The following is a 57671-nucleotide window of genomic DNA, read 5'->3' on the forward strand; positions in this document are numbered from 1 at the left end:
GGAGGCGTGCGCCACGGCCCGCACCCGCTACGAACGACGCGCCGATCTCCACCAGGGCCTGCTCGAACTGGCCTGCAGCCTCATATGCCTCCGCCGCCTCCGAACCTCATTCTGAAACGATCAGTTACAAGCGGGCCGCGCCACACCACCTGAAAGCCCCCCGGTAGCACCGGCGGGGCAGCTGGCCCTGCATCACGGTGGACGGCGCGCGTCTCCATCCGCCGGCTTCCGAAGGCGCACCGGCCTGCCACGGGCAAGGCCCCCAACAAGATGACACCGACCTAGCAGTGCGGGGTGGTCGAAGAGGATTCTCTTCGACCACCCCGCACTGTCGTCTGCGACCGCGTCAGTCCCCGGCGTCGGCGAACCGTCTGCTCCGCCGCGCCTTGCGCTGGGCGACCACGTAGCCGGGCTGCCCGTAGAACGACAACGTGACCCGTCCCGGCTCGATCCTCTTCACCCCCGGGGCCCGCGCCTTGAACACACGGATCGTGACCACGAGCGAGAGCACGAGTCGCTTCTGGGACAAGTCCAAGGCGTTCCACACATGCTCAGCTTCGGGGTTTCCGAGAAGCTTCTCGAGTACACGCGGGATCTTCGCTTCCGCCCGCTTGATCGTCGCCTTGAGCTCGTCCGCCTCCGGTCCCAGTTCCATCTCCAACTCAGAGAGAGACTCCGAGGACATCAAGGGCCGGTTGTTCGCCCCGAACGTCCTCGCGAGCTTCCGGGCGCTGCGCAGCTGCTCCTGAATGGCACTCAGCCGCGCCCGAGCATCGGAGGCGGCCTTCCCGCCGTCAGCCGGCTTCTTGAACGCCTCCGCAGCCTCCGGTGAGCTAAGCCACGCAACAACCCCTTCCTCGACGTACGCCTCGAAACGCTCGGCGTCTACCGACAAGTCGAGGCTGTTGCAGCGGTACACCGGACGCTTCCGGCCAGTCGTCGTCCTGCGGAACGTCGCCGTGTCCGGCTGCGCGGCACCCTCGTGAACGCCGCAGATCGGGAGGCCCGAGTATGTGTGCTTGACGGCAGTCGAGGAGGTGGGAAGCTTCCGATCGGCGTCCTCGAGGGCCTGGACGTCGTCGAAGAGCCTCCTGTCGATGAAGCCCTCCCAGGTTGCCGGATGCTCCACGCCTCGGTGGACGCGGATCCCGATGTACGCCTTGTTCCGAAGGACCATGGAAACAGCCCGAGGCGACCAGGGCTTGCCCAGACGGGTGGTTTCACCGAGCTCGTTCAGCTCGGCTGCCATGGCGCGCTTCGCCTTGCCGGCGACACGCCCCTCGAAGAGGGCGGTGACGTGCTTGCTTTCCTTCTCGTCGACCACCTGATTGACGAGTTCGCCCGTCTTCGGGTCGTAGACGCGTCTGAAGCCGTACGCTGCTGGCCCATGAGGGCCGCCGCGATCGGCCTGCTTCTGCGCGGTGTTCAGGTTCCGGTTCCGGATGCCTTCGAGTTCGCCCTCTGCCCTGACGGCGTCCAGTGCCGTCGCCTCTCGGTCGGCGCCCTTCGACAGGTCGTAAACCTGGCCGTTGTAGCAGAGAAGCACGCCTCCTTCCTCACAGGCTGAACGCAGCTGAACGTAGACTTCAAGGTCTCGGTAATAGCGACTCGCCTCGAAGGCCACGACGATGCGCGGTTCGCCAGCGCGAATCCGCTCAAGCATGTCGTCGAAGTCACCGCGCTTCTTCCGGGCGTAGCGGCTGGCGCTGAGGCCGACGTCCCTGAACTCCTCGATGATGGGCCAGCCATAGCGATCACACATGTCGCGCCCGCTGGTGAGCTGGTCTCTGACGGACCGGCCTCTCTTCTTGGGGTCGACCGAGTTTCGGCCGTAGAGGAAGGCCTCGAAGGAACCCATTTTGGGGTAGACGAGGTGCAGGTACTCGGGGTCTACGGGCATGAGATGACGGTAGCGCCCGATGTACGGCTGTGTGCACACTTCTCGGAGGACCATTTCTATCCCGAGGTCGTGGACCCGATCACCGGCGAGGTGCTCCCGGACGGCGAGGAGGGCGAACTGGTCTTCACCTCGCTCACCAAGGAGGCCATGCCGGTGATCCGTTACCGCACCCGGGACCTGACCCGGCTGCTCCCCGGCACCGCGCGGCCGGCGTTCCGGCGCATGGAGAAGGTGACCGGCCGCAGCGACGACATGATCATCCTGCGCGGGGTGAACCTCTTCCCCACCCAGATCGAGGAGATCGTGCTCCGCACCCCCGCCGTCGCCCCGCACTTCCAGCTCCGCCTGACCCGCGAGGGCCGCCTCGACGCCCTCACCGTACGCGCGGAGACCCGCCCCGACGCGACGCCCGAGGCCCGCGCGGAGGCGGCCCGGGCGATCGCGGCGGCGGTGAAGGACGGCATCGGCGTCTCGGTCGGGGTCGAGGTGGTCGACCCCGAGACGCTGGAGCGGTCGGTCGGCAAGCTGAAGCGGATCGTGGACCTCAGGGAGTCCTGAGGCCCGCGTTCAGGACAGCCTGATGCTGGCGATCCGCGAGCGGTAGAAGTGGCCTTCGTACCCGTAGTAGTCGAGCCCTCGGCGGTAGGTCGGAGTGCCCGCGGCGTCGAAGAACTGCACGTACTCGTTCCACCACCCCTCCTTGGGCGGATCCGTCACGTCGATCGCCTGGATCCAGAAGGACTCGCCGTCGGCGGCGCGGGAGAAGGACTTCACACCGTAGCTCCGCGACCGGATCTTCGTGAGCGCGAGGGTCGCCTTGTCGACGGTCCACACGGCCTGGGCGCCGTTCAGCACGAGCCTGCCCGAGTCGGTGAAGTCCATGTCCAGGCTGTGGCCACCGAACTCGGTGGCCCAGACGTGCTTCTGGACGAGTTCGAGCCGAGCGCCGCCGAGCGAGCCGGTGACGCGGTACTTGGCGAGCGTCCAGGTCCCCAGGGCGTAGAGATGGGCGCCGTCCCACCAGAGGCCGTGCGCGCCGCTGAACTCGATCCGCTGCACCGGCTCGGACCCGAGCGTGGCGGGGTCGTCCGCGCTGGTGGGGGCGTACAGGGAGAGGTAACCCCGGTACTTCAGCGTGGAGGACACCGCCGCCGACGAGGCCACGGCCACGACTCCGTGGCCGCGGAGGTACTCGACCGCGTGCGGGTTCCCGCCCGGAGTCGCCGACCACACCAGGGAGTCGTCGTCACCGAAGTCGACCATGCCGACCTTGCCGCCGCCCGCGGCGACCATGCACACCCAGCCGAAGCGGCCGGTCTCGCGGAAGCGCGCGTCGTTGAGCCTGGCCCAGGCCGTCTGGGCGGGCGCCGCCCACTCCCAGCCGAGGTTGTCGGGCGTCCACAGGTTGATGGCGCGGAACAGCATGACCTTGTTCTTGACCTGCTCGGTCACGAGCACGTCGTAGTTGCCCGCCGCGTGGGCGGGCGTCGCGGCGGCGAGGGAGGTGAGCGGCGCCCCCGCGCCGATCGCCAGGGCACTCTTCAGCAGAGCTCTACGGTTCACGGAAATCCCCCCCGGGAAGAATGAACGACTCGGCCGACAAGCTAACACCCTCGGATTCGCACAGGAATCCGAGGGTGAGAGGGGTCGAGCGGCCGCTCCGGACGGCGGCCGGGTACCCACTTTTTTGTGGGTACTTGTCGCCGTCCGGGCTCCGGGAGAGAGTGAGGACGTCCACAGGGACGGCGCCTCACGGATCCGGAGGGAGTGAGTCAGGAGGCGGCGCGTCGCGCCTCGGCCAGCCAGTCGAGGTGTCCGTGGCCCCAGTCGGACAGCGGGGCCAGCACCCTGGAGAGCGCGAGACCCTGCTCGGTCAACGAGTAGACGGTCTTGAGCGGCACGACATCGTGCGTCTCACGGTGCACGATCCCGTCCTCCTCCATCTCGCGCAGGGCCTGGGTCAGCACCTTCTCGCTGAGCCGCGGCACCTTCCGGCGCAGTTCGCCGGGCCGGTGCGGCCCCGATTCGAGCAGCCACAGCAGCGTGGTCTTCCATTTGCCGTCGATCACCGAGATCGCGGCGGCCACGCCGCAGATCCCCTCGTGGTCGTCGAGACCGATGCGCGCCATCTCGTCCCTCTCGCGTTCGTGTGCGGCCGGCCGGCCTGCCGCGCCGCGTCGCCCCACCACCCTATTCCGTTTTCACTGCACAGGAGTTCCCGCATGTCCGCCACCCAGCAGTCCGCCGTCACCGTCCTCGGCCTCGGCCCGATGGGCCGCGCCCTGGCCGGCGCCTTCCTCGCGGGCGGAGTCCGCACCACGGTGTGGAACCGCACGCCCGGCCGGGAAGGCGACCTGGTCGAGCGCGGCGCCACCGTCGCGGCCAGCGCCGCCGAGGCCGTGGCGGCGAGCCCGGTGACCGTCATCTGCATGGTCAACTACGACGCCACGGACGCCGTGCTGCGGCAGGACGCGGTCACGGACGCGCTCAAGGGCCGCGTCCTGGTCAACCTCTCCGCCGACACCCCCGGTCGCGCCCGGGACACCGGTGCGTGGGCCGTCGAGCACGGCATCGACTACCTCGACGGCGCCATCATGACGCCGGCCGTCACGATCGGCTCGCCGGCCGGCGTGTTCCTGTTCAGCGGCCCGTCCGACACGTACGGGGAGCACCGCGTGGTGCTCGACGCGCTCGGCGGCACCCACACCCACCTCGGCGACGAGGTCTCCCGCGCGGCGGCCTTCGACATCGCGCTCCTCGACATCTTCTGGACCTCGATGGCCGGGTACGTGCACGCCATGGCGCTGGCGGACGCGGAGGGCATCACCCCGCGCGAGCTGGCCCCGTTCGCGGTGGGCATCGCGCAGATCCTGCCGCCGCTCTTCGAGGAGCTCGCCGGGGACGTCCAGGACGGCACCTACTCCGGCGCGATCAACCCGGTGACGTCGGCGGTGTCGACGATGGCGCACATCGTGCACGCCGCCGAGGACCACGCCATCGACTCCGGCGTGATGCGCGCCGTCGAGGGCCTCGCCCGCCGCACCGTGGCCCTGGGCCACGGCACGGACGGCTTCTCCCGGGCCGCCGAGGTGCTGCGCCGGCGCTGAGCCGGCCGGTCAGGCCTCCGCGTAGCGGTCGCGCAGCTCCCGTTTGAGGATCTTGCCGCTGGCGTTGCGGGGCAGGGCGTCGGCGAAGACGATCCGCTTGGGGGCCTTGAAGGAGGAGAGGCGGTCGCGGGCGTGGGCGAGGAGTTCCGCCTCGGTGACCTCGCCGCGCGGGACGACCACGGCGGTGACCGCCTCGATCCAGCGGTCGTCGGGGAGGCCGATCACGGCCGTCTCGGCGACCGCCGGATGCGTGTACAGGGCGTCCTCGACCTGACGGGAGGCGACGAGCACCCCGCCGGAGTTGATGACGTCCTTCACCCGGTCGACGATGGTCAGATACCCCTCCGCGTCCCGGACGGCGAGGTCGCCGGAGCGGAACCAGCCGTCGCGGAAGGCCGCGGCGGTCTCCTCGGGCTTGGCCCAATATCCCTCGCAGAGCTGCGGGGAGCGGTAGACGATCTCTCCGGGCGTGCCGTCGGGGACGTCGGTCCCGTCCTCGTCGACGACCCTGGCCTCGACGTGCCGGACGGGCCGGCCGCAGGAGTCCATCCGGCCCTCGTGCTCGTCGGGGCCGAGGACGGTGGCGAGCGGCCCGATCTCCGACTGGCCGAAGCAGTTGAAGAAGGCGAGGCCGGGGAGGTGCCCGCGCAGCCGTTCCAGGACGGGCACGGGCATGATCGAGGCCCCGTAGTACGCCTTGCGCAGGGCGGACAACTCCCGCTTCTCGAATCCGGGATGGTTGGCGAGGGCGATCCACACGGTCGGCGGCGCGAAGAGGCTGTCCGCGCGGCCCGCCTCGACGAGCCCGAACAGGGTCTCCGGGTCGGGCCCTTCGAGGATCGTGTTCTCCGCCCCGACCGCCAGATAGGGCAGCAGGAAGACGTGCGTCTGCGCCGAGTGGTAGAGCGGCAGCGCGTGCACGGGCAGGTCGCCCTCGGCGAGGCCGAGCGCCTCGATCGCGCTCTCGTACTCGTGGACGAGCGCCCGGTGCGTCATCATCGCGCCCTTGGGGAGGGCGGTGGTGCCCGAGGTGTAGAGCAGCTGCACGAGGTCGCGGGGATCGCTGTCGGAGTCGTACGGCTCCGGTGCCGCGAGCGCGTCGAGGAGCGAGCCCGGCGCGTCCCGCAGCGCCCTGACGCGCACGCCGGCGGGGATCCGGCCGGCGAGCCCGGGGTCGGCGAGGACGAGGGAACTCCCGGACTGGTCCAGGAGGTAGCCGAGGTCGTCGCCGGTCAGATGGTGGTTCACGGGCACGTGGACGAGGCCGGCGCGGGCGCAGGCCAGGAAGGCGATCAGATACGCGTCGGAGTTGTGGCCGTACGTGGCGACCCGGGCGCCCGGCACCAGTCCCGGCTCGCGGCGCAGCACGGCCGCGGCGGTGGAGACGGCGGCGTCGAGCTCGGCGTAGGTCCAGGCGCGGTCCGCGTAGCGCAGCGCGGTCCGGTCGGGGACGCGTGCGGCACTGGCGCTCAGCACGCCGTCGACGGTGCGGGTGAGGAGTCCTCGTTCCATGGCTGGATCCTCGGCTCGGCACTGCGGCGGGTCAAGTACCGCGACCCGATGGCGAGCTGAGCGCGCACCTTCCGGCCTCGGATACCGAACGGGATGTTGACAGGGCGGGTCCTTGCTGACTGGATGTCCCAACCGGCTCCGGCCACCGGCCCGTTGGGAGGGACCTTGCGCAACCGCAGCTTCATCGCCCGCCGTTCCCGGAGACGTCTGGCGCTGGTGGGCGCCGCGCTCGCCGCCGTCACCGCGGGCCTCCTGCCCGGAGCGGCGGCGGCCGAGCCGGGCGGACGCGGCGGCGAGCACCGGCCGTCCGACCGGGGCCTGAGCGCCGTCATCCGGTACACCGAGTACGGCGTGCCGCACATCCTCGCCCACGACTACGCCGACCTCGGCTTCGGCACGGGCTGGGCGCAGGCCGCCGACCAGGTGTGCGTGCTCGCCGACGGCTTCGTGACCGTGAACGGCGAGCGCTCGCGCCACTTCGGGTCCTCCGGCGCCCCGGACGGCGCGCTCTCCTCCGCGACCTCCAACCTCTCCAGCGACCTGTACTTCCGGGGCGTCAAGCAGGCGGGCACGGTCGAGGAGCTGCTGCGCACCCCGGCCCCGGCGGGTCCGAGCCGGGAGCTGAAGGAGCTGATGCGCGGGTGGGCGGCCGGGTACAACGCCTGGCTGCGGAAGAACCGGATCACGGATCCGGCGTGCGCGGGCGCCGCCTGGGTCCGGCCGGTGACGGCCCTGGACGTGGCCCGGCGCGGCTTCGCCGTCTCGGTGCTCGGCGGTCAGGGCCGGGCGGTCGACGGCATCGCGGCGGCCGTCCCGCCGGCCGCGACAGCGGCGACAGCAGCGACCACCACGGCGCGGGTACGGAATCAGGACGTCGACCCGGAGCGTACGGCGGAGGCGGCGCGGGCGCTGTTCGCGCCGGAGAACGCCACGATGGGGTCGAACGCGGTCGCGTTCTCGGGCGCCACGACGGCGAACGGGCGGGGGCTGCTGCTCGGCAACCCGCACTACCCGTGGCAGGGCGGCCGCCGCTTCTGGCAGTCGCAGCAGACGATCCCCGGCGAGCTGAACGTCTCCGGCGCCTCGCTGCTCGGCACCACCGTCGTCAACATCGGCTTCAACGACAAGGTGGCGTGGAGCCACACCGTGGCCACCGGTGTGCCGCTGAACCTCCACCAGCTGACGCTGGTGCCGGGCGACCCGACCGCGTACCTGGTGGACGGGAAGCCGGAGCGGATGACCGCGCGGACGGTGACCGTGGCGGACCGGGACGGCACGCCGGTGACCCGTACCCAGTGGTGGACCCGGTACGGCCCGGTGACGAGCGGGCTCGGCGCGAGCCTGCCGCTGCCCTGGACGACGAGCACCGCGTACGCGCTCAACGACCCGAACGCGGCCAACCTGCGTGCATCCGACACCGCGCTCGGCTTCGCCAGGGCCCGCTCCACCCGAGACGTCGCCGAGACGCTGCGCCGCACCCAGGGCCTGCCCTGGGTGAACACGATCGCCGCGGACGCCGCCGGTCACACCTACTTCGGCCAGTCGCAGGTGCTGCCCCGGATCACCGACGAGCTGGCGGAGCGCTGCTCCACCCCGCTCGGCCGGGTCGTCTACCCGGCGTCGGGCGTCGCCGTCCTCGACGGCTCCCGGACGGAATGCGCGCTCGGCTCGGACCGGGACGCGGTGCAGCCCGGGATCTTCGGGCCGTCGCGGATGCCGGTGCTCAAGGACGCGCCGTACGCGGCGAACTCCAACGACAGCGCCTGGCTGGCCAACGCGGAGCGCCCGCTGACCGGGTACGAGCGGGTCTTCGGCACGGTCGCGACGCCGCGTTCGCTGCGGACCCGGGGCGGGATCGAGGACGTGGCGGGCATGGCGGCACGGGGCCGGCTGACCGTGGCGGACCTCCAGCGGCAGCAGTTCGCGAACCGGGTGCCGGCCGCGGACCTGGCGGCGGCGGACGTGGCGGCGGCCTGCCCGGCCGTGCTGCCCGCCGACCCGGAGGCGTGCCGGGTGCTCGCGGCCTGGGACCGGACGATGGACTCGGACAGCCGGGGCGCGCTGCTCTTCGACCGGTTCTGGCGCAGGTTCACGGCGGCGGTGCCGGCGGCCCGGCAGTGGAAGGTGCCGTTCTCGGCGGCGGACCCGGTGCGGACCCCGCGCGGACTCGACACGGACGCGGCCGGTTTCGCGACGGCGCTCGCGGCCGCGGCGGCGGAGCTGCGTACGGCGGGGATCGCGCTGGACGCGCCGCTGCGGGACCACCAGTTCGTCGTACGCGGCGGGGAGCGGATCCCGGTGAGCGGCGGTACGGAGTCGCTGGGCGTCTGGAACAAGACGGAGGCGGTGTGGAACGCGGCGGGCGGCGGCTACGTCGAGGTCGCGCACGGCACGAGCCATGTGCAGGCGGTCGGCTGGGACGGCGGGCGCTGCCCGGCGGCCCGCACCCTGCTCACGTACTCCCAGTCCTCGAACCCGGCCTCGCCGCACTACAGCGACCAGACGAAGCTGTACGCGGGCGAGCGCTGGGTGACCTCCCGGTTCTGCGAGAGGGACATCCTGCGCTCGCCCGCGCTGAAGGTGGTGCGGGTCGGGGAGAAGTGACGGCGCTCAGGGACTGAACGACAGGAAGACGAAGGCGGCGAAGATCGCGAGGTGGACGCCGCCCTGGAGGAGCGTGGCCCGTCCGGGCACCACGGTCAGGGCGCTCACCACCCCGGTGAGGGCGAGCAGGACCATGTGGAGGGGGCCCAGGCCCAGCACCAGGGGCCCGGACAGCCAGATGGAGGCGAGCGCGATCGCCGGGATGGTGAGTCCGATGCTGGCGATCGCGGAGCCGTAGGCGAGGTTGAGGCTGGTCTGCACGCGGTTGCGGCGGGCGGCGCGCACGGCGGCGAGCGTCTCGGGCAGCAGGACCATGAGGGCGATCACGACGCCGACGACGGCCTTGGGCAGCCCCGCGGACTGGACGCCGTCCTCGATGGTCGGGGAGATCACCTTGGCGTTGCCGACGACGGCGATCAGCGCGACGAGGAGCAGGCCGAGGCTGGCGAGGGTGGCCGCCTTCGTCGGCGGAGCGGCGTGCTCCTCCTCCGAGGACTCCTTGCCCTCGACGCTGACGGGGAGGAAGTAGTCGCGGTGCCGGACGGTCTGGACGGCGACGAAGACCCCGTACAGCGCGATCGAGGCGATGGCGGCGAAGGTGAGCTGGGCGCCGGAGAACTCGGGGCCGGGGTGGCTGGTGGTGAAGGTGGGGAGCACCAGGGTCATGGTGGCGAGGGTGCAGACGGTGGCGAGCGCGCCGCCGGAGCCCTCGGCGTTGAAGACCGCGACCCGGTTGCGGAGCGCGGCGACGAGGAGCGCGAGGCCCACGATGCCGTTGCAGGTGATCATGACGGCGGCGAAGACGGTGTCGCGGGCGTAGGTGGAGGTCTTCTCGCCGCCTCCGGCCATGAGGCTGACGATGAGTCCGACCTCGATGACGGTGACGGCGACGGCCAGGACGAGCGAGCCGAAGGGTTCGCCGACCCGGTGGGCGATCACCTCGGCGTGGTGGACGGCGGCGAGGACCGCGGCGAAGAGGCAGAGCGCGACGAGGACCACGGCGACGCCCGGTAGGTCGCGCCCCCAGGCGGAGACCAGCGCAAGCAGGGCCACCACCGGCCCCCACGTGGTCCACTCCCGGGTCGACGCCTTGGTGCTCGAACTCATCGTCTTCTTCCTGCCCTAGGGGGCCGCGGCTTCCGCCGTGGGAGGCCGCGGCCCGTTTCCGTCATTGTTCTGCGCCGGCCAGACCGTGGTCGTACGCGGCGAGGGTGTCGATGAACATCCGCCGTTCGGCCGGTCGCAGGGGTGCGAGGGCGGGTTCGTCGGCCTTCTGGGGTCCGTCGAGGAGGAGGTGGGCGAGCAGGGGGAGGTGACGGGGCGCCGGCGTCAGGGACGCCAGCTCATCCGGCACCTTGATGTGCTTGACCCGCCCGACCATCCGGGGCATGAGCAGCAGCAGCGTACGGACGGCGGCGTCGACGACGTCCGGACCGTCCGGCTCACCACCCGGACCCGGGACGCCCGCGGCAGCCGGGAGCGCCCCACCCGGTCGTGTACGTACGCGACGGGGCACGGCTGCTGGCCTTCGCATCGACCGGCGGCGCGCCCGGCGGGACGATCGGCCGCTTCGAGGCGGAGGCGGTGGTCACCGGGGACGCGGAACACGACCGCCGCGACATGGAACAGGCCGGCCGTGACACGGCTTCGACTCCCTACCGCCGGTCACACTGCCGGGCGGCGCGTGAACGGGCGCCCCCCGGGCGCTCCCTCCGGGGCGGCCTCCGGGGATCAGTCGTCGCCCAGGGGGCGGGTCGCCGGACCCTGGAGGACGGTGCCGTCGGCGGCGAAGCGGGAACCGTGGCAGGGGCACTCCCAGGTGTTCTCGGCATGGTTGAAGCCCAGGGCGCAGCCCATGTGGGTACAGCGTCTGGCCCGGGGGCCGAAACCGACCGCGTAGTGGCGTGCCACGGAGGCCTGGTGCCGCGCGACACCGGGATACTCGCGGAGCGGCAGCGGCCGCCGCGGGTCGACGAGGTCGGCCCAGGCCGGAAGGGGCCCGCCCGTAAGACGTGCGGTGAGGAGCCGGCCGGCGGCAACCCCGTTGCTGAGGCCCCAGCCGCCGAACCCGGTGGCGACGTGGAGGTGCCCGGCCCCGGAGCCGTCGGGTCCGACGGGTCCCACGCAGGGCAGCCCGTCGGCGGTGTGGACGTCCTGCGCGGCCCATCGGTGGACGGCCGGCGCGTCCGCGAAACCGGGCAGGTGACCGGAGGCCCAGGCCTCGAGCCGCCCGAACCGGTGTCGTACGCCGCCCGCGCCCGGCTCGAACGTCTCGCCCGCCACGATGAGCACCCTCCTGCCCTCGTCGGCCGGAGCCGTACGCACCGACCGCGTGCCGCCCTCCGGCGTCAGGTACATGCCGTACGGGGCGTGCAGCTCCTCGACGACGGCGGCGACGACGAGTTCCCGGCGCACCGAGAGCCGCAGCAGCAAGGGGGTGGGGCAGCTCAGCGGGAAGTGCGTGGCGAGGACGACGTCCCGGGCGCGGACGCTGAACCCGCCGCCGACCGTGACCCCACGGTCGGCGCCCTCGCGGACCTCCGTGACCCTGCTGCCCTCGTGGACGCGTCCACCGTGTGCGACCAGGTCGTCGGCGACCGCGAGGAGGAAGCGGCGCGGATGGAACTGCAGCTGGTCGTCCACCCGCACGGCCGCCGCCACCGGATAGGGCAGCCCCGGGTCGGTCACCGTCGTCGCCGGCAGGCCGGCCGCCCTGGCGGCCGCCGCCTCCGCGCGGATCCGCCCCGCGTTCCGCCGGTCCAGGGTGTACGTGTACGCCGGACGACGCTCGATCTCGGCATCGGCCCCGAGCTCCGCGCAGAGCCCCACCACCTCGCCGAGCGCATCCTGCTGTGCCTCCGCGTAACGGGCCGCCGCCTCCGCACCACGCTCCCGACACAGCCGCTCGTAGCAGAGCCCATGCAGAGCGGTCAGCTTGCCGGTGGTGTGACCGGTGACCCCCGCCCCGACCCGGCCCGCCTCCAACACCACCACCTCCCGCCCGGCCCGGGCCAGCTCACGCGCGGCACACAGACCCGCGATGCCCGCGCCGACCACGACCACATCGGCGTCCATGTCCCGAGCGAGGGGCGGGTGGGGAGCGCCCGGCGGCGCCGACTCCATCCAGTACGAACCGTCATATCCGCGCATGACGGCTCCCTTCCAGTGGTGGGGCCCGTGAACGGGCCGAGGGCGTCAGGTAGGGGCGGGACCTGGAGTGGGGACGGGGGTCGAGATCAAGGCGGGGTCTTGGATCCAAGATCTTGGGTCCTGGATCCAAAATCCGGGATCCAAAGTCCTGGATCCAGAATCCAGAGTCCCGGATCCAGGATCCGAGGTTTTGGATCCAGGATCCGGCGTCACGCACCACGCCTCACACATCACGCTCCTCGCCCTCGTCGACGCCGTTCACCGCCGTCTCCACGTGCATCGCCGCCTCCTCGGCCGGCGCCGTGCCGTCGTCGGGGCCGATGTCACGGGCGACCGCCCGGTCGATGTGGCCGGGTCGTGCGGCGTACGGGGCGAGGCGTCCGGCGCGGACGGCGCCGGCCTCCTCGTCCACGGGCTCGCCGTCGCCTCCTGGGAGGTCCCCGATGCCGTCGTCCCCGGGTGCCTGCGGCTCCGGCTCCTCCTGGCGGAGGCGGTCGTCGAGCGGTTCGCCTTCCTGCTGCTCCCGCTGCGTGGTGCCGTGCCGGGTGACACCGGTGGGGCGGTCCGGCGGGGAGTATCCAGGGACGCTCATGTCGTCGGCGGGGTCGGTCGCGAGGGCGTTGTCGGGGTCGAGGGGCCCGGACGGGCGGTTGTCGCCGTCGGAGTGGGCGGGCTGGTAGACGTCGTCGGCGCGGCTCTCGTCCTGGGTGGGGGTGCCGGACCGGTCGGTGCCGGGCATGGCGGGCTCCCTTCGTCAGCCGGTCGCGAGGAGGATCGCGTACACGAGGAAGAACAGGGCGCACAGGACGACGATCACCCATATCGCCACGAGGGGGCCCTTGGTCCAGCCGCGGCTGAGCGGCCGGTACGGGCCGGTCGCCGTGCCGGTGCCGGATTCCGCCGGGGGCGTCTCGCCCGGGCTGATGCCTCTGGCGACGCTGTCACCGGGGGGATTCGCCGGGATGTCCCGAGGGGTGTCCCTGGGGACGGGGTCGGGGTTGCTGGGGGTGGTGGTCATGGCGTCCAGCTCCCTGTGACACGGGTGTGACGCGGAGGTACGGGCCCACGGTCGGCCTCATGACCAGCGACTTGCCACCCCTGGCCGCCTGAAACGGGCCTCGGCCGACACACTGGATCCAATCCGGTCGCGCTCGGTACCGGCCGGACGACAGATCGCTCACAGCGGGCGCTCGTGACCCTCCCAGTAGGGGTCTCGGAGCCGGCGCTTGTAGAGCTTGCCGTTGGGGTCGCGGGGCATCACGGCGACGAAGTCGAGGGACTTCGGCCGCTTGAAGCCGGCCAGGTGGTCGGCGCAGTGGGCGAGGATCTCCTCGGCGAGCACCGGCCCCTCCTCGTACCCGTCGGCGGTCTCGACGACCGCTTTCACCTCCTCGCCCCAGTCGGCGTGCGGGACGCCGAAGGCGGCGGCGTCGGCGACGGCCGGGTGGGCCAGGAGCGCGGCCTCGATCTCGGCGGGGTAGATGTTGACGCCGCCCGAGATGATCATGTCGATCTTGCGGTCGCGGAGGTAGAGGTAGCCGTCCTCGTCGAGATGGCCGAGGTCTCCGACGGTGAAGAAGTCGCCGACGCGGCTCTTCGCGGTCTTGGCCGCGTCCTTGTGGTACTGGAAGCCGCCGGTGTTCATCTTCAGGTAGACGGTGCCGAGTTCGCCGGGCGGGAGCGCGTTGCCGTCGTCGTCGAGGATCGCGAGTTCGCTGATCGGCCAGGCGCGGCCGACCGTGCCCGGCCGCTTCAGCCACTCCTCGGCGGTGGCGAAGGCGCCGCCGCCCTCGCTGGCCGCGTAGTACTCCTCCACACACCCGCCCCACCAGGCGATCATCGCCCGCTTGACGTGTTCCGGGCACGGCGCTGCGCCGTGGATGGCGTGCCGCATCGAGCTCACGTCGTAGCGCGCGCGGGTCTCCTCGGGAAGGGCGAGGAGGCGGTGGAACTGGGTGGGGACCATGTGGGTGTGGGTGCAGGCGTACCTGTCGATCAGCCGCAGCATCTCCTCGGGGGCCCACTTGTCCATGAGGACCAGCGGGTGTCCGATGTGCAGCGCCGCGGCGGCGAACTGGAGGACCGCCGTGTGGTATAGCGGCGAGCACACGAGGTGCACGTTCGCGTCGAAGGGCCGGATGCCGAAGATGCCGAGGAAACCCCCGAGATGGGACTCCTCGGGGAGCCGGCCCGACAATGGGCGGCGGATGCCCCGGGGGCGTCCGGTCGTGCCCGAGGTGTAGTTCATGACCCAGCCGAGCGTCCGGTCGGCCGGCTCCGACTCCGGCTGCCCGTCGAGGAGTTCGGCGTACGGGCGGAAGCCGGGGATCGTCCCGACGGCGTACCGGTGACTCGGGGCGAGTCCGGCCTCGTCGGCGGCGGCGCCGGCCGCCTCGCCGAACCGCTCGTGGGCGACGAGGACCTTCGCTCCTGAGTCGGCGACGATCCAGGCGATCTCCGCGGCCACGAAGTGGTGGTTGACCGGGACCAGGTAGAACCCGGCCTGGGTGGCGGCGAGATGGGCGGTGAAGAACTCGACGCCGTTGGGCAGGACGACGGCGAAGGCGTCGCCGCGTCCGAGCCCGGCCGCGCGCAGTCCGTGCACCATGCGGTGGGCGGCGGCGAGCAGCCGGCCCGCCGACCACTCCTCGCCGTCCGGCGCCACCAGCACCGTGCGTTCCGGGTCGGCGGCGGCCTGGGCCCAGAAGCCGTTGGGGGCGGCGGTCTCGCTCACGGCGCGCTCCTTCCGGCGATCCTGTTGATCCGGTCCACGGCCTTCTCGAAGCCGCGGGTCAGCTCGTCGACGACCTGCTGGACGCTGCGCTCGGAGTTCATCCGGCCGACGATCTGCCCGACGGGGGTGCCGAGGAGCGGATCGACCTCGTACTTCTGGATCCTGGATACAGCCTCCGCGACCAGCAGCCCCTGGAGCGGCATCGGCAACGTGCCCGGCCCCGCCGGATCCTCCCAGGCGTCGGTCCACTCGGTGCGGAGCTGCCGGGCCGGCTTCCCGGTCAGCGCCCGGGAACGGACCGTGTCACCGGAACCCGCGGCGAGCAGCTTCGCCGTGAGCGCGCGCGAGTGGAGCTCGGCCTCGGTGGTGGTGAGCCAGATCGAGCCGAGCCACACGCCCTGCGCGCCGAGCGCGAGCCCCGCGGCGATCTGCTCGCCGCTGCCGATGCCGCCGGCGGCGAGCACGGGCAGCGGCGAGACGGCGTCCACGACCTCCGGGGTGAGCACCATGGAGGCGATCTCTCCGGTGTGGCCGCCGGCCTCGTACCCCTGGGCGACGACGATGTCGATGCCCGCCTCGGCGTGCCGGCGGGCGTGTCGGGCGCTGCCGGCGAGCGCGGCGACGAGCACGTTGTGCTCGTGCGCGCGGGCGACGACGTCGGGGGGCGGGGATCCGAGGGCGTTGGCGAGCAGCTTGATCGGGTAATCGAAGGCGACGTCGAGCTGGCTGCGCGCCACCTCCTCCATCCATCCGGTGATCCGCCAACCCGAGGCCTCACCCTCGGCGAGCTCGGGCACGCCATGCTTGGCGAGCACCGAACGCACGTACTCCCGGTGCCCGGCCGGGATCATCGCCTCGACATCCGCCTCGCTGACGCCCTCGACCTTCTTCGCGGGCATCACCACGTCGAGCCCGTACGGCCGCCCGCCGGTGTGCTCCTGCATCCAGTCGAGGTCACGGGCGAGGTCGTCCGGGGCGGTATAGCGAACCGCGCCCAGCACCCCGAAACAACCGGCCCGACTGAGGGCGGCGGCGACCGCGGGGAAGGGCGTGAAGCCGAAGATGGCGTGCTCGATCCCCAGTGTGCGACTCAGCTCCGTCTCCATGGGCGGCAGGATGCCGCAGCACGGCGGTGGAGGGAAGAGGTTTTCTGATGGAGCGTCAGATTGTTTGGGTCGGGGGTGGCGGCACGGGCGGAGGGGCCGGGTCGGGGAAGGTAGGCGCACGACTGGATCCAGAATTCAGAATCCAAGATCCGGGATCCGGGAGGCAGGATCCGGGATCCGGGAGGCAGGATCCTGAATTTTGGATATTGGATCCGAGTGTCGGGAGACGGGCCGATGGGCGTGGCAGGGAGTGAGCCGACCGGCGGAGTCCCCGGTCTGCGGTGGGGTACGGCGGAAGAGGCAGGACTGCTGGGGCGGGAGCTGGAGGGGATGGTCGAGGACGTGCGCGGGTTCCTCGGCCCTTCTCCCGTGCATCCGTGGTGCGCGGGGGCCGTGCTGCTCGCGGGGCGGGGTCGGGCGGTGGCGCTGCACCGAGCGGTGGGGTGGGCTGCGCGCTGGGAGGCGTACGACGAGGAGAGCGACGCGGGGGTTGGGCTCGCGCCGGAGCTGCGGGTTCCGATGACGCCGGACACGGTCTTCGACGTGGCCTCGTTGACCAAGCTCTTCACCGCGATCCTGGCGGTGCGTCAGGTGGAGCGGGGTGCGCTGGAGCTCGGGGAGCGGGTCGCCGCGTACCTGCCGGAGTTCGGCCGGGCGGAGAAGGCGGGGATCACGGTCCGGCAGCTGCTCGGCCACACCTCGGGGCTGCGGGCGGAGCTGCCGCTGTACGAGGCGCCGGACCGTGAGGCCCGGCTGCGCATGCTGTGGGAGGAGGCGCCGCTCGCGCCGCCGGGGACCGCGTACCGCTACTCGGACCTGAACATGATCGCGCTGCACCTGCTCCTGGAACGGATCACCGGTCGCGGTCTGGAGACGCTGCTCCACGACGAGATCACCGCTCCGCTCGGGATGCACCGCACGCGTTTCGTTCCCCCGCTCTCGTGGCGGGCGGAGACCGCCGCCACCGAGGACGCCCGTCGGCCGTGGGCCCGGCTCGACCGGGGCATGGTGCGGGGCGAGGTCCATGACGAGAACGCCTACGCGATGGGCGGCGTCGCCGGTCACGCCGGCGTCTTCTCCCGCGCCCGCGACCTCGCCGTCCTCGCCCGCACCCTCCTCGACGGCGGCGCGTACGGCTCCACCCGCGTCCTCTCCCCCGCCTCCGTGGACCTCCTCCTCACCGACGTCAACGAAGCCTTCCCCGGCCACGCGCACGGCCTCGGTTTCGAGCTGGACCAGCGCTGGTACATGGGCGCCCTCTCCGGGCCCCGGACCGCCGGGCACACCGGCTTCACCGGCACCAGCCTGGTGCTCGCCCCGGACGCCGACGCGTTCCTGATCCTGCTCGCCAACTCGGTGCACCCGGTCCGCACCTGGCGCACCGGTTCGGCGCCCCGGCTGGCCGCCGCCGACCGCCTGGCCCGGGCCATCCCGGTCCGATCCCCGGCCGGCGCGCCCGGCCCCACGGCCTGGTTCTCCGGCATGGCGGCCCCCGGCGGCGCCACCCTCACCCTCCCCGCGACGGGCCCTGACACCGACCGTCTCACCTGCCTCCTCTGGTGGGACACCGTGCCGGCCACCGACCCCCTCGCCCTGGAGGCGGCGCCCGACGGCGGTACGGACTGGCGGCCCGTCCCCTTCCGCACCGCCCCGCTCGAACGGCCCGAGGAGGCACACGACCACCCGGACGGCACGGCGTCCGGGTGGTCCGGCCGCCGCTGGCACCGCCTCACCGCCACCCTCCCACCGACCCCCGTGCCCGCACCCTCCGACGGCCTCCGCCTACGCTTCCGCTACTCCACCGCCGGCCGCGCCGTCGGACGGGGGGTGTACGTGACCGGTCTCCGGGTCCTGGACGGCACGGGCCGCGCCCTGTTCGACGAATCCCGCCCGTCGGACGCCTCCCGCGTCGCGGCCGTCGGCTGGCACCGCTCGCCGGACTGAGCACGGGACCGACGCCTGCTGCGCTCCGTCCCCTCCGTCCCCGGCTTGAGGGGAACCCAGAGGGTCCCGGAGGTAGAGTCGGCGGCTCGGTCGGTGCGGCCGGAGGTGCGGAGAGGGCGGTGGGGGGGGGTCGTGGCGGCGCGGCAGGTACTGGGGCGACGGTTCGGGCGCCTGTGGGCCGCGTACGCGGTGAGCACGTACGGGACCTGGCTCGGTTTCGGCGCCTTTCCGCTGCTCGCGGTGGTCGTGCTCGACTCGGGCCCGGCCCAGGTGGCCGCGCTGGCGGCGACGGGGCGGGCGGTCGGCGCGGTGCTCGCGGTGCCGCTCGGGCCGTGGGTGGAGTTCCGGCGGAAGCGGCCCGTCATGGTGGCGATGGACCTGGTCCGGTTCGCGGCCCTGGCCAGTGTCCCCGTGGCGTACCTCCTCGGGTGGCTGGGCTTCGCCCAGCTGCTGGTGGTCTCGGTGGTCGTCGCGGCGGCGGACATCGCGTTCCGGGCGGCGAGCGGCGCGTTCCTGAAGGGGCTCCTGCCTCCGGAGGACCTCCTCGTCGCCAACAGCCGTTTCGAGGCGACGAACTGGACGGCGTCGATGGCCGGCCCACCGCTCGGCGGGGCCGCGATCGGGCTCTTCGGACCCGTGACGACGATCCTCGCCGACGCCTGCAGCCACCTCCTCTCCGCCCTCGGCATCCGCTCCATCGGCGGCTCGGAACCGGAGCCCGCGCGGCGCCCGGAGGGGCGGCTGCGCGCGGGCGAGTTGCTGGAGGGATGGCGCCACATCCTGCGCCATCCGGTCCTGCGCCCGCTCTTCCTCAACGCGATCGCGGTCAACGGCCTGATCATGGCCTCGGAGCCGCTCCTCGCCGTGCTCCTCCTGCGCGACCTCGGTCTCTCCCCCTGGCAGTACGGGCTCGTCTTCGCCGCCCCGTGCGTCGGCGGGCTCGTGGGCTCACGCCTGGCGCCCCGGCTGGTGGCCCGGTACGGCGACGCCCGGGTGCTCCGTACCGCCGGGGTGCTGCGCTCCTGCTGGTCGTCGGGGCTCGCGTTCGTACCGTCCGGCGCCGCCGGCATGGTGGTGGTGATGGGCGTGCAGCTCGGCCTGGTGGCGTCCTGCGGCGTCTTCAACCCCCTGCTCGCCACCCACCGCCTCCGCCACACGGACCCCACCCGCCTCGCCCGTACGCTCTCCGCCTGGTCGGTCAGCGCGAGCCTCTCCATCGCCGCCCTCACCGCCCTCTGGGGCCTGCTCGCCGCCGTCACCGGCCCCCGCGTCGCCCTCGCCACCGCGGGCGCCCTCCTGCTCGCCACCCCTCTCCTCCTCCGGGGCACCACCGGCGGTCGTGTGACGGCGGCCGTCTAGGAGCTGTCCTGGCGATCACCCTCAGGGCGCCGCGGTGGTACTTCGCCCGGAAGGCGTGGCACGGGGCAGGCAGGTGGAGAGGGAGTTGCGGCGTGCCGCTGTCGTGGCGCTCGGCGAACTCGGGCGAAGTCGCGACTACCGTGACCGCGCAGATGCCGGCCACGGCCTGGCAGGGTCTGCCGAGATGCAGGAGGCCCGTGGGTCGCTGCTGGAGATCGTGCTCGACCGCGGTGACAACCTTTGTCACCAGGATGACCACGGAAGCGCTGCTTCGGCGAAAGGACAGGGCGGGACTGAGGACAGTCGCGTCCGCGCTGGCATTCGCTGATCCGGCTGTCGGTCTTCTCCGGAATGGTGTGGCGAATGCCCGTCCGCCCCAGGTACTCGCGGCAGGGCCTGTTGCTGTAGCCCTTGTCCGCCGCGACACTGTCCGGCTCCTTGCGCGGCCTGCCCGACCCGAACCGGGGAACGCGGATCTTCCCCAGCACGGGCACGACCTGCGTCCAGTCCGCCCGCCGGCCGCGGGTAACGACCAAGGGCAGAGGGCGGCAGCGGTTGTCGGCGCTCAGATGGATCTCGGTGGTGAATCCGCCGCGCGAGCGTCCCAGACTCTCGCCTCGCGCACCACCTCCACCAGGCGGCCGGACAGACTCTGCCACTGTGTCTTGTCCTGGTGTTCTGGCGCCTTGTCCCCATTGATGCGCCCGGTGCCGGCGGCGGGTCCACCCGGGCGCCGGCCGCGTGCTGGTGCGCGCGCACGACGGTGGAGTCCGCCGGGACGCCCCAACGGACCGAACCGCTCCGGGAGGTCATGCCAGTGCACCCCGGTCCGCAACCGGTGCAGGATCCCGTCGATCACCTGCCGGTGATCGCGCGAGCGTCCGCACCGACCGTTGCTCATCGGCAGGAACTGCCGCAACCACTCCTTCTCCGCGTCCGATGGATCGCCGCGTTCTCCCCGCCCCATGCCCGACGCAACGAGCAGGTCAAACGACAGTCACATGACCGGCCGGACAGCTCCTAGGCGGGTGCGGGCCGCTCGGTCGTCACGGTCTGTTCCTGCCGTTGTTCCTGCTGTTGTTCCTGCTGTTGTTCCTGCCGTGCTGGTTGACGCCGTTCCGGTGGGAGTTGTCCGTCCGATGGACGTACGCCGCGAAGTCGGCGTCCGGATGGTCGATCGCGTGGACGATCTGCCCGGCGATCGCCTGCAGCTCGTCCATGTTCGGCAGCGTCACGGCCTTCAAGGAGCCACTGGCCGTCTCCACGACCAGGACGGGCCTCTCCGGTCTGAACAGTTCGCCGAGGAGGAGGACGACGAGGCCGATCGCGGCGGCGAGGAGGATCGCGCCGCCGTCCGCCCCTCTCGTCGCCGCGCCGCCGTCCACCACGGCGAGCAGCAGATAGGCGAGGACGGAGTACGCCAGCCACTTCAGGAAGCCCGCGAGGCTCGTGTCCCGGTGGGGTTTGGCCTTCAACGCCTCGACCCGAGTGATGTTCTGCAACGGGAACGCCGCCGAACCCACCCAGAGCATCCGCCGCCTGACCGCGATCTCCAGCCGCTCCTTCGGGCCCGGCGGGGCGGGGAACCGCGGCGGCATCACGACGGCCGGAGGCTCCGGCAGCGGTACCGCCGACCCGGTCGGCGGGGTGGGTGAAGGTCCGAACGGCGGCGTGGCCGGCGGTACGGGCGGCTGCCCGGCCGGCGGTACGGGCGGTTGGGCCGGCGGGACCGCGGGCGGTGTGCCCGGCGGCGGTCCGGGACTCCCGTTGGTGGCCATGTGCTCCCCCATGCACTCGTCGCTCACCCCGCGCCTCGCGGGAGCCCCATTAAGCCCCTGCGCCACCGCACACGGCAGACGAGAACTGGCCAATCGCCGGCGACGTGGTCCTAGGGCGCGCCGAGACCGAGGGCCGCGGCCGTGCGGAGGGCGGTGAGGACGGGGGCGATGAGGGGATGGTCCTCGGAGCCCCGGCGTACGGCCGCGAAGACGCGGCGGGTGGGGGCGACGCCGTCGACGGGGCGGACAGCGACGTCCCTCAGGTCCATGCCGCGCAGGGCCGAGCGGGGCACGAGGGCCGCGCCGGCGCCCGCGGCGGCGAGGGCGACGACGGCCCGGAAGTCGTCCGAGACATGCTCGAAGCGGGGCGCGAAGCCCGCGTACTCGCAGGCCAGGACGGTCACGTCGTGGCAGGGGTTGCCCGTGGACTGGCCGATCCAGGCGTCCTTCGCGAGGTCCGCGAGCGCGACACGTTCGGTGCCGCCGAGGGCGTGGGCGGGCGGGAGCACCACGTCGAAGGGCTCCGCGTAGAGCGGGACCCGGGTGAGCCGGTCGTCGTCCTCGCCCGGCGCTCCCCGGTACTCGACGGCCACGGCCACGTCCACCTGCCGGTCGAGCACCATCAGCAGACTCGCGTCGCCCTCGGCGTCCCGCACCCTGACCCTGATGCCGGGTGCCGTCGTGGCGAGGTCCGCGATGGCGGGGGCGACGACGAGGCCGATGCCGGTGGCGAACGCCGCGACCGTGACGGTCCCCGCCTCCCCCGAGCCGTACGCGGCGAGCTCCGCCTCCGCCCGCTCCAACTGCGCCAGCACCGCGTTGGCGTGGCTCAGGAGGATCTCGCCGGCCGAGGTGAGCCTCACCCCTCGGGCACTGCGGTCCACGAGCCGGTGGCCGGTCTCCTGCTCCAGGGCGGCGAGCTGCTGGGAGACGGCGGAGGGGGTGAGGTAGAGCGCGGCGGCCGCCGCGGTGACCGTGCGGTGGTCGGCCACCGCACGGAGGATGTGCAACCGCCGTGCTTCGATCATGCGCCTAGTCTCCCAGGCCGGGGGCGGGGTCTGCCTCCGTGGCCTGGGATCTCGGATCGTGGATCCGAGACGTTGGATCCGAAAGGTTGGATCCAGGGTCCCGGAGGTCGGATCCAGGAGGTTGGAGGTTGGATCCAGGATCCAGAACGTTGGAGCCGGAATTCCGGATCCAGGCGGTTGGATCCGGAATCCTGGATCCGGGCTCAGGCGTCGAGTTCCGCGCGGGCCGCGACGAAGGCGTCCACCGCGCGGTTCACGTCCTCCGTGGAGTGTGCGGCCGAGAGCTGGACGCGGATGCGGGCCTGGCCCTGGGGGACGACCGGGTAGGAGAAGCCGATCACGTAGACGCCGCGTTCCAGGAGCAGCTCGGCCATCTTTCCGGCCACGGCGGCGTCGCCGATCATGACGGGGGCGATGGCGTGGTCGCCGGGGAGGATGTCGAAGCCCTCCTCGGTCATGCGGCTGCGGAAGAGCGCGGTGTTGGCGTTGAGCTTGTCGCGCAGGTCGCCGGCGGACTCCAGGAGGTCGAGGACCTTGAGGGAGGCGGCGGCGATGACCGGGGCGAGGGTGTTGGAGAAGAGGTACGGGCGGGAGCGCTGGCGCAGCAGGGCGACGATCTCGGCGCGGGCGGCGACGTAGCCGCCGGAGGCGCCGCCGAGGGCCTTGCCGAGGGTGCCGGTGATGATGTCGACGCGGTCCATGACGCCGTGGAGTTCGGGGGTGCCGCGGCCGCCGGGGCCGACGAAGCCGACGGCGTGCGAGTCGTCGACCATGACCATGGCGTCGTAGCGCTCGGCCAGGTCGCAGATGTCGGCGAGCGGGGCGACGTAGCCGTCCATGGAGAAGACGCCGTCGGTGACGATCAGCTTGCGCCGGGCGCCGCCCTCGGTGGCCTCCTTGAGCTGCTGCTCCAGGTCGGCCATGTCGCGGTTGGCGTAGCGGAAGCGGCGGGCCTTGGAGAGGCGGATGCCGTCGATGATGGAGGCGTGGTTGAGGGCGTCGGAGATGACCGCGTCCTCGGCGCCGAGGAGGGTCTCGAAGACGCCGCCGTTGGCGTCGAAGCAGGAGGAGTAGAGGATCGTGTCCTCCTGGCCGAGGAAGGCCGAGAGGCGGGCCTCCAGCTCCTTGTGGACCTCCTGCGTGCCGCAGATGAAGCGGACGGAGGCCATGCCGTAGCCCCAGCGGTCGAGTGCCTCGTGGGCGGCGGCGACGACGTCGGGGTGGTCGGCGAGGCCGAGGTAGTTGTTGGCGCAGAAGTTGAGGACCTCGCCGGGGCGGCCGCCGGCCGTGACCTCGACGGTCGCGGACTGGGGGGTGCCGATGACCCGCTCGGGCTTGTGGAGGCCGGCCGCCCGGATCTCGTCGAGGGTGGCGCGGATGTCGTCGCGTACGGAATCGAACATGGGTCAGGCTCCCGCAGTCCAGTCGAGGATGATCTTGCCGCTCTTGCCGGAGGCCGCGTCGTCGAAGGCGGCCTCGTAGTCGGTGTAGTCGTACCGGCCCGTGATGACCGGGGACAGGTCGAGCCCGCCCTCCAGGAGGACCGACATGGCGTACCAGGTCTCGAACATCTCGCGGCCGTAGATGCCCTTGATGGTGATCATCGAGGTGACGATCTTCGCCCAGTCGACGGCGAAGTCCTCGCTCGGCAGGCCGAGCATGGCGATCTTTCCGCCGTGGGTCATGTTGGCGATCATGTCGCGCATGGCGTGCGGGTTGCCGGACATCTCCAGGCCGACGTCGAAGCCCTCCTTCAGCCCGAGGGTGCGCTGGCCGTCGGCGATGGTCTTCTCGGCCACGTTGAGGGCGAGCGAGACGCCGGTCTTGCGGGCCAGGTCGAGGCGCTCCTCGCTGACGTCGGTGATGACGACGTTGCGGGCGCCGGCGTGCTTGGCGACGGCGGCGGCCATGATGCCGATCGGGCCGGCGCCGGTGACGAGGACGTCCTCGCCGACGAGCGGGAAGGAGAGCGCGGTGTGGACGGCGTTGCCGAACGGGTCGAAGATCGCGGCGATGTCGAGGTCGACCGGGACGCGGTGCACCCACACGTTGGAGGCGGGCAGCGCCACGTACTCGGCGAAGGCGCCGTCGCGGCCGACGCCGAGGCCGACGGTGGCGCGGCAGAGGTGGCGGCGGCCGGCGAGACAGTTGCGGCACTTGCCGCAGACGAGGTGGCCCTCACCGCTGACCAGGTCGCCGACGGCGACGTCGGAGACGTCACGGCCGACGGAGACGACCTCGCCGACGAACTCGTGGCCGATGGTCATCGGGGTCGCGATGGTCTTCTGCGCCCAGCCGTCCCAGGAACGGATGTGCAGGTCGGTACCGCAGATCCCGGTCCGCTTGACCTTGATCAGTACGTCCCCGGGGCCGGTCTCCGGCTCGGGCACGTCCGTGAGCCAGAGTCCCGGCTCCGCCTTCAGCTTGACCAACGCCTTCAATGCCACGGCTCCCGACGTGCGTGTCCTGTGATGTACGGGTCAAGGCACGCGCGCGTGCCCAAGATCCTCGGAGAGGAATCTTCCGTACCGGGGGCCCGCGGTCCATCGAGGTTTTCTTAAGCGCGCTCGCAGTTCAGCTTCACGCCGGGGCGTCGTCGCTGCTCAGGGCCGTCCGTCCGGGGCTTCGACGGTGGTGGAGGCGGTCACGAAGGAGGAGGGAAGCCAACTCGAACGGACCATTCCCAGGGTTCCCCCGACCGCGACGGCCGCCGCGTGTCCGCGGGCGGTGGGCACGTCCTCGACGGCCCACCCCCCGGGGCGGGCGGAGGGGTCGTCCTCGCCGAGGTAGTCCTGGTCGAGGGGGCGGGCCACGCCGATCCCGATGCCCTTGAGGTAGGCCTCCTTGCGGCACCAGACGCGGGCGAACGCCTCGGGCGCGTGCCCGGCGCGGGCGATCTCGGCCCGTTCCCCGGGGTGGAGGACCGCGGCGACCTCGTGGACCGTGGCGGTCTCGGGAATCGTCTCGACGTCGACGCCGACGGGGCGTGCGGCGATGCCGATGAGGACGACGTCGCCGCTGTGCGAGAGGGAGAAGTGCGGGGCGCCGGGCGGGGCTTCGACGGCCGGGCGGCCGTGGAGGGCGCCGCAGCCGGGGCAGGGCTCGCGGCGGTACGCGACCTCGGCGGGGGCGACGCCCAGGCGGGGGGCCAGGAGGCGGCGCAGGGCGATGTGGCCGATGCCGTACCGGAGCCGGTCCGCCGCCCGGAGGGGGGCCGCGAGCCGGGCGCGTTCCTCGGCGTCGAGTTCGGCGGGGTCGAGGTCTTCCTCGGCGAGGTGGTCCACCCGGAGCTGCCACAGGTCGACGTCGACCGGGGCGGGGCCGTTGTCCGGGGCGGGTGCGTGCGGGCGGGGCTCGGGGGCGGGCTCGTCGCGGCGGTCGGTGATCACCTGGCCATTCAAGCAGGACGAGTCAAGCAGGCGGGACGGGGGCCGACTCAGGTCGCTCCGGCGGAAGTTGGTCCTCCGGAGCCGTGTACGTCCGCCCCGGATCCGTGTACGTCCGCCCCGGAGCCGCGCCCGCCCGCCCCGGGCCCACCGACTCCGTGCCCGTCGGGGGTCGGTGTGCCTCCCCGGCGGACGGCGTCCGCCTCGGTGTGGCGGCCCAGGCGGTCGAGGCAGTGGGTGAGGTCGGCGAGGGCCGAGAGGGTGTCCGGGTGCAGGGGGCCGAGGACGCGGGCGCGGGCCTCGGCGAGGGAGCGCAGGGGGTCGAGGGCTTCGTCCCAGCGGCCGAGGCGGCCGAGGACGACGGCGGCCTCGCGGCGGCTGCGCAGGGTGTCGGGGTGGTCGGGGCCGAGGACCCGCCGGCGGGCCGCGTGTACGGCCTGGGCGGTGTCGAGCGATTCCTGCCAGCGGCCGAGGCGGGCGAGGTGGAGGGCGAGGGCGTGCCGGACGCGCAGGGTCTCGGGGGCGTCGGCGCCCTGGGTGCGGGTGCGGACGGCGACCAGGTCGCGGCAGACGGCGAGCGCGTCGGCGGCCCGGCCGAGGCGGCCGAGGCAGGCGCTGGTCTCGTAGCGGGCGGCGAGGGTGTCCGGGTGGTCGGGGCCGAGCGAGGAGGCCCGCCCCTCAGCGACCGCGCGGTACTGGTCGAGGGCCTCCTCGGCGCGGCCGAGGCGGCCCAGGGTGTGGGCGAGTTCGTGGCGGGTGACGAGGGTGTCGGGGTGGTCCGCGCCGAGCAGTCGGGTGCGGGTGTCGGCGACCGCCAGGGCCGTACGGTACGACTCCTCCAGGCGGCCGAGCCGGGCGAGGGTGTACGCGAGGTTGTGGCGGCAGCGCAGGGTGTCGGGGTGGTCGGGGCCCGCGGTGCGCTCGCGGACGGCCAGGACGTCGGCGTACAGCGCGTGCGCCTCCGCGTGGCGGCCGAGCCGGCCGAGGGTGAAGGCGCGCTCCTGGCGGGCGGCGAGGGTGTCGGGGTGATCAGGGCCGAGGATCCGGGTGCGGGCGTCGGCGACCCTTTCGAAGGCTTCCAGGGCCTCGGTGGTGCGGCCGAGCCGGCCGAGCGCGAAGGCCACCTCGTAGGCGCTGGCGAGGGTGTCGGGGTGGTCGGGGCCGAGGACCCGGGTGCGGTCGCCGGCGACGGAGCGGTGGAGGTCCTCGGCCTCCGCCCAGCGGCCGAGCCGGCCGAGGCCGAGGCCGGCCCGGTGGCGGGCGGCGAGCACGGCGAGGAGTTCGGGCGTGGCGTCCGTCGCGGGGCGGGCGGGGCCGTCGGCGCCGGCTGCGGCGGTCGTCCACTCGGTGGTGAGGACGGCCGCGGCCGGGTCGTGGCCCGCGACGCGGGGCGCCCCGGGGGCGGCGGGGCGCGGACCGCCGGTGAAGGCCCGGGCCCACGCGGGCGTGGTGCCGGATTCCGGTACGGGCGCGGTGACGGCTCCGTCGGTGGGGTGCGGCGGCTCGTACGGGAGGGGCGGCATGAGGCGGGTGTCGCCGCCGAGGGTGCGGCCGGTGAAGATCCTGCGGCGCAGGTCGGAGGCGTCGCGCGGGCGCTGGTCGGGCACCTTGGCGAGGAGGTCGACGACGAGCCGGTCGAAGTAGTCGGGCAGCTCGGAGCGCAGGGCGCGCGGCGGGCTGGGCACGGTGTCCCGGTGGCCGACGAGCACGGCCCAGGAGTCGTCGAGGTCGAACGGCGGCGCGCCGGTGGCGAGTTCGTACAGGACGCAGCCCAGTGAGTACAGGTCGCTGCGGTGGTCGATGTCACCGCCGCCGATCTGTTCCGGGGACATGTAGTGGGGGGTGCCCATCGCGATGCCGGTGCCGGTGAGGCGGGAGGTGAAGCCCATGTCCGCGCCGAGGCGCGCTATGCCGAAGTCGCAGATCTTCACCGTGCCGTCGCGCAGCCGCATGATGTTGGCGGGCTTGAGGTCACGGTGCACGATGCCCATGCGGTGGGTGTATTCGAGGGCGTCGGCCACCTGGTCGGCGATGTCGACGACCTCGTGGACGGGCAGCGGGTTCCGCGCGTTGGCGGCGAGGAGCTGGCTGAGGTTCTGGCCTTCGAGGAGCTCCATGACGAGGAAGAGGACGCCTTCGTACTCGCCGAAGTCGTGGACGACGGTGATGCCGCGGTGCTGGAGCGCGGCCGCGACCCGGGCCTCGCGGCGGAACCGCTCGCGGACCACGGTCTGCACGCCCGCGTCCTGGTGCGGGCCGAGCGGTTTGAGGCACTTGACCGCGACCCCGCGGCCCAGCGCCTCGTCCGTGGAACGCCACACCTCGCCCATGCCGCCGCGGCCGATGACCTCGTGCAGGCGGTAGCGCCCCTGGATCAGTCTGATGTCCCCCATCGTGTGCCGTCGCCCCCGTCGTCTTCGTGCACGCTCTCCGGCCCGTCCAGTATGGCCGCAGGCACGGACAGTGTGTACGGGTCGGGTCGGGTGTCGGGTCCGAGGCGGTCCATGGCGCGTGGGATGTGGCCGGGCGGGAGCCGCCAGCGGAGGGCGGCGGGGACGCGGCGCAGCAGGCGGGCGGTGGTCTCGAGGCGCCGGGTGACGGCGGCCTCGGGCGGTACCGGCCGGCCGTAGAGGGCATGGGCCCAGTCCGGCAGGGTGTCGTACGCCAGTGAGCTGATCCGCCGCCACACCAGCGCCCGCCCGGCGAGCAGCGCGGGCGGTACGGGCGGCTTGCGCAGGAAGTCGAGGACGGCGAGCGCGTCCTCTCCGGCGGTGAGTTCGCCGCGTACGGAGTCGAAGTAGGCGGCGAGCGCGGCCCGGGTGGCGGGGACGGTGTCCGGGTCGAGGCCGACGAGCCGCGCGGAGGTGCGCTGTTCGTCCACGTACCGGTCGGCGGGTTCGCCGGTGAGCGGCAGTCCGGAGCGGCGGGCGACGGAGACGTACGAGTCGATCTCGGCGCAGTGCACCCAGAGCAGCAGCGCGGGGTCGTCCACCCCGAGGAGCCGGTGGATCCGGCGGACGCGCGCGCCGGCGGCCTCCGCGGCGTCCCGTGTGCCGTAGCTGAGCGTGCCGACGAAACTCGCCGTCCGCATCAGCCGCCCCCAGGGGTCCTCCCGGAAGCTGCTGTTGATCATGACTCCGCGTACGGCGACGGGGTGGAGGGCCTGGAGGTAGAGGGCGCGCACACCGGCGATCCACATGACCGGGTCGGCGTGCAGCTGCCAGGTGACGGAGCGGGGTCCGAAGAGACCGGGGTCGGCGTCCTGCCTCATGGGGTCAGGCTACGCGCGCGTGGGCGGAAGGGACCCCGGCCGTCGGGAGCGGAGTCGTCCGCCTCCCGGCAGACCGGGGTCATCTGTCTCCCGTCGGACCGGGTCAGCCGATACGGGGCGTTCCCCCTCCGGAAGAGCGGTGCCCGCCCTGGACGTAGATCCTCGTGCGGTGGTGCGAGCACAGGGCGAGCGCGGTCCCGGAGAGGATCAGCGCGTCGGCGAAGCCGGCGGTCTGCGCCTGGGCCGCGTCCGTGCCGGGGTCGCCCTGCGCGATGATGGCGAGCTGCACCGTCAGCCGCTCGGCGCCGTCCTCGTCGGCCGCGAGGAGCCGGTACGCGTTGCGCGCGGTGGAGACGCCGAAGAGAGCAGGAGCACCAGGCCGAGCAGCGTCGAGAAGCCCCCGGCGACCGTCGCGACGGGGGGCGGGGGTGCGGGACGGGTCGGCCACGGTGGGGCTCGTCCTCGTCGGCTCCGATGGCGGCACGGGAAGGTCGTTCCGGCCCAACACGTATGCCAGGAAGCCTGGGTGGGCGGGGCGGTCAGCCGATCTCCACGACCCGCGCCCAGCTCGGCGGCCGGAGCAGCAGCTCGTCCACCTCCTCGTCCTCCGGCTCCGAGGCCGGCGGGCGGGGGAAGAGGCCGACGATCGTGCGGCAGGGAGGGGCGGATTCCGGCCATGGGGTCTGGCCGTCGGTGAAGACGACGAGGACGTCGGGGCGGGGGCTGAGGCGCAGGGCGCGGGCGAAGCCGGCGCGGAGGTCGGTGCCGCCGCCGCCCACGAGGGGGATGTCGGCGCCCGCGCACAGGCGCTGCGCGGTGTGGGCGGCGGCGTCGCAGGCGACGACGGTGACGAGGTCGCGGCGGCCGTCGACGGCGCGCGTGAGGGCGGCGACCTCCAGGAGGGCGCTGCCGAGTTCGAAGTCGGAGACGGAGCCCGAGGTGTCGATGACCACGCCGATGTGCGGAGGGACGCGGCGGAGGCTGGGCAGGACGACGCCGGGGAGCGCGGCGGAGCGGCGGGAGGGGCGGCGGTAGGTGTAGTCCTCGCCGGCGCCGGCCGCGGAGACGGCGGCGGCGAGGGCCGCGCCGAGGAGTTCCCGCCAGGGCTGGGGCGGGTGGCAGACCTGTTCGGCCCAGCGCTGCCAGGCTTCGGGGGCGGTGCCGGGGCGGCCCTTGATGCCCTGGGCGACGCGGTACACGACGGCGGCGCGCTCCTGCGGGGTGAGGCCGTCGGCGCCGTCGGCGCCGAGTTCCCAGGTGCGGGCGTGGCCGTCGGCGCCGCTGCCGCAGTCGAGCCAGGCCAGTCCGGAGGTGCGCGGGGTGAGGCGTACGGCGCGGACGTACTCCTCCATCAGCAGGCCGGGCGCGAGGTCGAGCATCTCTGGCTGGATCGCGTCGTCGGGGCGCGGGAGGCCGTCGCCGTAGATGTCGTCGTTGATCTCGAAGTCGCCGGCGATGTTGAGGCGGAGACGTTCGGCCGGGCCGTCGAGGCCGAGGTCGCGGGCGAGGCGGTCACCCCGGCCGTGGTGGTCGCGGAGCAGGTGGGCGACCTCGTGGACCCAGACGCCCCCGAGGTCCGTCATCGGCGTCCTGTCGACGAAGGCCGGCGAGACGTACATCCGCCAGTGGCGGTCGACGGCCATGGTGGGGACGGCCCGGGTGGGCACGACGTGGAGGGCGAAGAGGGCGGTGGCGAGGTACGGGCGGACCCGGACGGCGTAGAGCCGGGCGGCGTACAGCTTGTCCCGGTCAAGCGCCTCCTCGGCCGGAACGACGACGCCGACGGAGGAGGAGACGCCGGAGGAGGAGACGCCGCAGGAGGAGGCGGAGGCACCGCCGGAGGAGGCTGCGGACGAGGCCGAGGCGGCTGCCGAGGCGGCCGAGGCGTCAGGGGCGGTCATCGGCGTCCCCGCACGGTCGCGGCGGGGCGGACGGCGCGCCGGGAGAGGCCGACGGTACCCGCGAGGCGTTCGATGGCGGCGGGGACGTCCCAGTCGTCGCGGCGGAGGGTGGCGAGCGTGGTGGCGGGCACCACGACGAGGTCCGGCGGGCCGGTCTCCGCGGCTCGGGCGAGCAGGGCCCAGGCGGCGTCCCAGCGATCCCGGTCGGGGCGTTCGCGGACGGCGGTCACGACGGCTTCGAGGGCGGCCTGGCGGCGGTCGCCGCGTTCGGGGAGCGCGGCGCCGGCCGGGTCGGCGAGGAGTTCCTCGGGGTCGGGGAGGTCCATCCGGTCGAGCCAGGCGAGGAGTTCGAAGCCCGGGCCGTCGCCGACGGTGCCGCGGACGAGGAGGGAGAGCACGTCGCGGGAGGAGCCGGCGACGGTCGCGAAGGCGAGCAGACGCAGCGTCATGTCCCAGCTGCGGGGCGAGGGCCAGGGCCCGCCCCGGCGGGTCTCCTCCGCCGGCAGCCGGTGGACGAGCGTCGGCCGGCTGCCGAGGAGCCCGCAGACGGCCCGGCGGGCGCGGTCGACGGCTTCGGGGAGCCGTGCGGGGTCGAGGCGGGGAAGGGTGGCGCGGGGCCAGGTGCCGCCGAGGCCTCGGACGACGACCTCGTGTTCGTGTGTCCACCGGAGGTGGACGAAGCGGTTGGCGAGCGGGGCGCTCAGCTCCCAGCCGTCGGCGGCCGACGCGCGCGGGTTGGCGGCGGCCACGATCCGTACCCCGGGCGGGAGGGTGAGGGCGCCGACCCTGCGTTCCAGGACGAGCCTGAGGAGGGCGGCCTGGACGGCGGGCGGGGCGGTGGAGAGCTCGTCGAGGAAGAGCAGGCCCCGGCCCTCGCGGACGAGTCGGACGGCCCAGTCGGGCGGTGCCATCGCCACGCCGCGCACGGCCGGGTCGTCGCCGAGGACGGGCAGGCCGGAGAAGTCGGTGGGTTCGTGGACGCTGGCGATGACGGTGGTCAGCGGCAGGTCGAGCTCCTCGGCGAGCTGGGTGAGCGCCGCGGTCTTGCCGATGCCGGGCTCGCCCCACAGGAGGACGGGCAGGTCGGCGGCGACCGCCAGCGTCAGCGCCTCCAGCTGGTCGTCGGCGCGGGGTTCGGTGCGGGTGGAGCCGAGGAGGGCGAGGAGCTCGGTGGCGACGTCGAGTTGCCGGGCGGAGTGGGGGACGGGCGTGGCGGTCGTAGTGGTCGTGGGCGTGTGGGTGCGCATGGGTGTCATCACCTGGGGTGGGTGCGGGCGTGCCGGGGCACGGCGGCGGGAAGGGCAGGTCTGGGCAGAGCGGGGCTGGGCAGAGCAGGTCTGGGCACGGCAGGTCTGGACAGGGGAGGCAGGGCAGGCAGGGCAGGGCTGCGGCCCGTCGCTCGACGACGGGGGCCGTGACGGGCGGCCGTGACGGGGGCGGGTGAGGGCGGCTCGGGTCAGCGGGCCAGTGCGTGGCGGGGGTGGTCGCGGTGGCCGAGGGCCCGGCGGGCCTCGCGGGCGCCGAACCAGGTGCCGCGGGGGCGGTGGACCGGGCCGTGGCCCTGGCCGGGGTCGGGTGTGGGCGGGGGTTCGGGGACGTCCTCGGGGCCGGTGGCGCGCAGCCCCGAGCGGTAGAGCCCGTGCAGGACCTTCCGTTCGGCGGCGCGTTCGAGGGCGTCGCGGAGGGGGCCGTCGCGCAGGACGGCGCCGGATCCGAGGAGGCCTTCGACGACGGCGAACGCGCCGGCCGTGTCGCCGTGGGCGAGGCGCTCGCGGACGTCCGTCAGGCTGTCGGGTGTGCGGTGGGCCGCGTCGATCGCCCGCAGGCAGGGCAGGGGCGTGCCGGAGAGGGCGACGAGGAGTTCCTCGCGGCGGAGCTCGGCCGGGTCGTGGTCGAGCGGGACGAGGACGCCGTCGACGAGTCCGATGCGGTGCCGGCTCCCCCGGCAGTCCACGAACGTCGGCCCGTCCCCCGGGCCTCCGGGACGGGTTCCCGTGCCGTTCCGGCCGCCGGGGGTCAGGGCCTCGGCGACGAGCGGGTGCAGTTCGCCGGGGGTGACGAGGCCGGCGCGGAGCAGGGCGAGGTCGGGCGGGGTCCAGGTCGCCGCGTCGGGGAGCACGGCCGGCCATGGACGGCCGGCCGGGTCGTCCGGGGGCCCGTGCCGTCCGCGCCCCGCCGGTACGGGTTCGGTGCGGGCCCGCCCGTCCGGCTCCGGGGTGAGGAGGAGCCGCTGCCCGGATCCGAGGCGTACGAGGACGGGGCCGGCGGTCCGGCCTTCGGCGGCGAGCAGGAGGCGGGCCTCGGCGGCCCAGCGGTCCACGGCCCAGCCGGGGCCCGGCGGGTCGTCGGGCGCGGCCGGGACGGCGGGCAGCAGGTCGGCGCCCGACCGGGTGCGGAGCTCCCCGGCGCGGGTGGCGTCCCACAGATGGCGGTGGAGGTCGAGCCGGAAGCGCCTGCTGGGGTGCGGGTGGGGGTGCGCGGCGGCGGGGTCGTACGCGCTCCACCGGCGCGGTGGCGGGTCGGCGGGCGGCCCGTCCCAGAGGGCGAGGGAGATCCGCTGTCCGGCGTCGGCCCAGGCGGGCGCGGTGCGGGCCACGAGGTGGACGGGGCGGGCGGGGCGTTGTGCCCGCGTGCCGGGTGCCTCGTGGTCCGGGTAGACGGCCAGGGTGACGGTCGTCCCGGGGCGGAGCAGGCCGTCGGGGGCGGTCCTGGGGAGATGCCAGCGGAGCAGGTCGGGGGCGAGGCGGCGGAGGTCGGCACGCACGCGTGCGGCGAGTTCCGTGCCGTGGGTCCGGGCCAGGGTCCGGGGGGTCAGGTCGAGGTCGACGCGCGCGGCGGCGCAGGCACCGGCCCAGTCGCCGGCGAGGCGGCGGGCGGTGGCGGTCTCGATCATGGTGGGCGGCACGGCGTAGGCACGCACGCGCCGCCAGAGGGAAAGGCGGGTGTCCTCCCGCACGGGGGTGCCCATCAGGACGCTCCGTGCGCGGTGAGGACCCCCCATCGGTGCGAGGAGTGAGTGATCATCGCGAGCACGCTAACGCGCCCGGCCCCGGGGACGCCAGGGAATTTCCGGGCTCCGTTCCCGGGGCCCGGAGGGCTGCGCGGCCTGCCCGGCCATCACACGGACGTTTCGTGCGATTTGACGGGCTTTTGCAGTGGTGTCGGAATGGGAGGCGTCGTCCTTCGTCCCCGCCACCGCACGACGGGAGCAGTCATGACCGCTGGACCGGAGCCCATCAGCGAGGCCGCCCGCGCGGCTCTGAGCCGCGAACTGTCCGAGCTGCGCGCCGAGCGGGCGAAGGTCGCCGCCACGCTCGACGACGCCGACGAGCCCGGCGACCGGGCCGATCAGGCCGACGAGTTGCAGCGGGCCACGGACGCGGACCGGCTGGAGACGCGGATCGCGGAGATCGAGGGGCGGCTGCGGGAGGCCTCGGCCGCCGGTGCGCCGTCGGCCGACACGATCGGCGTGGGCAGCACGGTGGGCGTGCGGTTCGGCGACGGCTCGGAGTCGACGCTGCACATCGGCGAGCTGGCCGACGCGGACGATCCGGCCCTGGTGACCGCCGACAGTCCGCTGGGCCGGGCGCTGCTCGGCCACACGGCCGGCGACAGCATCGCGTACGCCACTCCCCTGGGCCGTACCACCGCCGTCGTCCTCTCGGTCGGCACGCCGGGCGGCGGCTCCTGACCGGCGCGGCCGACAGCCGCGTCGACCCGGACCTCGCGGAGGAGCGCCGGGCCGACCGCAAGGGCGGCCCGGGGCACACGGTGCTCCTCGCCCTGGCGCTCGCCGTGCCCGCGGCCAAGGTCGCGTACACGGTGGGCGGCGGGGACGCGGTGCGGGACGTGTTCGTCGGCATGGAGCCGGCGAACTGGCCGGACGTGCTGCTCGGCATGGTGATCACGGATCCGCTGCTCGGCTCGGTCCTCGCGGTCGTGGTGTCCCGGGTCGTCTTCGCCGTCTTCGCGGCGCGCGGCGGCCTGCCGTTCGGCGGCGGCCGGCTCGCCCATCTGCGCCGGGTCGGGCTCGCCATCCTGAACCCGCTGGCGTTCGGCGTGATCGTCACCTGTCTCTTCGGCCCGTGGTGGGGCCTGGGCACGACCCTCGCCGCGTACGCGCTCCGCAAGGGCGTGGTGGTGGAGTACCGCACGGGACGGCGCCGCCCCCACCACGGACACGGCACCGCGCACGGGCCCTCGCGCGCACCGGACTACCGGCCGCCCGCGTGGCTGAGCCGGGCCGCGGCCGCGGAGCAGGGCGTGGCCCTGATCCTCACCGCCGTCGTCCTGCCCCTCCTGTTCCTGGCCTCCGCGCTCGACGGCCAGGCCTGGACCTCGATCGTCGCCTGCCGGGTCACCGACGGGACCCGCACCACCGACGCCCGTCTGATCGAGCTGAGCCGCAAGGGCACCGGCGTGGTCGGCTGGAACCTGGAGTCCGAGGAGATCTCCAACGGCGTCGGCTGTACCAGTACGGAGAGCCGTTACGTACGGGAGCCCTGGTGGCGGCGTCCGTGACGGCCACGCGCGCGTGCGCCGCCCGGCTCAGCGGGCCGGCGGGACGAACTCGGGCTGGTCGAGGATCCGCAGCCAGCTGCCGTCGGGCTGACGCCGGACGACCTGGGCCCGCGCGCCGGCGCCGTCCTTCGGCGGGGTCGAGGTGAGGGCGATGTCGCCGTTCACCAGTGTGGGCAGCGGCTCCTCCCGCTCGAAGCGGGGCCGGTGGGCGAGGACCTTCTCCCACAGCGCCCGGATGGCTTCCCGCCCCACCGTCAGCTCGCCGGGCGGGTACGCGAGCACGGCGTCCTCGGCGTAGAGCGCGGCGACTCCGGCGGCGTCGCCGGCGTTGGACCGCTCGACGAAGAGGCGGGTGATGTCCTCCGGGCGCATGGCCTTCGCGCACTCCTGCATCGGGTTCCTCCTGAGCTGTTTGCGTCGTCCTTGGTGCCTCCAGCCTCACAAGCCGTCAGCCAGAAGTCCAACAGATGGTGGTGCTACGTACTAGAATTTCCAGTCATGGATTTGAGGCAGCTGGAGTACTTCGTGGCGGTCGCCGAGGAGCGGAACTTCACCCGGGCCGCCGAGCGGGTGCACATCAGTCAGTCGGGCGTCAGCGCGCAGATCCGGCGGCTCGAACACGAGCTGGGCGCCGAGCTGTTCGACCGCTCGGCTCGGGCCGTCGCCCTCACCGCCGCCGGGGAGGCGGCGCTCGCGCACGCCCGTGCGGCGCTCGCCTCGGCGGAGGCGGTCGGCCGGGCGGTCGACGAGGTCACGGGCCTGGTGCGGGGCCGACTGACGGTCGGCATGGTCGTCGGCTGCACCCTGACCCCGCTGTTCGACGCCCTGGCCGCCTTCCACGCGGCCCATCCCGGGGTGGAGGTCCTGCTCCAGGAGGACAACTCCGACCGGCTCGCCGAAGGCGTCCGGAGCGGCGCCGTCGACCTGGCGCTCATCGGCGCCGCCGCCGCGACCCCCGACGGCCTGGACGCGCTGACGATCATCGACGAACGGATCGTCGCGGCCGTCCCTCACGACCACCCCCTCGCGGGCCTCCCCCACCTCGCCCTCCGCGAGCTGACGGCCCACCCGCTCGTCTGCATGCCCCCGGGCACCGGCCTGCGCGCGGTCCTCGACCGGGCGTGCGCGGAGCAGGACCTCCGCCCGTCGATCGCCCTGGAGGCGGGCGCCGCGGACGCGATCGCCGACCTCGCCGCCCGGGGCCTCGGCGTCGCCGTCCTCAGCGCGTCGATGGCTTCGGTCTACGCCGACCGCCTCACCGCGCTCCCCCTCGCCGACGTCGACATCCCGGCCCTCCTCGCCCTGGTCTGGAAACCCGCCCACAACCCGGCCGTACGCACCCTCCTCACCCACGCCCGCCACGCCTTCGGCCTGACCGACACGCCCTGACGGAACCCGTCGGATCCGCGGCCCGCGCGCCGCGCCGGAAGGGGCCGCGAGGGGCCGTCACGGGGGCGTGCGGGGGTCGCGGCCGGGTGCGCTGACGGTCGGCGTCACCGCCAGGGCGGCCTGATGCCCAGGTGGCGGAGGGCCGTCGCGGCGGCGCCGGCGCCGGACATGCCGTGGGCGCCGGGGCCGGGCGGGGTGGCGGCGGAGCAGAGGTAGACGCCGGGGAGGCCGGTGGCGTAGGGGTCGAGGGCGGGGCGGGCGCCCAGGACCAGTTGGGGGACGGTCTTGGCGCCGGTGAGGATGTCGCCGCCGGCGAAGTTGGGGTTGGCGGCGGCGAAGTCGGCGGGGCGGGTGACGCGCAGGCCGACGACGCGGTCGCGGACGCCGGGGGCGAACTGTTCCAGGCGGGCCAGGATCGCGTCGGTCGCGTCGCCGTCGTAGCCGTGCGGCACGTGCGCGTACGTCCACACCGGGTGGACGTCGCCGACGGAGCGGGAGGGGTCGGCGAGGTACTGCTGGCCGACGAGGACGAAGGGGCGCTCCGGCATCCGGCCGTCCGTGACGTCCCGTTCGGCGCGGACGATCTCGGCGAGCGGGCCGCCGAGGTGGACCGTGCCGGCCCGGCGGGCGGCCTCCGCGCGCCACGGCACCCCGCCCTCCACCGCCAGGTCGACCTTGAAGGCGCCGGGGCCGCGCCGGAAGCGGCGGTACGCGGCGGCCGTACGGGACGGCAGGAGGTCGCCGTACACGGCCGCGACCTGGGCCGGGTCGAGGTCGAGGAGCGTGAGGTCGGCGGGCGGCAGCTGGGAGCGGTGGGTGATCCTGACGCCCGTCTCGATCCGGCCGCCGTGGGCGCGGAGGGCGGCCGCGAGGGCGTCGGTGATGGAGCGGGAGCCGCCTTCGGCGACGGCCCAGCCCGCCGCGTGCCCGGCGGTCAGGATGCCGAGTCCGATGGCGGAGCTGAGCGGGTCGGTGAGCGGGCGGTAGGCGTGGGCGGCGACGCCCGCCCACAGCGCGCGGGCGCCCGGGGTGCGGAAGAGGCGGGCGAGCACGGCGGCGGGCAGGACGGTCGGCAGGCCGAAGCGGGCCAGCAGGAGGGGATGGTCGGGGACGCGCAGGAGCGGGCCCATGACGTCCGCGGAGAGCGCCTCCCAGCGGCGTACCGAGGGGGCCAGCAGGGCCCGGTAGCGGGCCGCGTCGGCGCCGAGCCCGGCGGCGGTCTCGGTGACCGAGCGGTACAGGGCGGCGGCGGTGCCGTCGTCGAGGGGGTGGGCGCAGTCGACCTCGGGGAGCCGCCAGTTCAGCCCGTACCGGTCGAGGCGCAGGTGGCGGAGGGCGGGCGAGGCGACGGCGAGGGGATGCACGGCCGAGCAGTGGTCGTGGAGCAGTCCGGGCAGGATCGCCTCGTCGGTGCGGGTGCCTCCGCCGATCGTCGGCGCGGCCTCCAGGACGGTGACCTCGAGGCCGGCCTCGGCGAGCAGGGCGCCGGCCGCGAGCCCGTTGGGACCGGCGCCGACGACGACGGCGGTCGGGGTGGAACCTGCGGGGCGGGCGGGGCGCGGGCGCGTGCTGCTCATGGGGCGAGTCTGCCGGGACGCGCACACCCGGCGCACACCGGGTCAGCCTGTCACGATGCCGGCCACCAGGTTGATCGCGGTGGCGAGGATGCTGGCGCCGAAGACGTACGAGAGGAGGCAGTGGCGGAGGACGATCGCCCGGATCCCGGAGTCCGAGACGTTGGTGTCCGAGACCTGGTACGTCATGCCGAGGTTGTAGGAGAAGTACAGGAAGTCGGTGTAGCGGGGGTGGTCGTCGGAGTTGAAGTCGACGCCGCCTTCGGGCGGCGCGTAGTACAGGTAGGCGTACCGGGTCGCGTACATGAGGTGGAGCGCGGCCCAGGCCATGAAGACGCCCCAGAGGGCGGTCGCGGCGGCGGTCCGGTCGTAGCCGGAGTCGACGAGGAGCAGGGCGACGATGGCGACGAGTCCGCAGAGGGCCGCCGTGACCACCGCCAGTTCCTCGACGACCGGGCGGAACTCCTCGCGCCGCAGGTTGCGGCGGGTGGCGGCGGCGTCCATCGGCCAGAGCACGATCCAGCCGGTGACGACGAAGACGGTCTCGGCGGCGGCGATCCCGGCGAGGATGCCGAGCGCCGTGTCGGCGAGCGCGCCCGTGACGGCCCCGGCGGCGGCGCCGACGGCGCCCGCGCCGGCCAGCCGGGGGACCGCGTACCGCCACGACCAGGCGCGCCCGACCGTCACGCGCCGCCGAGGACGACGACGGCCTCGTCCGTGTACGTGAAGTAGGTGAGCGTCTCGTGGAGGTACAGCTCCACGGTGTCGGCGTCGTGCCGGGTGTAGCCGATGGAGACATCCTGGCCGAGGCGGAGTTCGAAGTCGCCGCCGCGCGTGGAGAGCACGTAGCCGCCGGTGAGGGCGGGGGCCCAGATCGGCGGTCCGTCGAGCATCCGGCCGAGGTGGGCGGCGATCGGATAGCCGTGGTCGGAGGTCTCGCTGACGGCCCGGTACTCGTCGGCGCCGAGGAGCAGCGCGTACGGGCCGTCCACGCCGGCGAGCCGCAGGGCGGTGAGGGCGCGGCTGACGGCGTCGGGGTAGTCGCGGGGTTCGGTGGGAAGCGCGACGACCAGGTTGGAGGAGGCGGCGCGCAGGCCGCGCACGCCGGCGGCCTCGTAGCCGTCGAAGACGACGCTGTCCTCGGCGAGGGCGAGGGTGCGGGCGGCGTCCTTGACGGGCTGCCAGTCGGAGTCCTTGGCGCCGCGTTCGACGTCGTCGACGGCGGAGCGGTCGACGGTGAAGGGGACGCGGAGCTCGACGAGCGGCCGGGCCTCGCGCAGCCGGGCGCGGACGCCCGCGGCGGGCGCGGCGAGGTCGGTGAGGTGGCCGGTGCCGACGGCGGCGAGGCCGGCGCCGCCGGGGTCGGGGACGTCCACGACGCGGCGGCCGGCGACGGTGCGGCGGAAGGTGCGGCGGGCCTCCTCCTCGATCTCGTCCCAGGCGGCGGGGGTGATGGGGGCGAGTTCGCGGTGCAGATTGCTGGTCATGACGCCGGTACTCCTTTCAGGCTCCCGATGCCCAGGCCGACGGCGGCGGCAGCGGGGTCTACGGGTACGGCTGCGGGTGCGACTGCGGGGACGGCTTGGGCTTCGGCCGCGGGCTCGGGGGCGGTCTCCCGCGCCGCTTCCGGAGCCGGGAGGTCGTCGAGCAGGTCGGCGCTCGGGACGAAGAAGAGGCCACCGGTGACGGCGGTGGAGAAGTCGAGGATGCGGTCGGTGTTGCCCGGCGGGTCGCCGAGGAACATGTTGCGGAGCATCTGTTCGGTGACGGCGGGGGTGCGGGCGTACCCGATGAAGTACGTGCCGAACTCGCCCGCGCCGAGCCGTCCGAACGGCATGTTCTGGCGGACGATCTGCCGCTCCTCGCCGTCCTCGTCCTCGACGGTGTTGAGGGCGACGTGCGAGTCGGACGGCTTGACGTCGTCGGGGAGTTCGACGTTGTCGGCCTTGGAGCGGCCGATGACCCGCTCCTGTTCCTCGGTGGAGAGCGCGTTCCAGGCGGTGAGGTCGTGGAGGTACTTCTGCACGACGACGTAGCTGCCGCCGCGGAAGCCGGGGTCCTCGTCCGCGACGAGGACGGCGCCGGCGGCGGACGGGCCCGTGGGGTTCTCGCTCCCGTCGACGAAGCCGAGGAGGTCGCGGTCGTCGAAGTAGGTGAAGCCGTGGACCTCGTCGACGACGGTGACGGCGTCCCCGAAGCCGTCGAGGACGACCCGGGCCAGTTCGAAGCAGAGGTCGGCGCGGCGGGCGCGCAGGTGGAGCAGCAGGTCGCCGGGGGTGGCGGGGGCGCGGTGCCGGGGGCCCTGGAGGGGGGTGAAGGGGTGGAGTTCGCGGGGGCGCGGCCCGCCGACGAGCCGGTCCCAGGCGTCGGAGGCGAGACCGGCGACGCAGGCGAGGGCGTCGTCACGGGCGCGGAAGGCGACGGAGCGGGCGAGCCCGGACAGGCCGCCGAGCCCTTCGCGTACGTCGGTCTCCCGGCCGGGCGCGACGGTGAGGGTGAGGAAGAGGGCGGCCTTGGCGGGCGGGCCGAGGATAAGCTGGGGGACGGGCTGGGGGGTGGGGTGCGGGGAGGCACCGGGGGTGGGGTGCGGGGTGGGATCGGGGGCGGGCTGGGGGGTGGTCTGGGGGGCGGCCATGCGACTCCCGTCAAATGGGGCAAATCGGCGTCAGCGTATCGACCGCCGCGCGGGCCCGCAGCCCGTCACCGGGCCCCCGCGCGGCCGAATGGCGACGGGGTGCGGCCCCGCATAGCCTGCCGAGAGGGGGTCCTACGCGTTCCCTCGCGCCCGTGTGCGCCGGAAAGGTGGCAGGCCCATGAGCCTCGACCGAAAGCAGCAGGACGGCCTGGAACCCCGGGTGGGCCCCGTTCCCGACGGGGAGCCGGAGGTCCGGCCGTACCACCATCCCGCCGCTGGCTGGGGCGCCGCCAAGAGCGTGACCCGGTTCATGGCCCGGGAGGGCGCCCTCCCCGTGGACGGGCCCCGGGCGATCATGAAGATGAACCACGAGCGCACCGGGTTCGACTGTCCGGGCTGTGCCTGGCCCGACGACACCAAGGGCCTCCACCTGGACATCTGCGAGAACGGCATCAAGCACGTCACCTGGGAGATGACCCGGAAGCGGGTCGGGCGGGACTTCTTCGCCGCCCACTCGGTGACGGAGCTGGCCGGATGGACCGACTACGCGCTGGAGAACGAGGGCCGGCTCACCGAGCCGATGGTGTACGACCCCGGCACCGACCACTACGTGCCGATCGGCTGGAAGGACGCCTTCGAACTGGTCGGCAGCGCCCTGCGCGGCCTCGACGACCCGAACCAGGCGTCGTTCTACACCTCGGGCCGGCTCGGCAACGAGGCGACCTTCCTCTACCAGCTGCTCGCCCGCGAGCTCGGCACCAACAACCTCCCCGACTGCTCCAACATGTGCCACGAGGCGAGCGGGCGGGCCCTGACGGCGTCGCTCGGCACCGGCAAGGGCACGGTCGACCTCGCCGACTGGGAGACCGCCGACGCGCTGTTCATCCTCGGCGTCAACGCGGCGTCCAACGCGCCCCGGATGCTCACCGCCCTCGCCGAGGCGTACCACCGGGGCGCGCAGATCGTGCACGTCAACCCGCTGGTGGAGGCCGCCGCCACGCGGACGATCATCCCGCACGACTTCAGGGACATGGCGACCTTCCGCGCCACCAGGACGTCGACGCTCAACCTCCAGCCGCGGATCGGCGGCGACATGGCCCTCGTACGGGGCATGGCCAAGGCGGTCCTCGAACAGTCGGCGTCCGATCCGAAGGCGCTCGACCCGGAGTTCATCGAGCGGCACACGGCCGGCTTCGAGGAGTACCGGGCGGTGTGCGAGGCCACGCCCTGGGAGGAGATCGAGCTCCAGTCCGGACTCCCCCGCGAGGAGATCCTGAAGGCGGCCCGGGTGTACCGGGAGGCGGACCGCTCGATCGTCAGCTGGTGCCTCGGCGTCACCCAGCACGAGCACGGCGTCGACACCGTCCGCGAGATCGTCAACCTCCTGCTGCTGCGCGGCAACCTGGGCCGCGAGGGCGCGGGCCCGTCCCCCGTACGCGGCCACAGCAACGTCCAGGGGAACCGCACCTGCGGCATCGACCACCGCCCGACGGCGGCCTTCCTCGACCGGCTCGGCGAGGTCTGCGGCATCGACCCGCCGCGCGCCCACGGCCTGGACACGGTGCGCACCATCGAGGCGATGGGCCGCGGCGACGTCAAGGTCTTCGTCGGCATGGGCGGCAACTTCGCGCTCGCCGCGCCCGACACCCCCGTCACGTACGAGGCGCTGCGGAACTGCGAGCTGACCGTCCAGGTGAGCACCAAGCTCAACCGCAGCCATGTGGTGCACGGCCGGCGGGCGCTGATCCTGCCGTGCCTGGGCCGCACCGAGAAGGACCACCAGCGCAAGGGCGAACAGGCCACCTCGGTCGAGGACTCGATGAGCATGGTCCACCTCTCGCGCGGCATGAAGAAGCCCGCGTCTGCGCACCTCCTCTCCGAGCCGGCGATCGTCGCGGGCATGGCGCGGGCCGCGCTCCCGGACAGCACGACGCCGTGGGCCTGGTACGTGGAGGACTACGACCGGATCCGGGACACGATGGCCCGCGTCCTGGACGGCTTCGAGGACTTCAACCGGCGGGTGCGGCTGCCGCTCGGCTTCCGCATCAAGCAGCCCGCGCGCGAGCTCGTCTTCCGCACGCCGTCGGGGAAGGCGGAGTTCTCCGCCGCGCCGCTGCCGGACGTCGTCCCCGAGCCGGGCACGCTCGCGCTCGGCACGATGCGCTCGCACGACCAGTGGAACACCACGATCTACTCCGACGACGACCGCTACCGGGGCGTGAGCGGGCTGCGCACCCTGGTCTTCATGAACCGCGCCGACATGCGCGAGCGGGGCATCACGGAGCTCGCCCCGGTGGACATCACCGCGACCGCCCGCGACGGCAGCCGGCGCTCGGTGCACGGCTATCTGGCGGTGCCGTACGACATCCCACGCGGCTGCGCGGCGGGGTACATGCCGGAGATGAACGTGCTGTGCGCCCTGGGCGACTACAGCACCCAGAGCGACCAGCCGATCATGAAGCACCTCAAGGTCGTGATCGAGCCTACGGGCTGACTGACCTGTGAACACACGCCGTCGACCGCTCGGCGAACGGCCCCCGCCTCACGAGGAGGCGGGGGCCGTTCGCCGTTCAGGCCGCGGCGGCGGCCGTCTCCGCGGCCGCGGGGCCGCCCTTGCGGATCGTGCAGTGGAGGGAGTCGTCGATGACGTCGGCGACGATCGTGTCGCCGGGTTCCGCCTCGCCGCCGAGGAGGAGGGAGGCGATGCGGTTGTCGAGCTCGGTCTGGATGGTGCGGCGCAGCGGCCGGGCGCCGAATTCGGGCTGGTAGCCGTGGGCGACGAGGAGCTTCGTGGCGGCCTCGGTGACCTCCAGGGTCATGCCCTGGGCGTGGACCCGGTGCTTGCTGCGGTCGAGGAGGTGCTCGACGATCTCGGTGAGGTCCTTCTCGGTGAGGCTGTGGAAGACGATGATGTCGTCGATGCGGTTGAGGAACTCGGGCAGGAAGCGGCCCCGCAGGTCCTCCATCAGCTCGTCCTTCAGCTCGGCCGCGTCGCCCTCGTGGGCGAGGATCCGGTGGGCGCCGATGTTGGAGGTCATGATGACGACGCAGTGGCGGAAGTCGACGGTACGGCCCTGGCCGTCCGTCAGGCGCCCGTCGTCGAGGACCTGGAGCAGGGTGCTGAAGACGTCCTGGTGGGCCTTCTCCACCTCGTCGAAGAGGACGACGCTGTACGGCTGGCGGCGGACCTTCTCGGTGAGCTGGCCGGCCTCCTCGTAGCCGACGTATCCGGGCGGGGCGCCGACGAGCCGGGCGACGGTGTGCTTCTCCTGGAACTCGCTCATGTCGAAGCGGATCATGCGGTCCTCGTCGCCGAAGAGCAGCTCGGCGAGGGTCTTGGCGAGTTCCGTCTTGCCGACGCCGGTGGGCCCGAGGAAGAGGAAGGAGCCGACGGGCCGGTCGGGGTCGCCCATGCCGGCGCGGTTGCGGCGGACGGCCTCGGAGACGGCGGTGACGGCCTCGTCCTGGCCGACGATCCGGTCGTGCATCTCCTGCTCCAGCTTGAGGAGGCGCTCCTTCTCGGTGGTGGTGAGCTGGCTGACGGGGATGCCGGTGCGGCGGGAGACGATGTCGGCGATGTCGGAGGCGGTGACGGAGACGACGCCCTCGCGGCGCTCCTCGATGCCGGCGAGCTCGCCCTCGACCTCGGCGATCTCCTCCTTGAGCTGCTTGGCCTTCTCGAACTCCTCGGCGGCGACGGCCTGGTCCTTCTCCCGGCGCAGCTTGGCGAGCCGGTCCTCGCGGCTGATCACCTCGGTGGAGCGCCCCGCGCTGCGGAGCCGTACGCGGGCGCCTGCCTGGTCCATGAGGTCGATGGCCTTGTCGGGCAGGAAGCGGTCGCTGATGTAACGGTCGGACAGTTCGGCGGCCGCCGCGAGGGCGCCGTCCGCGAACCGGACCTGGTGGTGGGCCTCGTACGCGTCGCGGAGGCCTTCGAGGATCTGGACGGTCTCCTCGACGGTCGGCTCGGGGATGAGGACGGGCTGGAAGCGGCGTTCGAGCGCGGCGTCCTTCTCGATGTACTTGCGGTACTCGTCGATGGTGGTGGCGCCGACGACGTGCAGCTCGCCGCGGGCGAGGGCGGGCTTCAGCATGTTGCCGGCGTCCATGGAGCCCTCGCCGGTGGCGCCGGCGCCCACGACCGTGTGCAGTTCGTCGATGAAGAGGATGATGTCGCCCTCGGACTTCTGGACGTCCTCGATGACCTTCTTGAGGCGTTCCTCGAACTGGCCGCGGTACTGGGCGCCGGCGACCATGCCGGAGAGGTCGAGGGAGACGACCCGCTTGTCCTTGAGGGTGTCGGGGACCTCCCCGGCCACGATCCGCTGGGCGAGACCCTCGACGATGGCGGTCTTGCCGACGCCGGGCTCGCCGATGAGGACGGGGTTGTTCTTGGAGCGGCGGGAGAGGATCTCGACGGTCTGCTCGATCTCCTCGGCGCGGCCGACGACCGGGTCGAGCCTGCCCGCCTTCGCCTCCTCGGTGAGGTCGCGGCCGAACTCGTCGAGGGTGGTGGCGGGCTGCTTGGGCGCGGCGGGCGCGGTGGCCTCGCCGCCGCGGGCGGCCTGGTCGGTCACCCCGCGCAGCTTGGAGACGTCGAGGTCCTCGGCGCGCAGGAAGCGGGAGGCGCCCGAGTCGGCGTCGCCGAGGAGGGCGCCGAGGATGTGCTCGGGGCCGATGTAGGAGACGCCGGCGGCCTGCGAGGTGGCGTGGGCGAGCGCGAGGGTCCGTTTGGCGGCGGGGGTGAGGCCCGGCTCGGCGGAGGGCTCCACGGCCTCGTGCGGCAGCACCTTGGCGATCTTGTCGGCGAGTTCGTCGGGGTCGACACCGGAACGGGCGAGGAGACGGCGGGTGGGTTCGACCTGGGTGCAGGCCCACAGGAGGTGCTCGGTGTCGAGGTCGGCGGTGCCGTCGGCGACCGCCTTGGTCGTGGCCGTGTTGAGGAGTTCGTGGGACGACTCGGTGAGGAGACGGCCGATGGGGACCCGCTGGACGGCCGGCGGCGACGACGCCGGGGACATTCCGAAGAAGCGGTTCAGCAGGTCGCCAAACGGATCGGAGGGGCCGAAGGAGGAACCGAACGCCATCGACATGTCTGTGCTCCTGAAAGGGCGTGGGGGGTCCTCCACACTCAAACCCGGCTGCTCCGGCTCCGCAAACGGAAGGGGCACACGGGGCACACGCCCTGCCGGCTACCGGTCGGTCGGCGACCGATCCGTCGGCGGCCGGTCGGTCGGTCGGCGGCCGGTCAGTCGGCGATGCGGCTCAGGAACTCGGCCGGGGTGACGACGGGAGTGTCGTCGGGGCCGCCGACGGGGAGGTCCTCCTCGTCGTAGCGGACGGCCGGCGTGGCGAGGATGCCGAACTCGGAGAAGTTGGCGACGACCTGACCCGCCCACGGCAGATAGGTGCCGTCGGTGACCTTCCGCTCGAAGTCCGGGGAGCGCAGCCCCTGGACCCGTCCGGCGGTGTCCAGCAGCGCCGCGGGGTCGGCGAACCGGTCCTCGGCGCCGGGCGGGTACGGCTGGTCGGCGAAGAGCGCGGCGAGGTACTCCATGAAGAGGCCCTGCCCCTCGTCGCTCGCGGCGCCGAGGGCGGCGACCGCGCAGCGGGACCCGCGGCCGCCGACGATGTCGTCGAGGACGGCGGCGAAGTGGAACCGGACGACGAAGCGCCCCTCGTCGGCGCCCGCGCGGAAGGTCCCGAGCAGGGTCTCGGCCATCCGGCGGCTGCCCCGGTCGCGCAGCTCCAGGAAGACGCGGAGGACGTGCGGGGCGTCGGGGTTCCCGTAGTGGACGGCGGCGCCGTGGGCGCCGGTCGTATGGGCGGGGTTCATGGAACGAGCTTCGCACGGCGGGACGGACGGCACGACCGCGCCCCGGGCGTCCGGGAGGCCGACGTACGGGAGCCGGGCTCCGGGGCCGTCCCCGGCGTCGGGTCCGGTCACCCGGTCGGGGGGCTCTCGGCGCGGCCGAGGGCGAGGTCGAGGATGCGGCGCCAGTCGACGGCGGGCGGGGGCGGTACGACGCCGGGGCGGTCGCGGGGGACCTGGACGCGAAGGGCGCCGGGGCGGAGGGTGCAGACGACGGGGGTGGGCATGCGGAGGGCCTCGCCGTCGACCGCCACGGGGATGTCCTCCGTGTCGGTGGCGGTGACCTCCACGCGGTGGGCGCTCAGGACGGTGAGGCCGGTGGACTGGGAACCGCGTACGGCCAGGTCGGCGGCCTGGGCCGCGTCCTCCACCCGGATCCCGAGCACGCCCAGCTCGCCGTCGTCGAGCCGGGGGCGGCGGCCGGCGCCGCTGAGTTCGTCGGGCGAGAAGTACGGGTTGTTGCTGACGAGCAGCGCCTGCTGGTCGTCGAGGCGGGCTCCGTCGACGAGGGAGTCGAGCCGTCGTACGCCGTCGCCGACGAGCAGGTCCGGCATGAGGCTGAGCGCCGTACCGGCCTTGTCGTCGCGGTACTCGGGCCGCTGCACGACGTCGGCGTACACGCCGAAGGAGACGGTGTTGACGAAGGCCCGCCCCGAGACGTCGCCGAGGTCGATCCGGAGCTCCTCGCCGTCGGTGAGGGCGTCGAGGCAGCGCGCGGGGTCGTTCCGGTCGAGCCCGAGGTCCATGGCGAAGTGGTTGCGGGTCCCGGCGGAGATCACCAGGAACGGCAGGTCGTGGTCGGCGGCGACGGCCGCGACGAGGGCCTGGGTGCCGTCGCCGCCCGCGACGCCGAGCAGGTCGGCGCCGTCGGCGACGGCCTGTCGCGCCAGGGCGGCGACGTCGGCCGGCGCGGACGGGTCGAGCAGGATGACCCGCGCGCCCAGCTCCTCCGCCCGTTCGACGAGACCGAAGCGTCCGACCTTCCCGCCGCCCGACTTCGGGTTCATGATCAGCACGGGTCTGCGGGGCCGGGCCGCCGGGGTCGTCGGCTGCGGCTTCTCCGGCCTGGAGCGGCGCAGCGCGGCCCGGGCGCAGAACAGGGCGAGCCCCCAGCACAGGCACAGGACGAGGGCCGTCAGCCACAGCCCGTCCCAGACGTACAGCACCACGACCCCGACCGGGGCGAGGACGAGGAGGAGCGCCCCCAGCAGCCGCAGCGGGCCCCGGTGGGCGAGGAACCACCAGACGCCGGCGGCGCAGAGGATCAGCCCGAGGAGCCCGGCCCCGACCACGAGGAGACCGCCCTCGCCGAGGGCGAGCACGAGCACGACGAGCGAGCCGACCGCCGCGAGCAGGGCGAGCCGCGCGAAGAACCGCGCGACCGCGAGGTCCCTCTCGCGGGCCCCTGCTCCGTCGGCCGTACCGCCCCGGTGCGCACCACCCATGGCTTCCTCACCCGACCCTCTCGCCCACGAGCGCAGTCCGAAGCACCAGCCTGCCCGCGGCCGCGGCGGCGGGCATCCCGGGCGCGGCCGACCGGGGCGGGGTTCAGCGGCGGACGCGGGTCAGCGGCGGACGCGGGGTTGTGACCAAGACTTCTGGTTGGCACTGGTCCACGTTCCTGACCTGCGGTGATGCCAGATAGCTTTGACCCTCCTGAGAAAGAAATCAGAGAGATACTTGGCGCGTAGGCGAATCTGCCACCTACGAAATGACCCCAATGCCATGATTACCCAGCTCATGGGGTTGCGGACGTGACGCTCCGATCAGGTTCAGATCCGCTCTGCGAGCTCGCGGCGGGCTTGACCCGCAGGTTGAGAACCTTGTCGAGGTTGCAGATTTCCGGGGGACCGAGTTCGATCGGCTGCCAGCCGGATTCGTACAGGAGCGACTCGAATTCCGCAGTGGACTCAAACTCTGACGACGAGTTGACGGCCCGGCTGCCCCACCTCCTCACTCGTGAGGCTCTGCCGTGTGCCCGTGCATCAGATACGGGGCCTCCTCAGGATGGGCCTTGATCCGGGCACGCCGCCATGCGGCGTCAAAGCTGAGCGTATGCGGCTCCTGCCGCATCACCTGCCACGCCTGCCAGCTCGTTCGAGTGGAGAGCAAGATCCGTATCAGAACCAGTCGGCCGTCATCCGTCGGCCTCACGTCCGGTGCCCGGCTTCCGGATCCGTTTCCTCGATGGGGAGTTGCTCGGCCAGTTTCTTCTCTCCGCACTCCAAGAACAGGGCACGCAGAGTACGCAGGAGGTCGCCCGCCCCCGGGAATGCCATTGCTGGACGGCCTTCACGAGGGCATCGACGTCGGTCCCAGGAGGTAGCTCCTGTCCGGCCTGCTCCAGCATCAGGTAGAGGCGGGCGGTGGCCGGCGTGCGCAGGATCTCGTCCTGCATGAACCGGATCCGGGCAGAGAGCTGATCGCGTGCCAGTTCTGCGAGCTCTTCCTCGCTTCGTAACCGGGCGATGCGCTCCGCGCAGGTGCGTGCGTGCTCGTCCGCGCTGACGGTCACGGCTGCCCACATGATCTCGACGCCGTCGATCGTCCACGGCAGGCGGTGGCGTAGTTCGTGGTTGATGTCCTGCTCGGTGGCCTCGCAGCGCAGAACGCTGCGCTGCGAGGCCAGGCTCTCGGCGAGAAGTCGCACAGGCCGCCCTGCTTCTCCCGAAGATGCGGTACCAACGGCTCCGCCAGCCGAGCGTTGCCATTCGACTCGGAAAACTGCAGTGAAGTGCAGACCTGCATCGCGGCTACGAAGCCGGTCCGAGAACGCTCGAACCCATCTGGCGTCACCTTGTCGCTCGTGAGTGCTGCTGCGCTTGTGTCGCCTCACACGTCCTCCGCACGGCGAACAGTCGTCGACGGCCTTCCGGCACTCCAGGGCGGGCGAGGGCCCCAGCTCCATGCCGGGCAGCAGTCCGACCGTCAGGGTGCCCGGCCGGCGGCGAACGTGCCGTCGGCGATCTCCATCCACCGCTCCCCGCACAGGGAGAGCCCACCGGGAAGCCGATGCACACCCGCACCCCAGGCGCCCGAAGCGGCGTCCGCCCGGATCCTCGGTGGTGATCCGTCCGTGCCGCTCGATCCACTCCCAGGCGCCCCGGGCGAGGGAGGAACGCAGGCGGCGCGGTCGCGCGCCCAGTCGCCCGCCCGGCGGACCGTCGCTGTCGGCATGCCCTCACGCTACGGACACCACCTCCGCCCGGCCCGCCGGAGAGCCGCCCGTGTGGGACACCCGCCCAGGGGACAGGCGGCAGGCCCTGCGCGCGCCGAGGACGGCGGGCCGCCCGGGCGGAGTCAGCCGGTGACCCAGGCGAGGGCCTCCTCCTGCTCGGCCAGCGGGAAGGTCTTCGTCTCGCCGGGGGTCATCCACCCGAAGAAGGAGGTCAGGTGGGTCATCGATTCGAGGTCGGTGACCAGTGCGACGCGCTTCCACGCTCGCAGGTGCTCCACACCGACCTTGAGATCCTGCCACAGCGCGCCGCTCGACATGCCGTCGAAGTCCCGGACGATGAGCAGGAAACGGACGTCACCGGCCCGCGCGGCCTCGACCACCGCCGGCAGGACGGTGTCGCGGTAGTCCTCCGCGGGGATCTTGCCGGAGGTCTCGAAACCGATGACACCTGGCGGCACGGATGCGAGCTTCTTGATCACGTCGGTCTCCCGTGCTGCCAAACGGCCGGCGGGGGGCCGAGCAAAGCCCCACCGCGCCTCTCTCGTTGCCACGATGGGGCATATCAGAAAAATCCGCCTGCGCGAGGTGGGGATGGGGACCGTGACTTCCGAGCTGTGGCCCTACGTCGCCACAGGCATCCACCGTGACCGGCTACAGGTCTCCGTCCCCTTCCCCCCTCGATATCGACGTCGACAGTTTCGAGCCCCGACCGCCTTCCCACGAAGACCCGCTGGTCACAATTACGGCCACGACATCGTGCTCGGCGTGACGCCGATCGCTGTCCGCTCCCATATCATCGTGATGTCCTGAGGATGTGACAGAGCCTCAATGTCCCATCGGGCAATCCATCCGCCCTCGCCAGACGGTGTGGGCGTCCATGGAGTCTCGCCGCAGGTGGCCGGGAGCGGGCCACGTTCCGAGGCCGAAGGCGACTACTTACTGACGGCGAAACGCATCAGGGCCTGATCGTCGCCCTGCTTGATCTTTCCCATCTCGTTGATCACCTGGAGCTTCCAGGCATCACCCACCCGCATGGCCTTGGCGACGGCGCAGCCGTTGTCCTGGGTGAGCATGCTCGGCCAGATGTCGGCGACCTGCTGAGTGCTGCCGCCGGTCGCGTCGTACACCTTGAAGCTGATGTTGCGCGCCTTCTGGAAGGAGCTGCCCTTCTTGTAGGCGGCCGCGACGAACACGATGGACGTGATGTGGGGCGGGATCTTCGCGAACTCGACCGTCACCGTCTCGTCGTCGCCGTCGCCGTGCCCGGTCTGGTTGTCGCCGCTGTGCACCAGGGAGCCGTTGCCCAGCGGATCCAGCGAGTCGAGCCCCGCGAGACGCACCGGATCCTCCCCGTGCATCGCGATGGCGATCAGGTCGAGATCGGTGCCCTTCTTGCGACGGAGCAGGCCCATCGGGCCGCCGCTGCTGCCGGCCGTGGGGTCCCAGGACACGCCGATGGACATGTGGGTCACCCCGTCCAGGTCCGCCGGGCCGTCTTCCTTGGTGAGCGTGATCATGTGCTTGCCATCCTTTCGCGTGATCTTCCACTACATCGAACGTGGCCAGGCCCTCGCCGGTTCCACGCCTCGGGCCTCGCCGGCGCACGCCAGAGCCATCGGACCGGCGTCGTCGACTGCCCTGGGTGCGGTCGGCCTCCCGCCGCCAGCCTGGGCGTCGCCGGCGTTCGGCGTCCAAGCCGGAGGCTGTCAGGGGAGGTTCGGGATGTCTTCACCGCGACGGCAGGCGGCGTGTGCCCCGGTGCCGCCCGCGGTCAGCACCGTCGGCGCGCCTCCCACGCTCCCGCGAACCTATCAGGAGCCCTCAGCCGATGTCGTCCCTCACGTTCTCCCGTCGCCCGCGTACGGGCACGGTCGGTCGCCGTGATCGCCACCGGTGTCCTGGCCGGCACCGCGCTGGCCGCCCCCGGCCTCACCTCGGCCGCGCCCGGTGCACCGGGTGTCCGCCCCTCCTTCTGCGCGCACGACCAGCGACCGACACCGCAGGAGTACCTCTGTGCCCAGCCCGGTGACGTCGTCGAGGTCCGGATCGGTGACGTGCACCCGACGCAGCCCTCGCTCGGCTACGACCAGGTCTCCTACAACCTCGGCCGCGACACGCTCGGCAAGGACGCGATCAACAAGAAATTCGACGACTGGTGCGAGGCGAATGTCCAGCTGGGGGCATCCGTCGCCGGGCCGGACGCCCGACTGGACGACCCGACCTCCTTCACGTGTGAACCGCCCGTCGGCCAGGAGACGGCCGAGAGCACCGAGGCCATGAAGACCGTGGTCATCGGCCCCGGCGGCGTGCTGTACCTCACCGACGGCCACCACACTCTCACCTCGCTCTACGAGCTGCCCGACGCCGGCCCCCGACCTGCGGGTGCGGCTGCGCGTCGTGGACAACCTCAGCAGGCTGCCCCGGCAGACGTTCCGGGAGCGGATGAAAGCCGGGAGTGGGTGTGGCTGCGGGACGTCGGCGGAAACCCCGTCGACGTCCCCAAGCTGCCGAAGAGGGGGGGGCGGACTGGCCCACTTCGCCGACGACCCCTACCGCAGCCTTCTCTACTTCGGCCGCGACATCGGCTACACCCGGGGAACCATCCCCTTCCAGGAGTTCTGCTGGGACGCCTGGGCTCGCGACGCGCGCCGCGCGGGCCTCAACGCCTGGAACCGCGAGGACCTGGCCGGATACCTCGGTGCCGTCGAGAAGCCGACCAGGGCCCGGACGGCCCTGCCCGCCGGCACCGTCCTCGACGACCACCGGACCGCGAGCGAGCTCGGCAAGCGGGCCGAGTGGAACGAGGGCAAGACAGCGGACGAGGGCGAGTTCGGCGAGCTCTCCAAGCCGTTCACCGATGCCCAGCCCGACAAGCTTGCCCACGCGCTCGCGTACGAGGCGCGAATGCGCGAATGAACGACAACTGAGGGTCGGTGCGCCGCAGGAGGCGAGGACGGCGGATGGCGGCCTCGATCGAACAGATACGCTGACGCGCGTACGGACTCAATCGGAGGGAACGCATCGCGTCATGGCACGTCAGAAGCGGTTGGGCATAGCGAGTTTGGCGGCGGCTCTGGTCCTGGGCGGAGTGGCGGGGTGTTCGGCGCAGGACGCGGACAAGTCCCCCGGCGTCGGGGATCCGAAGCCGTCGCCGACGCGCAGTGGCGCGACCGGCGGTGCGCCGGAGGCGGACGGGACGCTGCCCGGCGTGCCGACCGCCGAGCAGGCGCGTGCCCAGCTCTCGGGACTGAAGGTCGCTCCCCACGGTTCGATGTCCGGCTACAGCCGTGACCGCTTCCCGCACTGGGCCTCGCAGGGGAAGAACTGCAACTCCCGTGAGACGGTCCTGAACCGTGACGGTACGAACGTGAAGCGGGATGCCGAGTGCCGTGCGGTGTCCGGGGCGTGGGTCAGCGTGTATGACGACCTGACGTTCAAGGACGCGGCGGATCTGGACATCGACCACACCGTGCCACTGGCCAACGCCTGGCGGTCCGGGGCGAACAGGTGGACCCAGGAGAAGCGCAAGGAGTTCGCCAACGACCTGACCCACCCGCAGCTCCTCGCCGTCTCGGCTGCCTCCAACCGCTCCAAGGGCGACCAGGGCCCCGACGAGTGGCAGCCGCCCTCGAAGACCTACTGGTGCACTTACGGTCGGGCCTGGACGTCGGTCAAGGCCACGTACGAGCTGTCGGTGACCGTGGCGGAGAAGGACATGCTGGGGCAGATGCTGGACACTTGCTCCTCATGACCGACAGCCCCACCCCCGGCCCGGACGCGCACCTCGACGACGTGAGGGCCGGCGCCGGCGGCGCGATGACCGACGAGGTCGGCGTCATCACCGGTGACCTCACCGTCGCCACGTACGCACTCATGGACGGCCGGGCCGTCGTCCTGGTCCAGTACAAGGACGCCGACGAGTGGTACACCCTCACGGGCAACCCCGTGCCCGTGCCGCCCGGCGGAGTCGCGCACCTGCACGCCGACGTTCTCGACCGCGTCCGCGCGGGCGGCGGAGCCGGTGTACCCGGCGGAAGTGGTGAGGCGTCCGCATAGCCGCCTCGGGCCCACGCGGCGTCCGTGCTCTGTGGCCGGCTGACTTCAGCGGCTTGTCCACGCCTCCGTTCGTCCCTCGTGGTCCGTCGGCCGAGGCGTGTGAATGGCCGCTCGCCGTTCGTCCGGAACGGAGTGGGTGGCGGTCCTCAGCTCGGCTTCCAGTTCGTCGAGTGCATCGCGGGCGGCGGCGATGCGTTCGTGCAGGCGTCCGGCGTCATCACCGGGCGGTGGGAGCGGCTGGACGGCGGCTGATTCGAGTGCGCGGGCCTCTTCGAGGGAGTTGATGACGACGCCGATGAGGAGATTGACCAGGACGAAGGACCCGAGGAGGACGAAGGAGGCGAAGTAGACGATGGTCCAGCGCGATATCTCCAGGCCCGCGCGGACCGCGTCACCCAGCCCGTCCAGGGTGATGAGAAGGAACAGCGTAAGGACGTTCTCTCCGTGCCGGGCCAGTCGCCGTTCGGCCTCCGCATCCGTCAGACCTCGCGGTCCGCTGTCAAGGTCCGCCGAAGGCTCCCCAGTCCAGAGCCGTTTCCGGAGCGGCCCCCGCTCCCCGGGGAGACGGCTCGGGCGGCACCAGAGAACCGAGCGGCGTCCGTCAGCGTGGGGGCCGCGCTGCTCGATCACGTGAGGTGAGATGCGCAGGGACGTCCGCGCGCCCGGCTTCTCCCTCGGCGAGGACGACGACGGCGTCCCGCGGTCCGAGGACGAGCGGGGCGGTCTTCGACGGGTTGAGGAAGACCCCGTACGTGGGCGGCTCCTCGCTGTGCCGGGCGAGGCGGTACCCGATCGCCGTCTCGCCCGCTCGCCGGGCCGCCTCCACCACGGTGGCGAAGTTGGCCTTCGTGCCGGGGACGACGTAGTCGGAGGCGGGCTTGAGGTAGATCTCGGAGCCCTCTGGGTTGAACAGGTCGGTGAAGACGTCGTGCAGGTCGCGGTTCTCGGTCAGCTGGGTGAGCAGCAAGCTGATCACCTTGGTGCTGACGATGAAGTCGTCGGCCTTGGTGACCTGGGCGACCTCGCGGTTGGCGTCGTCGTTCATCTCCGTGACGATCGAGTACGGATCGCCCAGCGCGTCCTCGATGTCCCGCAGGTGCAGCAGTGTCACGAGCGTCCGGTCGTCGGCCGGTCCGGGGGCGACGGTGTCGTCCGAGAGGACGACGATGTGCTGATAGCCGCCCAGGTCCAGGGCTTCGAGAGAGGACCGGCGGGTCGGCTCGCAGTGCTTGTAGCCCACCGTCAGGTTCGCCACGTCCCGGTCGAGCGCGGCTTCCGGCCGGCGCGGCGCCGCGATGTCGAGTGTGGAGCCAGGCTGCACGAAGCTGTCGAGCAGGGTCACGAGCTTGGTCGTCCGGGAGTTCTCCCCGATGAGCAGCGTACGGTCGAGCCGAGGTGACTGGGCGGGCGCCGAAGCGATCGCCTCCTCGACGACCGGGGGCCGCGTCTCGGAGAGCCGGATCAGCAGGTCGTCCTCCGCGATCACGAGGAGCTGGTCGCCGGGCCCGATGACGGCGTCCATGTCCGGGTTGACCAGCACCTCCCCTCCGCCTCTGCGCAGCCCGGCCGGCGTCCCGGTCTCGAACGCGTGCAGGGCCTCCCCGTACGTCCTGCCTACGAGGGCGGGCTCCTCGCGGAGGTAGAACTCGTCGCCGGCGAAGCTGAGCAGCTCGTTGAAGACCCCGGACAGGCCGGTCTGCCGGTGGGCCTGCGCGATGAGGCGTACCGCGATGTCCTCGGCGTCGATCACCAGCGCGCCATCTCCCCCGGCGAGGCGGGCCGCGGCGAGGTTCTCCGAGTCGTGCACGGCGGCGACGACAGGAGGGCGGGCACCCCGCCACGTACGGCTGTGCAGCAACAGCAGGACCTTGATCACGTCGACATCGCGATCCTGACCCACCGGGGGCAGCACCATGATCGCCTTCGCGCTGTCCGGGCTGACCAGATCCAGATCGGCCCGGATGAGCGGACTGCCGGACCGGCAGATGACGCGGGTGCTGCCGGTGTAGGGGACCCGGGCGCGGATCGCGTCCTCCATGGCGACCTTGTCCCGGTCGGCGAGGACCACCACGCACGAGCGCCGCTCGCTCTGGTTCGCCTCCACGAGTTCGGCGATCACCGTGAAGACCTGGTCCGACCAGCCCAGCACGATGGTGTGCCCCCGCTCGATCAACTGCGTGCGACCCTTGCGCAGTTCGTGGATCTTCTGGTTGAGGCCGGTCGTGAGCACACCGATCAGGGCGCTGACGACGAAGATCCCGCCGATCGTCACCGTCAGCATCAGCCCGAGGAAGACGGGTCCGCCGGTGTCTCCGCCCATGGTGCCGGGGTCGAGCGTGCGCAGCAGACTCATCCACGCCACCCCGAGCCAGCCGCCGTTGTCTTCGGAGTCGGTGTTCGTGAACAGCACGACCAGTGTCGAGGCCAGCGCGATGAGCAGCACCGACGCCAGCGCCAGCCACATGATCAGGGCCGACGTCCCCCGGTCCATCGTCCCGTCGAACCAGTACCGAAACCGGGTCCGCAGCCTCGCACGCACCACCCAAGCCTCCTCGCATGCGACTCCATCTGCCGGTTGATCATTCTTTCAGGCGGCGGAGGCCTCTGCCCACGATCAGGCCAGACGCCTCGTGGATCAGGCGGTCGGGCAAATCACCCCGGGTGGGATGGGGAGGGCACACCTTCCCGAATAGTTCCGGAATGATAAATGATGTCTACTTCGTCCCGCTCCCCCACGCTGGGGCCCCTACGAACGCTGCCGGCTCGTCGAGCGACCTGAGGCGGTAGCCGCGTAAACAGGCCGACGCATGGGGCACTGCACCACATCGAGATCTGGGTGCCCGACCTTGACCGCGCCCTCGCCTCGCTGCCGGCTGCTCGGGCCGACACATGGCCAGCCCGGGTGCCCCCAGACCACGCCACTCCCTCTCTGGTGCCAACTAAGAATCCTCGTCACAGGGGTTCAGCGGCGGACGCGGGGCATGCCCAGGCCGATCCAGGAGATGATCTCGCGCTGGATCTCGTTGTTGCCGCCGCCGAAGGTGAAGATGACGGCCGAGCGGTAGCCGCGTTCGAGTTCGCCGTGGAGGACGGCGCCCGGGGAGCCCTCCTTGAGGGCCCCGGCCGCTCCGACGACCTCCATGAGCGCGGCGTACGCGTCGCGGCGGGCCTCGGAGCCGTACACCTTCACGGCGGAGGCGTCCTGGGGGGTGAGGGTGCCGTGGTGGACGGCGTTGACCATCTGCCAGTTGAGCAGCCGCATGGCGTCGAGGCGGGTGTGGGTCCGGGCGAGGGCGCGGCGGACCCACGGCAGGTCGATGACGCGGCGGCCGTCGGAGAGGAGCGTGTCGGCGGCCCAGCGGCGGACGTCGTGGAGGGCGCGGATGGCCATGGTGCCGTGGGCGGCGAGGGTGACGCGTTCGTGGTTGAGCTGGTTGGTGATGAGCCGCCAGCCCTGGTTCTCCTCGCCGACGCGGCGCGAGACGGGGACGCGGACGTCGTCGTAGTGGCTGGCGGTGGTGTCGTGCGAGGCGAGGGTGTTGATGAGCGTGCACGAGTAGCCGGGGTCGGTGGTGGGGACGAGGAGCAGGGTGATGCCCTTGTGGGGGGCGGCGTCCGGGTCGGTGCGGACCGCGAGCCAGACCCAGTCGGCGGTGTCGCCGTTGG

46 protein-coding genes and 5 pseudogenes (1 of these 51 running past the window's edge) are annotated in these 57671 nt (G+C 72.9%); 13 read left to right on the forward strand and 38 right to left on the reverse strand.

Going from position 1 to position 57671, the window contains the following annotated elements:
- Positions 1–346 precede the first annotated feature (346 nt).
- Positions 347–1900 carry a recombinase family protein gene (locus tag HHL19_RS35905; RefSeq protein WP_169094618.1) on the reverse strand — a complete coding sequence of 518 codons (1554 nt, stop codon included), beginning with the start codon at positions 1898–1900 and terminating at the stop codon, positions 347–349.
- Positions 1901–1945: 45 nt separating this feature from the next.
- Here HHL19_RS35905 and HHL19_RS35910 point away from each other — a divergent pair.
- Positions 1946–2458 (forward strand): annotated as a pseudogene (locus HHL19_RS35910) (phenylacetate--CoA ligase); the annotation flags it as partial.
- Between the two features lie 9 nt (positions 2459–2467).
- Here HHL19_RS35910 and HHL19_RS35915 read toward each other — a convergent pair.
- Both HHL19_RS35915 and HHL19_RS35920 read right to left on the reverse strand, forming a co-directional pair.
- Positions 2468–3463 carry a hypothetical protein gene (locus HHL19_RS35915; RefSeq protein WP_169094619.1) on the reverse strand — a complete coding sequence of 332 codons (996 nt, stop codon included), beginning with the start codon at positions 3461–3463 and terminating at the stop codon, positions 2468–2470.
- Between the two features lie 209 nt (positions 3464–3672).
- Positions 3673–4029, reverse strand: coding sequence for a helix-turn-helix domain-containing protein (locus HHL19_RS35920; protein ID WP_169094620.1), 357 nt, complete (start codon positions 4027–4029; stop codon positions 3673–3675).
- Between the two features lie 93 nt (positions 4030–4122).
- Here HHL19_RS35920 and HHL19_RS35925 point away from each other — a divergent pair, with 93 nt between their 5' ends.
- A complete protein-coding gene (locus HHL19_RS35925) occupies positions 4123–5007 on the forward strand; it encodes an NAD(P)-binding domain-containing protein (RefSeq protein ID WP_169094621.1) in 885 nt (294 codons plus the stop codon).
- 9 nt (positions 5008–5016) lie between these two features.
- Here HHL19_RS35925 and HHL19_RS35930 read toward each other — a convergent pair whose 3' ends face one another.
- Positions 5017–6519 carry a fatty acyl-CoA synthetase gene (locus tag HHL19_RS35930; RefSeq protein ID WP_169094622.1) on the reverse strand — a complete coding sequence of 501 codons (1503 nt, stop codon included), beginning with the start codon at positions 6517–6519 and terminating at the stop codon, positions 5017–5019.
- A 183-nt stretch (positions 6520–6702) separates the two neighbouring features.
- On the opposite strand from HHL19_RS35930, the gene HHL19_RS35935 reads away from it, so the two are divergent.
- The gene (locus HHL19_RS35935; RefSeq protein WP_346768598.1) at positions 6703–9123 is read left to right on the forward strand and encodes a penicillin acylase family protein; all 2421 of its coding nucleotides are present in this window, start codon (positions 6703–6705) and stop codon (positions 9121–9123) included.
- Between the two features lie 6 nt (positions 9124–9129).
- Here the strand turns inward: HHL19_RS35935 and HHL19_RS35940 are convergent, their stop codons facing one another.
- From HHL19_RS35940 to HHL19_RS35970, 7 genes are all read right to left on the reverse strand, one after another.
- Positions 9130–10230 (reverse strand): ionic transporter y4hA, encoded by a 1101-nt coding sequence (locus HHL19_RS35940; protein ID WP_169094624.1) that lies wholly within the window; start codon positions 10228–10230, stop codon positions 9130–9132.
- A gap of 61 nt (positions 10231–10291) precedes the next feature.
- Positions 10292–10639 (reverse strand): hypothetical protein, encoded by a 348-nt coding sequence (locus HHL19_RS35945; RefSeq protein WP_346768593.1) that lies wholly within the window; start codon positions 10637–10639, stop codon positions 10292–10294.
- A gap of 215 nt (positions 10640–10854) precedes the next feature.
- Positions 10855–12273 (reverse strand): FAD-dependent oxidoreductase, encoded by a 1419-nt coding sequence (locus tag HHL19_RS35950; RefSeq protein ID WP_169094625.1) that lies wholly within the window; start codon positions 12271–12273, stop codon positions 10855–10857.
- A gap of 223 nt (positions 12274–12496) precedes the next feature.
- Positions 12497–13012: a DUF5709 domain-containing protein gene (locus HHL19_RS35955; RefSeq protein ID WP_169094626.1), complete on the reverse strand. Its 516-nt coding sequence runs from the start codon at positions 13010–13012 to the stop codon at positions 12497–12499.
- Positions 13013–13027: 15 nt separating this feature from the next.
- Positions 13028–13291 (reverse strand): DUF6480 family protein, encoded by a 264-nt coding sequence (locus tag HHL19_RS35960; protein ID WP_206325925.1) that lies wholly within the window; start codon positions 13289–13291, stop codon positions 13028–13030.
- A 159-nt stretch (positions 13292–13450) separates the two neighbouring features.
- Positions 13451–15007: an acyl-CoA synthetase gene (locus tag HHL19_RS35965; RefSeq protein WP_169094627.1), complete on the reverse strand. Its 1557-nt coding sequence runs from the start codon at positions 15005–15007 to the stop codon at positions 13451–13453.
- The gene (locus HHL19_RS35970; protein ID WP_169094628.1) at positions 15004–16113 is read right to left on the reverse strand and encodes a nitronate monooxygenase family protein; all 1110 of its coding nucleotides are present in this window, start codon (positions 16111–16113) and stop codon (positions 15004–15006) included. The genes HHL19_RS35965 and HHL19_RS35970 overlap by 4 nt, the downstream gene beginning before the upstream one ends.
- Positions 16114–16353: 240 nt before the next feature.
- Here HHL19_RS35970 and HHL19_RS35975 point away from each other — a divergent pair, with 240 nt between their 5' ends.
- Together HHL19_RS35975 and HHL19_RS35980 are read left to right on the forward strand one after the other, a co-directional pair.
- Positions 16354–18057: a serine hydrolase domain-containing protein gene (locus HHL19_RS35975; RefSeq protein ID WP_346770289.1), complete on the forward strand. Its 1704-nt coding sequence runs from the start codon at positions 16354–16356 to the stop codon at positions 18055–18057.
- Positions 18058–18189: 132 nt separating this feature from the next.
- Positions 18190–19416: an MFS transporter gene (locus HHL19_RS35980; protein WP_346768594.1), complete on the forward strand. Its 1227-nt coding sequence runs from the start codon at positions 18190–18192 to the stop codon at positions 19414–19416.
- A 735-nt stretch (positions 19417–20151) separates the two neighbouring features.
- Here HHL19_RS35980 and HHL19_RS37975 read toward each other — a convergent pair.
- The 12 genes and pseudogenes from HHL19_RS37975 to HHL19_RS36040 all read right to left on the reverse strand — a co-directional run.
- Positions 20152–20317, reverse strand: a pseudogene (locus HHL19_RS37975) (transposase); the annotation flags it as partial.
- Between the two features lie 145 nt (positions 20318–20462).
- Positions 20463–21014, reverse strand: a complete 552-nt coding sequence (locus HHL19_RS35990; RefSeq protein WP_240982091.1) for a DUF6232 family protein — start codon at positions 21012–21014, stop codon at positions 20463–20465.
- A 290-nt stretch (positions 21015–21304) separates the two neighbouring features.
- Complete coding sequence (locus HHL19_RS35995) at positions 21305–22222, reverse strand: LysR family transcriptional regulator (RefSeq protein ID WP_169094632.1); 918 nt, start codon at positions 22220–22222, stop codon at positions 21305–21307.
- A gap of 203 nt (positions 22223–22425) precedes the next feature.
- Positions 22426–23625, reverse strand: coding sequence for a glycine C-acetyltransferase (locus HHL19_RS36000; RefSeq protein WP_169094633.1), 1200 nt, complete (start codon positions 23623–23625; stop codon positions 22426–22428).
- 3 nt (positions 23626–23628) lie between these two features.
- Positions 23629–24663 carry an L-threonine 3-dehydrogenase gene (gene tdh / locus HHL19_RS36005; protein WP_169094634.1) on the reverse strand — a complete coding sequence of 345 codons (1035 nt, stop codon included), beginning with the start codon at positions 24661–24663 and terminating at the stop codon, positions 23629–23631.
- Between the two features lie 162 nt (positions 24664–24825).
- Positions 24826–25611 carry a 4'-phosphopantetheinyl transferase superfamily protein gene (locus HHL19_RS36010; RefSeq protein WP_346768595.1) on the reverse strand — a complete coding sequence of 262 codons (786 nt, stop codon included), beginning with the start codon at positions 25609–25611 and terminating at the stop codon, positions 24826–24828.
- Positions 25612–25658: 47 nt separating this feature from the next.
- Positions 25659–28001, reverse strand: a complete 2343-nt coding sequence (locus tag HHL19_RS36015; protein WP_169094635.1) for a serine/threonine-protein kinase — start codon at positions 27999–28001, stop codon at positions 25659–25661.
- Positions 27983–28879, reverse strand: a complete 897-nt coding sequence (locus HHL19_RS36020; protein ID WP_169094636.1) for an oxygenase MpaB family protein — start codon at positions 28877–28879, stop codon at positions 27983–27985. Before HHL19_RS36020 ends, HHL19_RS36015 begins: the two co-directional genes overlap by 19 nt.
- A gap of 103 nt (positions 28880–28982) precedes the next feature.
- On the reverse strand, positions 28983–29327 hold the full coding sequence (locus HHL19_RS36025; protein WP_169094637.1) for a hypothetical protein: 345 nt from the start codon (positions 29325–29327) through the stop codon (positions 28983–28985).
- Positions 29328–29418: 91 nt separating this feature from the next.
- Positions 29419–30780, reverse strand: coding sequence for a VWA-like domain-containing protein (locus HHL19_RS36030; RefSeq protein WP_169094638.1), 1362 nt, complete (start codon positions 30778–30780; stop codon positions 29419–29421).
- Positions 30777–32027, reverse strand: a complete 1251-nt coding sequence (locus HHL19_RS36035; RefSeq protein ID WP_169094639.1) for an AAA family ATPase — start codon at positions 32025–32027, stop codon at positions 30777–30779. Before HHL19_RS36035 ends, HHL19_RS36030 begins: the two co-directional genes overlap by 4 nt.
- A gap of 209 nt (positions 32028–32236) precedes the next feature.
- Positions 32237–33748, reverse strand: a complete 1512-nt coding sequence (locus tag HHL19_RS36040) for a hypothetical protein (RefSeq protein WP_240982085.1) — start codon at positions 33746–33748, stop codon at positions 32237–32239.
- Between the two features lie 246 nt (positions 33749–33994).
- On the opposite strand from HHL19_RS36040, the gene HHL19_RS36045 reads away from it, so the two are divergent.
- A complete protein-coding gene (locus HHL19_RS36045; protein WP_169094641.1) occupies positions 33995–34471 on the forward strand; it encodes a GreA/GreB family elongation factor in 477 nt (158 codons plus the stop codon).
- On the forward strand, positions 34468–35301 hold the full coding sequence (locus tag HHL19_RS36050; protein WP_169094675.1) for a hypothetical protein: 834 nt from the start codon (positions 34468–34470) through the stop codon (positions 35299–35301). Before HHL19_RS36045 ends, HHL19_RS36050 begins: the two co-directional genes overlap by 4 nt.
- Before the next feature lie 27 nt (positions 35302–35328).
- On the opposite strand, the gene HHL19_RS36055 is transcribed toward HHL19_RS36050, so the two are convergent.
- A complete protein-coding gene (locus HHL19_RS36055; protein ID WP_169094642.1) occupies positions 35329–35694 on the reverse strand; it encodes a nuclear transport factor 2 family protein in 366 nt (121 codons plus the stop codon).
- Positions 35695–35799: 105 nt separating this feature from the next.
- Between HHL19_RS36055 and HHL19_RS36060 the strand changes: the two genes are divergently transcribed.
- Positions 35800–36690 (forward strand): LysR substrate-binding domain-containing protein, encoded by an 891-nt coding sequence (locus tag HHL19_RS36060; protein WP_169094643.1) that lies wholly within the window; start codon positions 35800–35802, stop codon positions 36688–36690.
- Positions 36691–36794: 104 nt separating this feature from the next.
- Here HHL19_RS36060 and HHL19_RS36065 read toward each other — a convergent pair whose 3' ends face one another.
- Genes HHL19_RS36065 through HHL19_RS36080 form a run of 4 tightly spaced genes read right to left on the reverse strand, consistent with a single transcriptional unit; the run spans position 36795 to position 40899 of the window.
- Positions 36795–38267, reverse strand: a complete 1473-nt coding sequence (locus HHL19_RS36065; RefSeq protein ID WP_169094644.1) for an NAD(P)/FAD-dependent oxidoreductase — start codon at positions 38265–38267, stop codon at positions 36795–36797.
- Positions 38268–38309: 42 nt separating this feature from the next.
- Positions 38310–38951 (reverse strand): DUF1345 domain-containing protein, encoded by a 642-nt coding sequence (locus HHL19_RS36070; protein ID WP_169094645.1) that lies wholly within the window; start codon positions 38949–38951, stop codon positions 38310–38312.
- On the reverse strand, positions 38948–39751 hold the full coding sequence (locus HHL19_RS36075; protein ID WP_169094646.1) for a family 1 encapsulin nanocompartment shell protein: 804 nt from the start codon (positions 39749–39751) through the stop codon (positions 38948–38950). Before HHL19_RS36075 ends, HHL19_RS36070 begins: the two co-directional genes overlap by 4 nt.
- Positions 39748–40899, reverse strand: a complete 1152-nt coding sequence (locus tag HHL19_RS36080; protein ID WP_169094647.1) for a Dyp-type peroxidase — start codon at positions 40897–40899, stop codon at positions 39748–39750. The genes HHL19_RS36075 and HHL19_RS36080 overlap by 4 nt, the downstream gene beginning before the upstream one ends.
- A gap of 178 nt (positions 40900–41077) precedes the next feature.
- Between HHL19_RS36080 and HHL19_RS36085 the strand changes: the two genes are divergently transcribed.
- Positions 41078–43393, forward strand: coding sequence for an FdhF/YdeP family oxidoreductase (locus tag HHL19_RS36085; protein WP_169094648.1), 2316 nt, complete (start codon positions 41078–41080; stop codon positions 43391–43393).
- A gap of 76 nt (positions 43394–43469) precedes the next feature.
- On the opposite strand, the gene HHL19_RS36090 is transcribed toward HHL19_RS36085, so the two are convergent.
- From HHL19_RS36090 to HHL19_RS36115, 6 genes are all read right to left on the reverse strand, one after another.
- The gene (locus HHL19_RS36090; RefSeq protein WP_169094649.1) at positions 43470–45992 is read right to left on the reverse strand and encodes an AAA family ATPase; all 2523 of its coding nucleotides are present in this window, start codon (positions 45990–45992) and stop codon (positions 43470–43472) included.
- A gap of 155 nt (positions 45993–46147) precedes the next feature.
- Entirely contained in the window at positions 46148–46735 is a 588-nt protein-coding gene (locus tag HHL19_RS36095) for a thioredoxin domain-containing protein (protein WP_169094650.1), read from the reverse strand.
- Between the two features lie 107 nt (positions 46736–46842).
- Positions 46843–48216: a diacylglycerol kinase family protein gene (locus HHL19_RS36100; protein ID WP_169094651.1), complete on the reverse strand. Its 1374-nt coding sequence runs from the start codon at positions 48214–48216 to the stop codon at positions 46843–46845.
- 692 nt (positions 48217–48908) lie between these two features.
- Positions 48909–49421, reverse strand: coding sequence for a hypothetical protein (locus HHL19_RS36105; RefSeq protein WP_169094652.1), 513 nt, complete (start codon positions 49419–49421; stop codon positions 48909–48911).
- 650 nt (positions 49422–50071) lie between these two features.
- The gene (locus HHL19_RS36110; RefSeq protein WP_169094653.1) at positions 50072–50428 is read right to left on the reverse strand and encodes an STAS/SEC14 domain-containing protein; all 357 of its coding nucleotides are present in this window, start codon (positions 50426–50428) and stop codon (positions 50072–50074) included.
- A 453-nt stretch (positions 50429–50881) separates the two neighbouring features.
- Complete coding sequence (locus HHL19_RS36115) at positions 50882–51466, reverse strand: TerD family protein (RefSeq protein WP_169094654.1); 585 nt, start codon at positions 51464–51466, stop codon at positions 50882–50884.
- 537 nt (positions 51467–52003) lie between these two features.
- On the opposite strand from HHL19_RS36115, the pseudogene HHL19_RS38645 reads away from it, so the two are divergent.
- The 4 genes and pseudogenes from HHL19_RS38645 to HHL19_RS36130 all read left to right on the forward strand — a co-directional run.
- A pseudogene (locus tag HHL19_RS38645) lies at positions 52004–52159 on the forward strand (chromosome partitioning protein ParB); the annotation flags it as partial.
- 187 nt (positions 52160–52346) lie between these two features.
- Positions 52347–52865, forward strand: coding sequence for a ParB-like protein (locus HHL19_RS38365; RefSeq protein ID WP_346768596.1), 519 nt, complete (start codon positions 52347–52349; stop codon positions 52863–52865).
- Between the two features lie 112 nt (positions 52866–52977).
- Positions 52978–53700, forward strand: a complete 723-nt coding sequence (locus tag HHL19_RS36125; protein ID WP_169094656.1) for an HNH endonuclease family protein — start codon at positions 52978–52980, stop codon at positions 53698–53700.
- Entirely contained in the window at positions 53697–54005 is a 309-nt protein-coding gene (locus HHL19_RS36130; protein ID WP_169094657.1) for a hypothetical protein, read from the forward strand. Before HHL19_RS36125 ends, HHL19_RS36130 begins: the two co-directional genes overlap by 4 nt.
- Positions 54006–54050: 45 nt before the next feature.
- Here HHL19_RS36130 and HHL19_RS37980 read toward each other — a convergent pair.
- The 4 genes and pseudogenes from HHL19_RS37980 to HHL19_RS36145 all read right to left on the reverse strand — a co-directional run.
- Positions 54051–54440, reverse strand: a pseudogene (locus HHL19_RS37980) (ion transporter); the annotation flags it as partial.
- 6 nt (positions 54441–54446) lie between these two features.
- Positions 54447–54635, reverse strand: a pseudogene (locus HHL19_RS38370) (hypothetical protein); the annotation flags it as partial.
- Positions 54607–56547: a potassium transporter TrkA gene (locus HHL19_RS36140; protein ID WP_346768597.1), complete on the reverse strand. Its 1941-nt coding sequence runs from the start codon at positions 56545–56547 to the stop codon at positions 54607–54609. The gene HHL19_RS36140 and the pseudogene HHL19_RS38370, both read right to left, overlap by 29 nt.
- A 420-nt stretch (positions 56548–56967) precedes the next feature.
- Positions 56968–57671, reverse strand: partial view of an acyl-CoA dehydrogenase family protein gene (locus HHL19_RS36145; RefSeq protein WP_169094658.1) — the 3' portion only. Its footprint extends 475 nt past the window's final position; only the last 704 of its 1179 coding nucleotides appear in the window; its start codon lies off the right edge, out of view — the gene reads right to left on this strand; its stop codon occupies positions 56968–56970.

The organism is Streptomyces sp. R302, from assembly GCF_012927245.1.
Taxonomy (GTDB): Bacteria; Actinomycetota; Actinomycetes; order Streptomycetales; family Streptomycetaceae; genus Streptomyces.

Excerpts from the sequence above, each read along its gene's own strand:
- HHL19_RS35905 (WP_169094618.1), bottom strand. The coding sequence starts at position 1,900 with ATGCCCGTAGACCCCGAGTACCTGCACCTCGTCTACCCCAAAATGGGT.
- HHL19_RS35920 (WP_169094620.1), bottom strand. The coding sequence starts at position 4,029 with ATGGCGCGCATCGGTCTCGACGACCACGAGGGGATCTGCGGCGTGGCC.
- HHL19_RS35925 (WP_169094621.1), top strand. The coding sequence starts at position 4,123 with ATGTCCGCCACCCAGCAGTCCGCCGTCACCGTCCTCGGCCTCGGCCCG.
- HHL19_RS35930 (WP_169094622.1), bottom strand. The coding sequence starts at position 6,519 with ATGGAACGAGGACTCCTCACCCGCACCGTCGACGGCGTGCTGAGCGCC.
- HHL19_RS35940 (WP_169094624.1), bottom strand. The coding sequence starts at position 10,230 with ATGAGTTCGAGCACCAAGGCGTCGACCCGGGAGTGGACCACGTGGGGG.
- HHL19_RS35950 (WP_169094625.1), bottom strand. The coding sequence starts at position 12,273 with ATGCGCGGATATGACGGTTCGTACTGGATGGAGTCGGCGCCGCCGGGC.
- HHL19_RS35955 (WP_169094626.1), bottom strand. The coding sequence starts at position 13,012 with ATGCCCGGCACCGACCGGTCCGGCACCCCCACCCAGGACGAGAGCCGC.
- HHL19_RS35960 (WP_206325925.1), bottom strand. The coding sequence starts at position 13,291 with ATGACCACCACCCCCAGCAACCCCGACCCCGTCCCCAGGGACACCCCT.
- HHL19_RS35970 (WP_169094628.1), bottom strand. The coding sequence starts at position 16,113 with ATGGAGACGGAGCTGAGTCGCACACTGGGGATCGAGCACGCCATCTTC.
- HHL19_RS35990 (WP_240982091.1), bottom strand. The coding sequence starts at position 21,014 with ATGCCGCCGCGGTTCCCCGCCCCGCCGGGCCCGAAGGAGCGGCTGGAG.
- HHL19_RS35995 (WP_169094632.1), bottom strand. The coding sequence starts at position 22,222 with ATGATCGAAGCACGGCGGTTGCACATCCTCCGTGCGGTGGCCGACCAC.
- HHL19_RS36000 (WP_169094633.1), bottom strand. The coding sequence starts at position 23,625 with ATGTTCGATTCCGTACGCGACGACATCCGCGCCACCCTCGACGAGATC.
- HHL19_RS36015 (WP_169094635.1), bottom strand. The coding sequence starts at position 28,001 with ATGGGGGACATCAGACTGATCCAGGGGCGCTACCGCCTGCACGAGGTC.
- HHL19_RS36020 (WP_169094636.1), bottom strand. The coding sequence starts at position 28,879 with ATGAGGCAGGACGCCGACCCCGGTCTCTTCGGACCCCGCTCCGTCACC.
- HHL19_RS36030 (WP_169094638.1), bottom strand. The coding sequence starts at position 30,780 with ATGACCGCCCCTGACGCCTCGGCCGCCTCGGCAGCCGCCTCGGCCTCG.
- HHL19_RS36035 (WP_169094639.1), bottom strand. The coding sequence starts at position 32,027 with ATGCGCACCCACACGCCCACGACCACTACGACCGCCACGCCCGTCCCC.
- HHL19_RS36040 (WP_240982085.1), bottom strand. The coding sequence starts at position 33,748 with ATGGGCACCCCCGTGCGGGAGGACACCCGCCTTTCCCTCTGGCGGCGC.
- HHL19_RS36045 (WP_169094641.1), top strand. The coding sequence starts at position 33,995 with ATGACCGCTGGACCGGAGCCCATCAGCGAGGCCGCCCGCGCGGCTCTG.
- HHL19_RS36055 (WP_169094642.1), bottom strand. The coding sequence starts at position 35,694 with ATGCAGGAGTGCGCGAAGGCCATGCGCCCGGAGGACATCACCCGCCTC.
- HHL19_RS36060 (WP_169094643.1), top strand. The coding sequence starts at position 35,800 with ATGGATTTGAGGCAGCTGGAGTACTTCGTGGCGGTCGCCGAGGAGCGG.
- HHL19_RS36065 (WP_169094644.1), bottom strand. The coding sequence starts at position 38,267 with ATGAGCAGCACGCGCCCGCGCCCCGCCCGCCCCGCAGGTTCCACCCCG.
- HHL19_RS36075 (WP_169094646.1), bottom strand. The coding sequence starts at position 39,751 with ATGACCAGCAATCTGCACCGCGAACTCGCCCCCATCACCCCCGCCGCC.
- HHL19_RS36080 (WP_169094647.1), bottom strand. The coding sequence starts at position 40,899 with ATGGCCGCCCCCCAGACCACCCCCCAGCCCGCCCCCGATCCCACCCCG.
- HHL19_RS36085 (WP_169094648.1), top strand. The coding sequence starts at position 41,078 with ATGAGCCTCGACCGAAAGCAGCAGGACGGCCTGGAACCCCGGGTGGGC.
- HHL19_RS36090 (WP_169094649.1), bottom strand. The coding sequence starts at position 45,992 with ATGTCGATGGCGTTCGGTTCCTCCTTCGGCCCCTCCGATCCGTTTGGC.
- HHL19_RS36095 (WP_169094650.1), bottom strand. The coding sequence starts at position 46,735 with ATGAACCCCGCCCATACGACCGGCGCCCACGGCGCCGCCGTCCACTAC.
- HHL19_RS36100 (WP_169094651.1), bottom strand. The coding sequence starts at position 48,216 with ATGGGTGGTGCGCACCGGGGCGGTACGGCCGACGGAGCAGGGGCCCGC.
- HHL19_RS36115 (WP_169094654.1), bottom strand. The coding sequence starts at position 51,466 with ATGATCACGCTCACCAAGGAAGACGGCCCGGCGGACCTGGACGGGGTG.
- HHL19_RS36125 (WP_169094656.1), top strand. The coding sequence starts at position 52,978 with ATGGCACGTCAGAAGCGGTTGGGCATAGCGAGTTTGGCGGCGGCTCTG.
- HHL19_RS36130 (WP_169094657.1), top strand. The coding sequence starts at position 53,697 with ATGACCGACAGCCCCACCCCCGGCCCGGACGCGCACCTCGACGACGTG.